Origin of the sequence: Paracholeplasma brassicae (assembly GCF_000967915.1) — a bacterium.
In the GTDB taxonomy this organism is placed as follows: Bacteria; Bacillota_I; Bacilli_A; order Acholeplasmatales; family UBA5453; genus Paracholeplasma; species Paracholeplasma brassicae.
The window spans coordinates 1,153,426-1,211,096 of the sequence record NC_022549.1 but is presented as its reverse complement, the minus strand read 5'-3'; the positions used below and the strand labels follow the sequence as shown (position 1 = coordinate 1,211,096).

At 33.6% G+C, this 57,671-nt stretch carries 63 protein-coding genes and 4 tRNA genes (2 of these 67 only partly in view); 56 read left to right on the top strand and 11 right to left on the bottom strand.

Translation table 11 applies throughout. From position 1 onward, the window contains the following. From dinB to BN853_RS05660, 3 genes are all read left to right on the top strand, one after another. Nucleotides 1-94, top strand: the final stretch of a protein-coding gene (dinB, locus tag BN853_RS05670) for a DNA polymerase IV (RefSeq protein WP_030004998.1). 1,019 nt of this gene lie to the left of the window's left edge; 94 of the gene's 1,113 nt are visible here — the last part of the coding sequence; its start codon lies beyond the left edge, outside the window; its stop codon occupies nt 92-94. A gap of 136 nt (nt 95-230) precedes the next feature. After that, nucleotides 231-2,423 carry an ABC transporter ATP-binding protein/permease gene (locus tag BN853_RS05665; RefSeq protein WP_030004997.1) on the top strand — a complete coding sequence of 731 codons (2,193 nt, stop codon included), beginning with the start codon at nt 231-233 and terminating at the stop codon, nt 2,421-2,423. Between the two features lie 9 nt (nt 2,424-2,432). Then, complete coding sequence (locus BN853_RS05660; RefSeq protein WP_030004996.1) at nt 2,433-4,664, top strand: ABC transporter ATP-binding protein/permease; 2,232 nt, start codon at nt 2,433-2,435, stop codon at nt 4,662-4,664. Between the two features lie 59 nt (nt 4,665-4,723). Here BN853_RS05660 and ispH read toward each other — a convergent pair whose 3' ends face one another. Continuing rightward, nucleotides 4,724-5,662, bottom strand: coding sequence for a 4-hydroxy-3-methylbut-2-enyl diphosphate reductase (gene ispH, locus BN853_RS05655; protein ID WP_030004995.1), 939 nt, complete (start codon nt 5,660-5,662; stop codon nt 4,724-4,726). Between the two features lie 117 nt (nt 5,663-5,779). Here ispH and BN853_RS05650 point away from each other — a divergent pair, with 117 nt between their 5' ends. Genes BN853_RS05650 through BN853_RS05640 form a run of 3 tightly spaced genes read left to right on the top strand, consistent with a single transcriptional unit; the run spans nt 5,780 to nt 8,833 of the window. Then, entirely contained in the window at nt 5,780-7,024 is a 1,245-nt protein-coding gene (locus BN853_RS05650; protein ID WP_030004994.1) for a DEAD/DEAH box helicase, read from the top strand. Continuing rightward, entirely contained in the window at nt 7,024-7,911 is an 888-nt protein-coding gene (locus BN853_RS05645) for a deoxyribonuclease IV (RefSeq protein ID WP_030004993.1), read from the top strand. Before BN853_RS05650 ends, BN853_RS05645 begins: the two co-directional genes overlap by 1 nt. Before the next feature lie 49 nt (nt 7,912-7,960). Further along, nucleotides 7,961-8,833, top strand: coding sequence for a DegV family protein (locus tag BN853_RS05640; RefSeq protein ID WP_030004992.1), 873 nt, complete (start codon nt 7,961-7,963; stop codon nt 8,831-8,833). Between the two features lie 46 nt (nt 8,834-8,879). Here the strand turns inward: BN853_RS05640 and BN853_RS05635 are convergent, their stop codons facing one another. Next, on the bottom strand, nt 8,880-10,112 hold the full coding sequence (locus BN853_RS05635) for a glucose-1-phosphate adenylyltransferase (protein WP_030004991.1): 1,233 nt from the start codon (nt 10,110-10,112) through the stop codon (nt 8,880-8,882). A gap of 12 nt (nt 10,113-10,124) precedes the next feature. Then, a complete protein-coding gene (locus tag BN853_RS05630) occupies nt 10,125-11,543 on the bottom strand; it encodes a glycogen synthase (RefSeq protein ID WP_030004990.1) in 1,419 nt (472 codons plus the stop codon). A gap of 214 nt (nt 11,544-11,757) precedes the next feature. On the opposite strand from BN853_RS05630, the gene BN853_RS05625 reads away from it, so the two are divergent. From BN853_RS05625 to BN853_RS05490, 29 genes are all read left to right on the top strand, one after another. Then, nucleotides 11,758-12,291, top strand: a complete 534-nt coding sequence (locus BN853_RS05625) for a DUF6568 family protein (protein WP_030004989.1) — start codon at nt 11,758-11,760, stop codon at nt 12,289-12,291. 56 nt (nt 12,292-12,347) lie between these two features. Continuing rightward, on the top strand, nt 12,348-12,488 hold the full coding sequence (locus BN853_RS09040) for a hypothetical protein (RefSeq protein WP_030004988.1): 141 nt from the start codon (nt 12,348-12,350) through the stop codon (nt 12,486-12,488). A gap of 4 nt (nt 12,489-12,492) precedes the next feature. Next, the gene (gene argS, locus BN853_RS05620; protein ID WP_030004987.1) at nt 12,493-14,013 is read left to right on the top strand and encodes an arginine--tRNA ligase; all 1,521 of its coding nucleotides are present in this window, start codon (nt 12,493-12,495) and stop codon (nt 14,011-14,013) included. Continuing rightward, nucleotides 14,013-15,050 carry a lysylphosphatidylglycerol synthase transmembrane domain-containing protein gene (locus BN853_RS05615; protein ID WP_030004986.1) on the top strand — a complete coding sequence of 346 codons (1,038 nt, stop codon included), beginning with the start codon at nt 14,013-14,015 and terminating at the stop codon, nt 15,048-15,050. Before argS ends, BN853_RS05615 begins: the two co-directional genes overlap by 1 nt. A gap of 1 nt (nt 15,051) precedes the next feature. Continuing rightward, a complete protein-coding gene (mgs, locus tag BN853_RS05610) occupies nt 15,052-16,227 on the top strand; it encodes an alpha-monoglucosyldiacylglycerol synthase (protein ID WP_030004985.1) in 1,176 nt (391 codons plus the stop codon). Nucleotides 16,228-16,237: 10 nt separating this feature from the next. Further along, nucleotides 16,238-16,322: transfer RNA gene (locus BN853_RS05605), tRNA-Leu, on the top strand. 206 nt (nt 16,323-16,528) lie between these two features. Then, nucleotides 16,529-17,020 (top strand): NUDIX domain-containing protein, encoded by a 492-nt coding sequence (locus BN853_RS05600; RefSeq protein ID WP_030004984.1) that lies wholly within the window; start codon nt 16,529-16,531, stop codon nt 17,018-17,020. Between the two features lie 214 nt (nt 17,021-17,234). Continuing rightward, nucleotides 17,235-18,239, top strand: coding sequence for an ABC transporter ATP-binding protein (locus tag BN853_RS05595; protein WP_197539972.1), 1,005 nt, complete (start codon nt 17,235-17,237; stop codon nt 18,237-18,239). Continuing rightward, nucleotides 18,217-19,041, top strand: a complete 825-nt coding sequence (locus BN853_RS05590) for an ABC transporter permease (protein WP_030004982.1) — start codon at nt 18,217-18,219, stop codon at nt 19,039-19,041. The genes BN853_RS05595 and BN853_RS05590 overlap by 23 nt, the downstream gene beginning before the upstream one ends. 1 nt (nt 19,042) lies before the next feature. Then, on the top strand, nt 19,043-19,834 hold the full coding sequence (locus tag BN853_RS05585; protein WP_030004981.1) for an ABC transporter permease: 792 nt from the start codon (nt 19,043-19,045) through the stop codon (nt 19,832-19,834). A gap of 117 nt (nt 19,835-19,951) precedes the next feature. Continuing rightward, nucleotides 19,952-20,473, top strand: a complete 522-nt coding sequence (locus BN853_RS05580) for a putative immunity protein (protein ID WP_030004980.1) — start codon at nt 19,952-19,954, stop codon at nt 20,471-20,473. 57 nt (nt 20,474-20,530) lie between these two features. Next, the gene (locus tag BN853_RS05575) at nt 20,531-21,319 is read left to right on the top strand and encodes an alpha/beta fold hydrolase (RefSeq protein ID WP_030004979.1); all 789 of its coding nucleotides are present in this window, start codon (nt 20,531-20,533) and stop codon (nt 21,317-21,319) included. A 73-nt stretch (nt 21,320-21,392) separates the two neighbouring features. Beyond that, nucleotides 21,393-22,409 (top strand): PTS sugar transporter subunit IIC, encoded by a 1,017-nt coding sequence (locus tag BN853_RS05570; RefSeq protein WP_030004978.1) that lies wholly within the window; start codon nt 21,393-21,395, stop codon nt 22,407-22,409. Nucleotides 22,410-22,475: 66 nt separating this feature from the next. Then, nucleotides 22,476-22,566, top strand: a tRNA-Ser gene (locus BN853_RS05565). 382 nt (nt 22,567-22,948) lie between these two features. Beyond that, the gene (locus tag BN853_RS05560; RefSeq protein WP_030004977.1) at nt 22,949-23,179 is read left to right on the top strand and encodes a hypothetical protein; all 231 of its coding nucleotides are present in this window, start codon (nt 22,949-22,951) and stop codon (nt 23,177-23,179) included. Next, a complete protein-coding gene (locus BN853_RS05555; RefSeq protein WP_030004976.1) occupies nt 23,169-23,372 on the top strand; it encodes a helix-turn-helix transcriptional regulator in 204 nt (67 codons plus the stop codon). Before BN853_RS05560 ends, BN853_RS05555 begins: the two co-directional genes overlap by 11 nt. A gap of 646 nt (nt 23,373-24,018) precedes the next feature. Further along, on the top strand, nt 24,019-24,321 hold the full coding sequence (locus BN853_RS05550) for a hypothetical protein (RefSeq protein WP_030004975.1): 303 nt from the start codon (nt 24,019-24,021) through the stop codon (nt 24,319-24,321). A gap of 287 nt (nt 24,322-24,608) precedes the next feature. After that, nucleotides 24,609-25,277 carry a hypothetical protein gene (locus BN853_RS05545; RefSeq protein ID WP_030004974.1) on the top strand — a complete coding sequence of 223 codons (669 nt, stop codon included), beginning with the start codon at nt 24,609-24,611 and terminating at the stop codon, nt 25,275-25,277. Nucleotides 25,278-25,402: 125 nt separating this feature from the next. After that, complete coding sequence (locus BN853_RS05540; protein WP_030004973.1) at nt 25,403-26,164, top strand: hypothetical protein; 762 nt, start codon at nt 25,403-25,405, stop codon at nt 26,162-26,164. Nucleotides 26,165-26,759: 595 nt separating this feature from the next. After that, on the top strand, nt 26,760-27,968 hold the full coding sequence (locus tag BN853_RS05535; RefSeq protein ID WP_030004972.1) for an Ig-like domain-containing protein: 1,209 nt from the start codon (nt 26,760-26,762) through the stop codon (nt 27,966-27,968). A gap of 142 nt (nt 27,969-28,110) precedes the next feature. Next, complete coding sequence (locus tag BN853_RS05530) at nt 28,111-28,863, top strand: tryptophan-rich sensory protein (RefSeq protein ID WP_052591290.1); 753 nt, start codon at nt 28,111-28,113, stop codon at nt 28,861-28,863. Nucleotides 28,864-28,883: 20 nt separating this feature from the next. After that, nucleotides 28,884-29,420, top strand: a complete 537-nt coding sequence (locus BN853_RS05525; protein ID WP_030004970.1) for a dihydrofolate reductase family protein — start codon at nt 28,884-28,886, stop codon at nt 29,418-29,420. A gap of 3 nt (nt 29,421-29,423) precedes the next feature. After that, nucleotides 29,424-29,879, top strand: a complete 456-nt coding sequence (locus BN853_RS05520; protein WP_030004969.1) for an SHOCT domain-containing protein — start codon at nt 29,424-29,426, stop codon at nt 29,877-29,879. A gap of 44 nt (nt 29,880-29,923) precedes the next feature. Beyond that, nucleotides 29,924-30,370 (top strand): hypothetical protein, encoded by a 447-nt coding sequence (locus BN853_RS05515; RefSeq protein ID WP_030004968.1) that lies wholly within the window; start codon nt 29,924-29,926, stop codon nt 30,368-30,370. Nucleotides 30,371-30,538: 168 nt separating this feature from the next. Next, entirely contained in the window at nt 30,539-31,678 is a 1,140-nt protein-coding gene (locus BN853_RS05510) for a DNA glycosylase AlkZ-like family protein (protein ID WP_030004967.1), read from the top strand. A 166-nt stretch (nt 31,679-31,844) separates the two neighbouring features. Then, a complete protein-coding gene (locus tag BN853_RS05505) occupies nt 31,845-33,152 on the top strand; it encodes a hemolysin family protein (protein WP_052591475.1) in 1,308 nt (435 codons plus the stop codon). A 569-nt stretch (nt 33,153-33,721) separates the two neighbouring features. Beyond that, nucleotides 33,722-33,797 (top strand) — tRNA-Ala (locus BN853_RS05500). A gap of 8 nt (nt 33,798-33,805) precedes the next feature. Beyond that, nucleotides 33,806-33,899: transfer RNA gene (locus BN853_RS05495), tRNA-Ser, on the top strand. Nucleotides 33,900-34,333: 434 nt separating this feature from the next. Then, on the top strand, nt 34,334-34,897 hold the full coding sequence (locus BN853_RS05490; RefSeq protein WP_157869941.1) for a hypothetical protein: 564 nt from the start codon (nt 34,334-34,336) through the stop codon (nt 34,895-34,897). 240 nt (nt 34,898-35,137) lie between these two features. On the opposite strand, the gene BN853_RS05485 is transcribed toward BN853_RS05490, so the two are convergent. From BN853_RS05485 to BN853_RS05475, 3 genes are all read right to left on the bottom strand, one after another. Further along, nucleotides 35,138-37,090, bottom strand: a complete 1,953-nt coding sequence (locus BN853_RS05485; RefSeq protein WP_030004962.1) for a heavy metal translocating P-type ATPase — start codon at nt 37,088-37,090, stop codon at nt 35,138-35,140. Beyond that, nucleotides 37,083-37,397, bottom strand: coding sequence for an ArsR/SmtB family transcription factor (locus BN853_RS05480; RefSeq protein WP_052591286.1), 315 nt, complete (start codon nt 37,395-37,397; stop codon nt 37,083-37,085). Before BN853_RS05480 ends, BN853_RS05485 begins: the two co-directional genes overlap by 8 nt. An 80-nt stretch (nt 37,398-37,477) precedes the next feature. Next, nucleotides 37,478-37,726 (bottom strand): helix-turn-helix domain-containing protein, encoded by a 249-nt coding sequence (locus tag BN853_RS05475; protein ID WP_030004960.1) that lies wholly within the window; start codon nt 37,724-37,726, stop codon nt 37,478-37,480. Between BN853_RS05475 and BN853_RS09195 the strand changes: the two genes are divergently transcribed. The 9 genes from BN853_RS09195 to BN853_RS05435 all read left to right on the top strand — a co-directional run bounded on the left by BN853_RS09195 (nt 37,659) and on the right by BN853_RS05435 (nt 45,178). Then, a complete protein-coding gene (locus tag BN853_RS09195) occupies nt 37,659-37,919 on the top strand; it encodes an InlB B-repeat-containing protein (protein ID WP_427909978.1) in 261 nt (86 codons plus the stop codon). The genes BN853_RS05475 and BN853_RS09195 overlap by 68 nt on opposite strands. Nucleotides 37,920-38,663: 744 nt before the next feature. Continuing rightward, nucleotides 38,664-39,395 (top strand): Fic family protein, encoded by a 732-nt coding sequence (locus BN853_RS05470; protein WP_052591472.1) that lies wholly within the window; start codon nt 38,664-38,666, stop codon nt 39,393-39,395. Nucleotides 39,396-39,422: 27 nt separating this feature from the next. After that, complete coding sequence (locus BN853_RS05465; protein ID WP_030004958.1) at nt 39,423-40,202, top strand: hypothetical protein; 780 nt, start codon at nt 39,423-39,425, stop codon at nt 40,200-40,202. Nucleotides 40,203-40,450: 248 nt separating this feature from the next. Next, the gene (locus tag BN853_RS05460) at nt 40,451-40,660 is read left to right on the top strand and encodes a hypothetical protein (protein ID WP_030004957.1); all 210 of its coding nucleotides are present in this window, start codon (nt 40,451-40,453) and stop codon (nt 40,658-40,660) included. A gap of 483 nt (nt 40,661-41,143) precedes the next feature. Then, nucleotides 41,144-42,247 carry a carbohydrate kinase gene (locus BN853_RS05455; RefSeq protein WP_030004956.1) on the top strand — a complete coding sequence of 368 codons (1,104 nt, stop codon included), beginning with the start codon at nt 41,144-41,146 and terminating at the stop codon, nt 42,245-42,247. After that, nucleotides 42,234-43,160, top strand: a complete 927-nt coding sequence (locus BN853_RS05450; RefSeq protein ID WP_030004955.1) for a pseudouridine-5'-phosphate glycosidase — start codon at nt 42,234-42,236, stop codon at nt 43,158-43,160. Before BN853_RS05455 ends, BN853_RS05450 begins: the two co-directional genes overlap by 14 nt. A 319-nt stretch (nt 43,161-43,479) precedes the next feature. Then, a complete protein-coding gene (locus BN853_RS05445) occupies nt 43,480-44,211 on the top strand; it encodes a phosphotransferase (protein ID WP_030004954.1) in 732 nt (243 codons plus the stop codon). 210 nt (nt 44,212-44,421) lie between these two features. Beyond that, entirely contained in the window at nt 44,422-44,838 is a 417-nt protein-coding gene (locus tag BN853_RS05440; protein WP_030004953.1) for a putative ABC transporter permease, read from the top strand. Continuing rightward, nucleotides 44,828-45,178, top strand: coding sequence for a hypothetical protein (locus BN853_RS05435; RefSeq protein ID WP_030004952.1), 351 nt, complete (start codon nt 44,828-44,830; stop codon nt 45,176-45,178). The genes BN853_RS05440 and BN853_RS05435 overlap by 11 nt, the downstream gene beginning before the upstream one ends. Nucleotides 45,179-45,197: 19 nt before the next feature. Here BN853_RS05435 and BN853_RS05430 read toward each other — a convergent pair whose 3' ends face one another. Continuing rightward, on the bottom strand, nt 45,198-45,824 hold the full coding sequence (locus BN853_RS05430; RefSeq protein WP_052591284.1) for a YqaA family protein: 627 nt from the start codon (nt 45,822-45,824) through the stop codon (nt 45,198-45,200). 184 nt (nt 45,825-46,008) lie between these two features. Here BN853_RS05430 and BN853_RS05425 point away from each other — a divergent pair, with 184 nt between their 5' ends. The 4 genes from BN853_RS05425 (at nt 46,009) to BN853_RS05410 (ending at nt 50,311) form a co-directional block, all read left to right on the top strand. Further along, a complete protein-coding gene (locus BN853_RS05425; RefSeq protein WP_030004950.1) occupies nt 46,009-46,560 on the top strand; it encodes a guanylate kinase in 552 nt (183 codons plus the stop codon). 91 nt (nt 46,561-46,651) lie between these two features. After that, the gene (locus BN853_RS05420; RefSeq protein WP_030004949.1) at nt 46,652-49,132 is read left to right on the top strand and encodes an FAD-dependent oxidoreductase; all 2,481 of its coding nucleotides are present in this window, start codon (nt 46,652-46,654) and stop codon (nt 49,130-49,132) included. A 115-nt stretch (nt 49,133-49,247) separates the two neighbouring features. Beyond that, complete coding sequence (locus BN853_RS05415) at nt 49,248-49,766, top strand: hypothetical protein (RefSeq protein WP_030004948.1); 519 nt, start codon at nt 49,248-49,250, stop codon at nt 49,764-49,766. Then, nucleotides 49,763-50,311, top strand: a complete 549-nt coding sequence (locus BN853_RS05410) for a hypothetical protein (RefSeq protein ID WP_030004947.1) — start codon at nt 49,763-49,765, stop codon at nt 50,309-50,311. The genes BN853_RS05415 and BN853_RS05410 overlap by 4 nt, the downstream gene beginning before the upstream one ends. 12 nt (nt 50,312-50,323) lie before the next feature. On the opposite strand, the gene BN853_RS05405 is transcribed toward BN853_RS05410, so the two are convergent. Beyond that, on the bottom strand, nt 50,324-51,019 hold the full coding sequence (locus tag BN853_RS05405) for a DUF2238 domain-containing protein (protein ID WP_030004946.1): 696 nt from the start codon (nt 51,017-51,019) through the stop codon (nt 50,324-50,326). A gap of 109 nt (nt 51,020-51,128) precedes the next feature. Between BN853_RS05405 and BN853_RS05400 the strand changes: the two genes are divergently transcribed. From BN853_RS05400 to BN853_RS05380, 5 genes are all read left to right on the top strand, one after another. After that, the gene (locus BN853_RS05400; RefSeq protein ID WP_030004945.1) at nt 51,129-51,740 is read left to right on the top strand and encodes an SGNH/GDSL hydrolase family protein; all 612 of its coding nucleotides are present in this window, start codon (nt 51,129-51,131) and stop codon (nt 51,738-51,740) included. Nucleotides 51,741-51,818: 78 nt separating this feature from the next. Next, nucleotides 51,819-52,232, top strand: a complete 414-nt coding sequence (locus BN853_RS05395) for a hypothetical protein (RefSeq protein WP_030004944.1) — start codon at nt 51,819-51,821, stop codon at nt 52,230-52,232. A gap of 67 nt (nt 52,233-52,299) precedes the next feature. Beyond that, nucleotides 52,300-53,370 carry an SPFH domain-containing protein gene (locus BN853_RS05390; protein WP_030004943.1) on the top strand — a complete coding sequence of 357 codons (1,071 nt, stop codon included), beginning with the start codon at nt 52,300-52,302 and terminating at the stop codon, nt 53,368-53,370. Between the two features lie 2 nt (nt 53,371-53,372). Then, nucleotides 53,373-53,861 (top strand): hypothetical protein, encoded by a 489-nt coding sequence (locus BN853_RS05385; protein WP_030004942.1) that lies wholly within the window; start codon nt 53,373-53,375, stop codon nt 53,859-53,861. Nucleotides 53,862-53,864: 3 nt separating this feature from the next. Next, on the top strand, nt 53,865-54,173 hold the full coding sequence (locus tag BN853_RS05380; RefSeq protein WP_030004941.1) for a hypothetical protein: 309 nt from the start codon (nt 53,865-53,867) through the stop codon (nt 54,171-54,173). Nucleotides 54,174-54,228: 55 nt separating this feature from the next. Here the strand turns inward: BN853_RS05380 and BN853_RS05375 are convergent, their stop codons facing one another. The 3 genes from BN853_RS05375 to BN853_RS05365 all read right to left on the bottom strand — a co-directional run bounded on the left by BN853_RS05375 (nt 54,229) and on the right by BN853_RS05365 (nt 56,387). Next, on the bottom strand, nt 54,229-55,056 hold the full coding sequence (locus BN853_RS05375) for an IS3 family transposase (RefSeq protein WP_030004561.1): 828 nt from the start codon (nt 55,054-55,056) through the stop codon (nt 54,229-54,231). A gap of 35 nt (nt 55,057-55,091) precedes the next feature. Then, nucleotides 55,092-55,811, bottom strand: coding sequence for a helix-turn-helix domain-containing protein (locus tag BN853_RS05370; RefSeq protein ID WP_030004029.1), 720 nt, complete (start codon nt 55,809-55,811; stop codon nt 55,092-55,094). 105 nt (nt 55,812-55,916) lie between these two features. After that, nucleotides 55,917-56,387 (bottom strand): glutathione peroxidase, encoded by a 471-nt coding sequence (locus tag BN853_RS05365; protein WP_030004940.1) that lies wholly within the window; start codon nt 56,385-56,387, stop codon nt 55,917-55,919. 124 nt (nt 56,388-56,511) lie between these two features. On the opposite strand from BN853_RS05365, the gene BN853_RS05360 reads away from it, so the two are divergent. The 3 genes from BN853_RS05360 to BN853_RS05350 all read left to right on the top strand — a co-directional run. Continuing rightward, the gene (locus BN853_RS05360; RefSeq protein WP_030004939.1) at nt 56,512-56,961 is read left to right on the top strand and encodes a MarR family winged helix-turn-helix transcriptional regulator; all 450 of its coding nucleotides are present in this window, start codon (nt 56,512-56,514) and stop codon (nt 56,959-56,961) included. A 70-nt stretch (nt 56,962-57,031) separates the two neighbouring features. Then, nucleotides 57,032-57,565: an NUDIX domain-containing protein gene (locus BN853_RS05355; protein ID WP_030004938.1), complete on the top strand. Its 534-nt coding sequence runs from the start codon at nt 57,032-57,034 to the stop codon at nt 57,563-57,565. After that, a protein-coding gene (locus BN853_RS05350) for an AAC(3) family N-acetyltransferase (protein ID WP_030004937.1) crosses the window boundary here: on the top strand, nt 57,565-57,671 show its 5' end (the start). The gene runs 676 nt beyond the window's last position; only the first 107 of its 783 coding nucleotides appear in the window; the start codon lies at nt 57,565-57,567; the stop codon falls past the right edge of the window. The genes BN853_RS05355 and BN853_RS05350 overlap by 1 nt, the downstream gene beginning before the upstream one ends.

Sequence of the window (57,671 nt, the reverse complement as noted above, 5' to 3'; positions counted from 1 at the left end):
GATAGGTGTATCGTTTAATAACGTCATTCAAAAAAGTGACTATAAACAAGACATTAATTTGTTTAACTATCATGAACACCTTGAAAATACGTAGTTTAAGACGTATTTAAGGTGTTTTTTTTCATAGTTTAAAATGAAATTTATAAAGTTTAGAATTTTACAATTTATAGATATAAAACAAGAGCTAGACATGTTATAATGAAATCAAGTTGAAAAAAGGATGGGGTAATATGATTCGATTAGAAGGTATTTCAAAATACTATACCACGGACGCAAATGTAGTTATGGGTCTAAGAAAAGTGAACTTAGAGCTCAAGATTGGTGAGTTTGTTGCAATCACTGGGGAATCAGGCAGTGGGAAATCAACGCTATTAAACGTTATTTCTGGCCTTGATAAATACGACGATGGGGAAATGTATGTTTTAGGTGAAGAAACGTCTTATTACTCAACCGATGAATTAGAACAGTACCGAAAACTATACATCGGTTTTGTGTTTCAAAACTATAACATCATTGATTCTTATACAGTATTAGAAAACGTTATGATTGCCTTAGCCCTGCAAGGCTATCCAAAAGAAAAAAGAAAATCAAGAGCACTTGAGTTGATTGATAAAGTTGGGCTTAGTTCACACGTTAATCACCGGTCCTCTAAATTATCAGGCGGACAAAAGCAACGTGCGGTTATCGCAAGAGCACTTGCTAAAGATTGTCCAATCATTGTTGCTGACGAACCCACAGGGAATCTAGATCAACAATCTGGCGAAATGATTATGGCGTTATTAAAAGAAATTGCGAAAGAAAAACTGGTGGTTGTTGTGACACACAACTACGAGCAAGTTGCGCCTTATGCCACAAGAAAGATTCGCATGTACGATGGTGAAATCGTTGAAGACAAAGAGCTAAAGTCAGTTGAGATAAAAGAAGAACGTGCACCGATTGCACATTATCAGATGAATATCATTGATTTACTGAGATTTTCGTTGAAAAATATGTATCGTATACCAAAAAAATCCATGATCTTGTTACTATTTACGATGGTCTCGATTTTATCGGTGTTTTTAGTCTATTCTAACTATCAACGATCAAATAGTGAAAACACGTATTATGGTTACAATAGTGTCTTTACGAACTTGCATCCAGGAAGATTAGTTGTTAAAAAACGAGACGAAACACCCTTTACACTTAGTGAGATAAATCGTTTTGAATCGATGAACCGAGTCCTTAGTGTCTCAAATTATGACTTGGTTAACGATTTATCAATTTCATTGTTTAATGAAGACTATGGTAGACAAATCAACCCAAGAAGCTTAGTTTACTTTGATGATGCTTGGCTCGTTAGAGGACGGTTACCACAAAATGAAAATGAGGTTCTTTTAAGAGATTGGGACGGTAGTGGTCTCGGTATTGATTTTGAACTTTATTTGGATGGAAAAAACACATCGGTTGATGGCTATAAATTAACGGTGGTTGGTTACTACAGGGATGATTTGTATCTATATGGTGGTTCCGGGGAAATTGGATTTTTCCATGAGGACTTCTTTAATGGACCGAAAGATGATTTAAGTCAAATGCCGAGAATTATGACACTTTTTATGATGACCAATCAAATCACAGTTCACCAAGAAAATAACGCAAAAGACAATGTGATATTTAAATCCTATTATTATTTAAACAGTCAAGTACCATTTAATGAGATAAGAATGCAAATTGATTTAGCTCAATACATAGCAAGTCAACTAGGTTTAGACGTATTTTCACCTTTTGAGAGCTTAACTGGGTTGAGTGTCACTTCAATCTTGCCATACGAAGATGGCACGATTAACAATGTGACGTTTAAAGAAACAACTTTGTCAAGTTCTAGTTTCGAATTAATCGAAATGAGTCTTGATACCGCACAGGCTCTGTTTTATCAAGCACCTTATCAAATCACGTTAAACACAGAAGATAAATTTGATGCAACATTGGTGTTAGACTCAATATCAAGTGATTACTATGTTGTCTATCCAGCAGGTGCTTCAGAGTCAAGTTTTGCTAACGTCTTAACCATTGGGTTGTTGTTCATCATGTTGATTGTTTTAGGCTTTGTCTATATTGCATTAAACCTTGTACAAAAAAATGTCATCAACTCAAGGAAAAAAGACTTCATCATTTTTAGATCGATTGGTGCAAGCAGAAGAGATTTAGTCAGTATTTTATACATCGAACAAGTCTTTTATGTGCTATTCGGGTTTATATTCTCTTATGTTGCTGGCTTCTTAATTCAATTGCAATTTAAAAATGTCGTTATATTTAAATACATAATCCCACAAATGCATTTTTGGTTTATTGTAATCTTTGTGGGTATCGGGCTAATGATGGCAAGAAAATTCTCTGTTAAACTCTTTGGTAAGAGCGTCATTACAACGCTTAAATCGGAAAACTAGGTGATGGACATGATAAAAACAGGCAAATTAAATAAGTATTTTAATAAAAATCGAAAAAATGAGATTCACGTCATCAATGATATCGAAGTCAGCTTACCAGATAAGGGTTTAGTCGTTTTATTAGGACCTTCAGGTTCTGGGAAGACCACACTTTTAAACGTCTTAGGTGGTCTAGATAAAGTTAAAGGCGAGATTATGTTTAACGACATAAAAATCGATAAATACAAAGTCTCTAAGTGGGATGAAATCAGAAATCAGCACATCGGCTATATCTTTCAAAACTACTTGCTACTTGAACAATTATCCGTTTATGAGAATATCAGATTGACACTAAACATGGTAGGCATTACCGATAAAGATGAAATTGATAAGCGTATCACCTACCTATTAGAAGCCGTTGGACTCAAAAACTACAAAAAACGTAAAGCAGGGATGCTTTCTGGTGGGCAACAACAACGTGTGGCTATCGCAAGAGCCCTTGCGAAAAACCCGCAGGTCATTATTGCGGATGAACCAACCGGAAACCTCGATTCGAAAAACACGATTGAGGTCATGAACATCATCAAAAAAATCGCAGAGACCAAACTGGTCTTATTAGTCACACACGAAAGAGAATTAGCAACGGCCTATGCGACGAGGATCATTGAACTTCAAGATGGTAAAATTGTTGACGATAGTGCCTCATCCGGCTTAGGTAATCTTTACCGCGTCAGACAAGACACCGACATCTATCTAAAAGACTTACACAGACATGAATTAAATGATGGGTTATTAAACGTCGACTTGTACAGTGATCAAGAAGACATTCAGGCATTAAATCTAAAGTTAGTGTTAAACAATGGCACACTCTACATCGACTTTGGAAATCAAAAGTTCAAAAAAATACAATTGTTCGATCAAAATAATGAGGTCAAACTCATTGATGCCCATTACGAAGACGAACAAGAAGCACAAGAGGTACATTCGTTTGATTACGAATCCATTATTGATGAAACCAAGAAAAAGAAGAACCAACCAGTCATTTCACTAAAACACAGTTTTCGTTTGGCGTTTTCAAAAATCATCAACCAAACCAAACGTAAGCGTCTCTTGTTTATTGGCTTTTTAATTAGTGGGCTGATATTATCGTTTATCTCCGCTTCACTTTATGCGGCATTTGATGCGGCTGAAGAAAATTACATGTCTAGGCCGGTCAATATGGTGCTTGTCACAGTAAAAGACGGTTACCGTGCAACTTATAGCCAAATTGATGGGGCAACGGGTCTTACCTATATGGTCCCAAGACCTGAGCAACATCAAATTCAAATATCCGTTCCCTATTTCGATCAGTTTAATTTGAACTATGGTAAAGATGATCGAATTTATTTATACCCACACTTTGATTTAGAAAACGTTGGCACATCGATTATTTATGGTAGAAATATTGAAAATACCAATGAAGTGTTACTCGATGTGTCCTTACTAAAACAAATAAATCACGAGTACTCTTCATCGATATACAAGATGTTAGGCATCAATTCGATGAAAGAGATTACCGGTAGAACGATGATATTTTATGGTAAAGAGTTCACAATTGTCGGATTTACTGAAAGACAATATGGCACATTCACTATGGACCAACTGACCTATTATCAAACCAAGTACTGGACGGTTTTTGAAGAACAACCGAAATACGACACGGTCGAAGGATACATCAATGAAGAGTTTGGTAATTCAAGGGAGTTCTTCGTCCATTCAACCGATGTAAAACAGACAATAGCGTACTTAAAATTAAACACGTCGTTTGAAGGTATTGAAGACCTGACAACCATTGAAAGAGATAATTTTATGGATGAAAGGCAAACGCTTTTTATCTCCTTATCCATCTTTAGTTTGATTATTCTCTCCGTAACGTGGGTGAGCTTATTCTTTGTGATGCGTACGTCGGTCTTAGACCGCATGGGTGAATTATCTGTGTTTAGAGCCTTAGGGGTCAGAAAAAAAGACTTATATAAGACCTATTTGATTGAAGTCTTGGTCATTACTGGGGTAACTTCAATGATTGGATTTTTCCTAGGTATCTATTACATCACAAACTTCAATCCAATTTTGATTGAACAAGGGATTGTTAGGGTCACCTTCCTTAGTACGATTTTTACGATACTCATCGTTTTAGCAACGAATATTCTATTCGGACTATTACCAATTATCATGATTTTAAGAAAAACACCATCGCAACTAATGAGTAGTTACGACGCGTAATTTTTGAAACATAAAAAGACAACCAACCCACAATTAAAAGGGTTGGTTGTCTTGTTTTTTTAGCTCAATATATCAAGATAAGTTAGCTTCGATGATGTATTCCATGTGTCTGGATTGGTTTTATCGAACTGTTTTAGAAAGTTGATCACTTCTTGAGTTACTTTTGTTGGGGTAGAAGCACCAGCGGTCACCGATATTTTTTTAATGTCTTTTAACCAATCAATATCAATGTCTTCAACCGATTCAATTCGAATTGATTTAATGTTTCTACTGTGTTGTGAGACAAACGCGAGTTTGTTTGAATTTGATGATAATTGGTCACCAACAACAATTAACAAATCACTGTCTTCTTGATCTATTACAGCTTTTTGTCTAAGTGTGGTTGCATCACAAATATCATCATCAAAAAGAAGGTTTGGGTACTTAACCAATAAGACATTTAAAACTTCATTGATGTCGTATCTCGAAAGGGTCGTTTGATTCGTTACAAACAACGGTTTATTTGGGTCTTTCATCACGAAGTTTAGCGCATCGAGTTTGGTCTCTAAAAAAGTGATTTCATTTGAAATACCAAGAACGCCTTCGGGTTCAGGGTGATTTTTGTGTCCAATGTAGGTAACTTCATAACCTTCACCTAGCTTTTCTTTGACGGCGACGTGGACTTTATCAACGTCTTTACAAGTCGCATTTAAGTAGGTGAGATTCTTATGTTTTGCCTTATCAATGACTTGTTCAGAGACGCCATGAGCGGTAAATATGACCGTGCCTTCATTAATTTCATCTAGTAGTTCAAGTCTGGTTTTATTACTATCTTCTAAGCTAATAACCCCGTAATGCTTAAACGCCTCCGTTATTTTTTTATTATGGACAATTAACCCTAAAATATAGATGGGTCTTGGGTAAGTATCATCCTTTATGACTTTTTTTACAATTTGTAGGGCACGCACGACGCCGTGACAATAACCCCTTGGTCTTAAATCTTTAACCTCTAAGCTCATAGTTAAAACACTCCAATCGATTAATTCTTCAAATTAGATTATACCTTATCAAAAAAATAAATCCTAATGATTAGGAAATTTTTGCACAATCAGTTATAATAAGTGTGGTGATTTTATATGTTTAATAAAGAAATAGAGTTAAAGATTCAAGCCTTAGGTTTTAAAGAATATACAGAAATACAAATCGCAATCTTTGATGCGTTTGACAAATACAACCGGATCATTGGTCTAGCACCAACCGGCACTGGCAAAACCCACGCGTATTTACTTCCAATGGTTAATCAAATCAACAAAGAACTAAAAGAAGTACAAGGTGTGATTTGTGTACCGACAAACGATTTAGTCATTCAAGTCGAAAAGATGGTCAAGGATTTAGAACTTGATATCGACGTCAAGGCGTACTATCAAGGTAAAGACCGAAACAAAGATTTAGAGTCATTAAGAAAAAGACAACCACAATTAGTGATTGCCACACCAGGTAAGCTTCAAGATTACGCCATTAAAGAAAATGCGCTTAAAATCTACACGACAAAAGCCATTATCCTAGATGAGGCTGATATGATGTTTGATCTAGACTTCATCACGACCTTAGATCCAGTATTTCAAGCCATCCCATCAAGTAAAATCTTGATGTTTTCTGCCACACTCCCAGAAGGTCTAAATTCATGGGTGAGAAAATATTTCGGTAATGCGTTCATCATTGATTTGAAAGACCCGTCAAAACTTCAAATTGAACATGCGTTGATTCAGACACAACACGAAACAAGAAACACGGTTTTAAAAGAGTTAGTTAAATCAATTAATCCTTACCTATGTTTGGTCTTTGTTTCAAGAAATGATGACATCGAAGCGGTATTTAACGTCTTACAAGACGAAGGCTTAAAAGTAACGATGATCTCCTCAAAAGTGCCTTTAAGACAACGAAAGAGTTTAATTGAAGAGATTAAAGCACTTAAATATCAATACGTCGTCTCAAGTGATATTGCCGCAAGAGGCATCGATATTGATGGCATCAGCCACATCATTAACTACGACTTGCCATTTGAACTGGATTTTTATATCCACCGAAGTGGTAGAACCGGTCGTATGGGAAAAACAGGTGTTGTTTATTCTTTAGTAACAAAAGAAAACAGCCGAAAAATTGACACGTTAAAGAAAAAGAACATTACGTTTACGAAATACAACATCCGAAATAACGAGTTGATTAAAACCGAACGTAAAATAAAAAACGGGATTTCTGAAGACGAATTAAAAGAAATTCGTAAGATCAAAAAACCAACCAAAGTAACACCAAATTATAAAAAGAAAAATAAAGAAAAAATCAAAAAAGCGAGAAACATCGTTAGATACGGAGGAAAATAATGTTAAAATTAGGTTCACACGTTAAAATGAGCGCACCAGACATGTACGAAGGTGCGGTAAAAGAAGCAATCAGTTATGGGGCAACGGCCTTTATGATCTATACGGGCGCACCTCAAAATACAATTAGAAAAAAAATTGAAGATTTAAAAATAGAAGAAGCAGAGAAACTCATGAAAGAAGCCAATCTTGATTTTAAAAATGTGGTGGTTCACGCACCATACATCATCAACTTGGCTAATCCAGATCCAGAAAAACGTGCGTTTGCTGTTGAGTTTTTAACCAAAGAAGTCATTCGTACGTCAAAAATGCACGTTGATCAAATTGTCTTACACCCAGGTTCAGCCGTTGGTAAAGATAGAACAGCAGCGTTAAATTGGATTTGTGAAGGCATTAATCAAGTAATTGAAAACACGAAGGATTTAAACGTCAGAATCGCACTTGAGACCATGGCGGGTAAAGGCAATGAAATGGGTAAGACATTTGAAGAAATTAGAGACATGATTGCCCAAATTAAGGACAAATCACGTGTATCGGTTTGTTTTGATACGTGTCATACCTCAGACGCAGGTTATTCAATTAAAGATGATTTTGAAGGTGTAATAGCGGAATTCGATCGAATTGTAGGCAAATCCTACATCAGTGTGTTTCACATCAATGATTCTAAAAACCCTCAAGGTGCAGCAAAAGATCGTCATGAAAACTTTGGGTTTGGCCAAATTGGTTTTGATAGTTTGCTAAAAGTCGTTTATAGTGAGGATTTTAAGAACATTCCTAAAATTTTAGAAACCCCTTATGTTGAAGAAAAAGCACCTTATTTATTTGAAATTCAAATGATCAAAAATCAAACGTTTAATCCGAACTTAATTGAAGAGATTAAAAACAGTTAGTAATAATCGATACTTTAATGTATAATGGTTAAAAAGGGAGGTTAATTATATGAACAAGTTTGTTATAGTTACAGATTCATCCACTGATTTACCAAATGATGTTGCTGTGTCATTAAACTTAGAAGTACTACCACTTAAATTTATTTTCGGAGAAGACGTTTTTCCGAACTATTTAGATAATAGAAGCATGGAGCCTAAAGCGTTTTACGATCGCATAAGACAAGGTGAACTTCCAACCACCTCACAGATTAATGTGAGTGATTATGAGGAAGCACTAAGTCCAATTTTAGAATCAGGTAAAGACGTTTTAATCTTAGCATTTTCAAGTGCACTTTCTGGGACTTATAATTCAGCACGTATTGCCAAAGAAGAGCTTGAAAAGAAATATCCGAAGCGTAAGATTGCCCTTGTAGATACCAAAGCGGCTTCACTAGGTGAAGGGTTAATCGTTTATTTAGCAGCTCAAGAAGCAAGTAAGGGCAAATCCTTAGAGGAAGTCTTTAAATACGTTGAGACTATTAAATTGAACGTTGCTCACTGGTTTACAGTCAATGATATTTCACACTTAAAACGTGGTGGTCGTATTAGTGGCGTTGCAGCGTTTGTCGCAAAAGCAATTAATATAAACCCAGTACTTCATGTGGATAACGAAGGCAGATTGATTTCAAGAATGAAAGTGGTAGGACGCAAAAAAGCGGTTATGTCACTGTTCCATAAAATGAAAGAAACCTACGATCCAAGCTTATCAAAAACCGTATTTATTTCTCATGGGGATGACCTTGAACAAGCACTACATTTAAAAGAAATGATTGAAAAAGAGTTAGACGCGACCGTAGAAATTGTTAATTTTGTCGGACCAGTCATTGGTGCACACAGTGGACCAGGGACGATTGCATTATTCTTTTTAGCTACGAGTAGATAACTAAATTAAAAACGCTTCGAGCATGGCTCAAAGCGTTATTTTTTTACTATTTGATGGTTGAACCACTTTCGACGATGTTTGTATCAAACTTAGCGTGTCTAAAAATACGACAATTACGTCTAATCGTAATGTTATCAGGTATGACGGCATGCTTCGCAATCACATTGATTCCAGAATTGAGTATACTTGGTTTTTCTTTATTAGGCGTGTAGTCATTTGACGCACCAATAATGGCGTTTTTTCCGACAACGACTTTTTTATCCAAAATGGATTTCTCAATATGTGCATTTTCTTTAATGGTAGCATTTGTAAAAACAACGCAGTTTTTAACTACAGCGCCTGGTCCAACATAAACCCCAGGACTTAAGACACTATTGATGACGGTGCCTTCAATCACACAACCATTAGATATAAGCGAGTTAACGATATTGGCGTTCTCTCCTACTTTTACAGGTGGCATTTCTTCACTTCTAGTGTAGATACGCCAGTCTTCTTCGTATAAATCGAGCTTAACTTTGGCTTTTGTATTTAATAAATCAATGCTTGTTTCAAGGTAAGAATCATAAGTACCTACGTCTTTCCAGTAGCCTTCAAACTCATAGGCATAGACATTGATATTGCTATCTTTAATTAATGTCGGGATGATGTGTTTTCCAAAATCAAGGTTTGGATCGGTAATGTTGTTTAACGCGGTATATAATGTCTCAGCATCAAAAACATAAATCCCCATTGAGGCTTGGTTGGATTTTGGATTTGTCGGTTTTTCCTCAAACCCAATGACTTTAAGATTCTCATCTGGTTCGATGATGCCAAATCGATTGGCTTCATTCATTGGGACCTTTTGAGTCGCAATGGTTAGGTTAGCCCCATTTTTAATGTGAGACTCAATCATCTTTTTATAATTCATTTTATAAATGTGATCGCCAGATAGAATAAGGACATATTTTGGGTTTCTTCGTTGTATAAATTCGATGTTTTTTAAGACCGCATCGGCGGTACCTAAATACCAATAGTTATGTGGTTGAAGCAGTGTGACTTGGGAATCTCTTCTATCCAAATCCCAAGGTTTTCCACTACCGATGTGTTCGTTTAATGATAGTGGGAGGTATTGAGTTAATATTGCTATGTCATAGATACCTGAGTTTGTACAATTTGATAATGAAAAGTCGATGATTCGAAACTTCCCAGCGAATGGAACCGCAGGTTTGCTACGTTTTTCTGATAAGATATCCAGCCTTGAGCCTTTGCCTCCAGCTAAGATGAGTGCTAATGTTTCCATGTGATTATCCTCCTATTTAATGATCTCTTGGTATAGCTCTAGATAAGCGATACCCATTTTATTGAGACTGAAATCTTCATTTAATGCGTGACGTTGTAAAATTCGCCATGACTTTTTGTCGTTATTGTGTAACGAAATCGCTGAAAGAAGTACGTCTCGAAGTTCGTGAGCGTTGTAGTTTGCAAAACTAAAGCCATTGCCTTCCTTGGTGTATTTATTATATGGAATGACGGTATCTTTTAGACCGCCGGTTTCTCTGACAACTGGTAATGTGGCATAGCGCATGGCAATCATTTGAGAAAGACCACAAGGTTCAAATTGACTTGGCATCACAAGAATATCCGAACTAGCGTAAACTTGATGGGCAAGACTATTATTAAATCCGATATAGGCGTAAAATTTAGAAGGGTATTTGTAGCTTAAATCTCTTAAGAAATTCTCATAAATTTCATCGCCGCTGCCAATAAAAATATAATTGGCGTTTGATTTGCATATGGTTTCTTCAAGTGTCGTCATGAATAAATCAACGCCTTTTTGTTTGGCGAGTCTACCAATATAACAAACGAGTGCAATGTCACTTGACTGATCAAGGCCTAAAGATTTAAGGAGTTCCAGTTTATTTTTTCTTTTTTGAGTAATAAAATTCTTTTGATTGAATGGGTAATCAATAAACGCATCGGTTTCTGGGTTGTAAATATCATAGTCAATCCCATTCAAGATGCCTCTAAAATTAGAAGCCCTCGAGTTGAGTGCACCGTCTAATGTAAAACCGTAGTACTGTGTTTTAATTTCGTTACTATAAGTTTGACTAACGGTGTTAATGTAATCGGCTCTCATGATGCCAGCTTTTAAGAAATTGATTCGATCAAAATGAATATAGGCGTACGAAAATGGCGTACCAATCATGGGATAGAAGTCTTTGTTGAATGACCCTTGATACTCCAAGTTATGAATACTTAACAAGGTTTTTAAATGCTCATAGCCTTTTTTGTGACGATATAACTCATCGAGCAAGTAAGGAATCAAGGCTGTTTGCCAATCGTTTAAATGAATTAAATCAACGCGATTCGTTAGTGTAACAAACTCTAAAATAGCATATGAGAAAAAGATAAAACGCTTTTCATCATCGTAATAGCCATAATAGCCTTTTCGTTTGAATAACAAATCGTTTTCAATAAAGACATAAGTAACGCCATCAACAATGGTTTGATAGTAGTTGGCCAAGTAGGTTTCGTTTTGAATGTAAACTTCTTTTTGACCTAAATGTGTGAAATCATCGATATTTTTGTAGATTGATTCGTACATCGGGGTTAATACAATGACTTGATGCCCTAATTTTACAATTTGTTTTGGAAGTGCACCCGCAACGTCCGCTAATCCACCCGTTTTTGAGAATGGAACGGCTTCACTTGCGCAAAAAAGTAGATTCATAGGTCGTTTTTAACCAAAATCAATGAGCGATGTTTGATTGATCAGGTTTCTCCTAAGTCGATTTTTTAAACATCTATCTTAATTATAATATAATGTAACGGTTTACACAAGTTAGAAAGCGATTCTAAAATCAGTCACAAATTCAAGAATTTAAATTGATATAACCTTTTGGTTGTGTTATAATAAGTTTAGCGATTTTAAAGGAGAAATATACATGAAAAAATCATATAAAAATCCAAAAGTTACAGTGAAACCACTTAATTTAATTATTGTGGGTTTAGTCATTACCATTTTTGTGGCATTAATCATTTTATTACAACCAAATGATCAAAAGAAAATCTACAAAGCATATTCATCCGCAGGATCAACGAACTTGGTTGAAGATCACGTCTTTAAAACCATTTCAGTTAACGATTTAATCAAAAAAATCGACAGTAAAGAACCAGTGGTATTTTATTTTGGTTATACCGGCTGTGCTTACTGTGTGTCCGAAATCGGGTATTATGACCTTGAATTCAAAAATGCAGGGTTACAAGATTCACTGAAGTACATTTATTATTTAGAGGCAACAAAAGTCTCAGACTCAAACATTACAAAGTTACAAACCAAATACAGCATTGAACTAAACGCAACACCTAAAGTTTATTTCTTTAACGAAGGTGCAAAAGTATCTGATAGAGCATCAGAAAATTCTGGTTCAACCGCTGCACAAATTAGAGCATTCTTTTCAAAGATTGACGTTGAATAAAAAATGAAAAGCACTCGCGTGCTTTTTTTGTATGAAATAGAAAGAACGGTGACGTTATGATTTTAAAATTAAAACTAGAGATTAAACAAATAATCGAAGAATTGTATCACTTAGATAATGTCGTGGTAGAAGAACCAAAACGTGGGAATGCGGACATCGCAGTGCCACTTTTTGCAATTGCAAAGACATTAAAATAAAAAAATGCCAGAATTAACAGAGGAAATCAAAGACGCATTAAAAGGCATATCAATGATCAAAAGCGCAACCTTTATGAATGGTTTTTTAAACATTGACTTAAATAGAGCCATGTTTGCTAATGAAGTCATCAAGACGATTAATAAGGAAAAAGAAACCTACGCTCAAGAAGCATCAAAAGGCAAAACCATTTGTATTGATTACTCCGCACCTAACATCGCAAAAAGTTTCTCGGTTGGTCATTTAAGATCAACAATGATCGGAAACGCGTTAAAAAATATCTACCGTAAACTTGGTTACAACGTGGTTGGGATCAATCACTTAGGTGACTGGGGCACTCAATTTGGAAAAATGATTGTGGCTTATCGTTTATGGGGAAACAAAGAGTTGGTAGAACAAAATCCAATCACAGAACTTCAAAAACTATATGTGAAGTTTCACGAAGAATCAGAACAAAACCCTAGCCTGGAAGACGACGCAAGAGCGGTGTTTAAGTCTTTAGAAGATAACGACGAAGACGTTTTAAGCTTATGGAAGTATTTTAGAGAAGAGTCACTAAAAGAGTTTATGATGATGTATGAACTGTTAAATGTCTCGTTTGATTCATATGATGGTGAAGCATTCTTCAACGACAAGATGGAACCCATTGTGCAAATGATTGAAGAAAAGAATCTTTTAGTGGAAGACGATGGGGCAATGATTGTCCGACTTGATCCACTACCACCGGCATTAATCAAGCGTAGAGATGGTGCAACCCTCTACATTACAAGAGACTTAGCAGCGTTATTTTACCGTAAAAAAACGTATGATTTCGATCAAGTATTATATGTGGTTGGAAACGAACAAAAACTACATTTTGAACAACTTAAAGCCGTTACTAACTTGATGGGTTATGACTTTGACATTAAACACGTTAATTTCGGTTTGGTTTTACAAGACGGTAAGAAAATGTCGACAAGACAAGGCAAAGTCGTCAAACTATATGATGTGATTCAAGAAGCCATCAAAGAAGCGAAAAATCAAATACTTGCTAAAAATCCAAACCTCGAAAACCAAGAATCGGTTGCTAAAGCGGTTGGTATTGGTGCGATCATCTTTAATGATTTGAAAAACGACCGCAATTTAGAAGTCGACTTCAATTTGTCTCAAATGCTTGCGTTTGAAGGACAAACTGGCCCTTACTTACAATATTCAAGTGTTCGTATCGCTTCAATTTTAAAGAATCAAACGGTCTTAGATTCATTTGATTCATCGATTTACGAAGGGGATCTTTACTTTCAGTTGATTAAAGACTTAGCCCAGTTTAATCAAGTATTAACGAAAGCGGCAGAACAAAATGGACCGCACGTTGTCTCTAGATACTTATTACAATTGTCATCAAACTTTAATCAATTTTACGGACAACACAAAATCATTGTCGAAGATGAAGTCACTAAACAAGCCAATCTTAATTTAATTCGTGCCATTCGATACGTACTAAATGAAGGCATGCGCTTACTTGGGATGACAGCACTCGAAGAAATGTAATGAAGAAAGAAACGTCTAAACGAAAAATAGCGGGTAATCTATTTTTTGTTTTAATCACACTGATTGGATTATTAGTCATAGTCTTTAGTTTAAATGACATCAATGAAATCAAACAAGCATTAACAAAAGCTGACCCATTATACATTATCATTGGTCTAGTGATTTCGTTGTTACATATGGTGGTCTCATCGTTCACGCTTCACTTTATCGCCTCAGGGCTAGGTGTGCGGCTGAAGAAGAAAGATAGCCTAACAATTGCAGGATCGGAATACTTTTTTAACGCAATTACACCATTTGCCTCAGGTGGACAACCCATCCAAGGCTATTTATTGCATAAAAAAGGCGTTTCAGGGGATCAAACGATATCGATTCTTATGACTAATTTCATTGTTTATCAAACGGTAATGACAGTTGTTTCAACCGTTGGCTTGCTTTTATTCTATAGAGAAGTAAAAGACATATTAAATCAATATATGTTTTTAATCATGATTGGATATACCATTAACTTACTTATCCTAGTCGTTTTAGTACTTGTTTCTGTTTTACCAAAAATGCATAAATTATTTGAAGGTATTTTTAGACTTTTAGGTAAAATCAAGTTTTTGACTAAGAGAATGAAGTCTTTAGAAGAAAAGACATTTTCGTTTGTTAAAGACTTCCAACATGGGATGGGTTTACTGTTTAAACGTAAGCGAGTCTTTATTGGTGCAACCATGCTTAGGGTAGTAGGTATCTTATTATTAAATAGTATTCCATACGTCGTTTTCTTGGGATTTGGATTTGATTTGGGACCGTCAGATTTAGCATTTGTTATTTCTGTGAGTGCATTTTCTACAACCTTCATGATGTGGGTGCCAACCCCAGGGGCGTCCGGCGGAACTGAGTGGGCATTTACAGTGATTTTCGTTTCATTGTTAAGAGGCCTTGGTCATCCAATGCTCGTTGCCTCAATGCTTGTTTGGCGTTTTATCACCTATTATTTTGGTATGCTTTATGGATTTATTTGTTATTTAATTGTACAAAAGAGAGGGAATTAATATGCGTATAGGTATTTTTACAGATGCGTATTTACCACACGTAAGTGGGGTAACGACGTCGATCTATATGCTTGTTCAAGGGTTAAGAAGTAAAGGCCATGAGGTCTATATTATCACAACCTCTGTATCAAGTAAGAAAGACATAGATGATCCTTATGTGATTCGGTTAAAAGGGATGATTATTCCTAAAAAAGGACTACAAGCGTTTCGACTTGTGCCTTTTACTGCTGCACACATCAAACGAATTGAAGCACTTGATTTGGACATTATGCATGTGCATACCGAATTCTCAATTGGATCGGTGGCAGTTCACTTAAAAGACAAACACAACTTGCCGATGGTATTTACGGTTCATACCATGTATGAAGAGTACCTACATTATGTGAGTTCATTTTTGAACAAGTTTTTTAGAAGACCATTGATGCACTACTTGAAAAAACTCATGACACGATTCATCAAACGCGCTGAGATTACGATTGCACCAACACAAAAAGTACTTGATCTTATGAAATCATATAAAATCGATGGCGATTATCACATCGTACCAACGGGCATTAATCTTTCTAAATTTGAAAGTGACAAATACACTAAAGAACAAGTGGATGACTTGAAAGCATCTATTGGTATACCAAAAGATAAATTCGTTTGTTTATTCATCGGCAGAATGAGTGCGGAAAAATCCATTGACGTTTTACTTGACGGTTTTTCTAAAATCAATCACGAGAATGCTGTCTTTTTATTAGTTGGAGACGGCCCGCATAGACACACACTTGAAGAGAAAGCAAAAACGCTTAAAATACAGGATAAATGCTATTTTACGGGTATGGTGGATTGGGAAAAAATTGGTCTTTATTATCAATTAGGTGATGTGTTCTTAAATGCATCAGTGACTGAAACACAAGGACTAACTTATATCGAAGCCCTAGCAGCAAGCCTGCCACTATTGGTTAAATACGATCAATGTCTAGAAGATGTCGTCAAAGAAAATGACAACGGCTTATTCTTTAGAAATAACAAAGAATTACCAGTTATGCTCAATATGATGATTCAGTTTCCTGATGTAAAAAACAAATTAAAAGAAAATGCAAGAAAATCTATTGAAAAATATTCACAAGAATGTTACACTAATAGTGCTTTGTCTCTTTATGAAGAGGCAATCAAGAAAAATAAGGCTTGATGCCTTAGTTGCCCAAGTGGTGAAATCGGTAGACGCGCTGGACTCAAAATCCAGTAGGGAGACCTATGCCGGTTCGAGTCCGGCCTTGGGCACCATTAAAAAACAAGCGGCTTTATTAAGCCGTTTTTTATTTAAGATTTTATATAATTGCAAATATATTGCAAAACAAATTTTGCAACTTTGGTGTATAATAAAAATAAACGAAGATATCATTTTTAATCGAAGTATTGATTGGTTCAATTAGGTACATAAAATATTTAGCTATAAATGTAGTTATCTTCTACACTATTGAGGTGATTCGATGAATTATTGTCCTATTTGCGGCACAAAACTGAATGAAGCAATTGTCGATCAAACAAAAGTCGAGAAATGCGATTCCTGTGGTTTTATCGATTGGAATAACCACACGTTTGTTAGCTGTGTCGTTGTGGCATACAATCAACAAAGAGAGTTCTTAATGGTTAAGTTAAAAGGCCAAGAAGAAGACAAGGTGACCTTCCCAGGTGGCTATCGAAATCACAACGAACCACTTGAAGAAGCCGCAAGAAGAGAGTTTTTTGAAGAAACTGGAATGACTCTGCATGAGATTAAACTGCTTGATGTTTATGCCAGTGAGTCACATCGTTTAATCTGGGTGATTTATGAAGGGCAAATTGATCGAGATGTCTTTATTGAAAACGATGAGGTTAAATCAGTATTTTTCGTAAATAAGGGTACCAAGATTGATGAATCAACGTTAAGAGGTAATTTGACGAAAAAACTCTTGATGCAGGTATTAAAATCAACTAAATAAATCTTAGAAGAACCTGATTTGGGTTCTTTTTTTCGATAAATTCGATTCAAGATCACGATTTGAATGAGAGTTATCCGTAGGTTAATAATTATTAAACGAATTGACAGTCGACAAAAAAACAAATGTTAAAATTACAAAAAAATGTAATCGTTTTCACAGTATTCGGATAATTAGAGAAATGATATAATTTAAGTGAGAAAAAGAGGTAGATATGATGGCAATGATTGAAGTTAAACACGTAGCTAAGGATTTTAAAAAGCCAATAAGAAAACCCGGTATTGTCGGAATGATGAAAACACTATTTAGTACAAAATATACCATCACGAACGCAGTTAAAGACGTTTCCTTCTCATTAGAAAGAGGAGAAATTGTCGGTTACATCGGGGCCAATGGCGCAGGAAAATCAACCACAATTAAAATGATGTGTGGTATTTTGACACCATCAAGTGGTGAGATAATGGTGGATGGTTACTTACCATACCACCCAAAACAGCGAAAAGAAGTCTTAAAAGAAATTGGTGTTGTCTTTGGACAAAGGACACAACTTTGGTGGGATCTGCCTTTGATTGAATCACTTCATATTTTAAAAGCAATCTATGACGTTAGTGCAGCGGATTATCAAGAACGATTTGAGTTTTTAACGAAAGTTTTAGAGCTTGACCCGTTTTTAAACCAACCCGTTCGAACACTATCTTTAGGACAACGAATGCGAGCAGACTTAGCTGCCTCACTGATTCACAACCCTAAGATTCTATTTCTAGACGAGCCAACCATCGGACTTGATGTCCTTGTCAAAGACCGAATGATTAAAGCAATCAAAGAAATTCATCGTGTTTACAACACCACCATCGTTTTAACGACTCACAACATGGATGACATCACCGACTTATGTAAACGAGTGATCATCCTAGATGAAGGTCAAATCTTGTATGATGGTCCAATACAAGCGATTAAGAAATCATTTGGTGAATATAGACACGTCAGTTTTTTAACAAAAGAACTAATTGACTTAGTTTCTCTTCAAGAAGAACTTGGCAAGGGCATTCAAGTTTCTAAGGACGATGGTTACATCAAAATCACCCTTAATATGGCGTATACCTCAGTCAATCAGGTTTTAAAACAAATACTCGATAATTATAAAGTCGACGACATAAAAATCAGTGAAGACACACTAGAAAGCATCGTTAAAAAGATCTATGAGACCAAACAAATATCATAAGTACCTTGCGTTCACAAAAGCTGGGATTTTGGATGGATTTGCCTATAAGTTTAGTGCCATAGGGTGGCTTTTAGGAGATGCAATTTCTCTATTAATTTTGAATTATTTATGGTTCGCCATATTTCAAAATTCACCTACGACCTTAATTAATGGGATGACATTTAAGGAAATGATCACCTACTTGATTTTTGCAAGAGTTACAACAACCCTTGTGTTTGCCTCAAGTTCGTTTTGGATACTTGGTGAAGACATCTATCAAGGAAACATCGCAATTAATCTAATTCGGCCAATGAGTTATCGCTACCGCTTAATGTTTTCAAGCTTTGGTAATTTCTTGTCTGCAGCCATCTTGATGTTTATTCCCCTAATGAGCATCTCAATCATACTTTTAAAAGTATCACTGGGTGTGGCATTACCTAATATTTTTTTATTGGTCGTTTTTATCATTAGTTGTTTATTTTCTTTTGTGATTGCAGACGCACTCAACTTTTTGATTGGTGAGGTCTCACTTTTTACAAACGCGTTGTTTGGTTTAATGATCATAAAAAACATTAGCATGTCGTTTTTTTCAGGTAGTTTGCTGCCATCTTCATTTTTTCCTTCATGGCTAAATAACGTACTTAGATTCCTACCATTTAAAAGTATGGTAGAAAAGCCAATCCTTATTTTAATGGGGCGGTTAACAACCAGTGAAATTATCGAAACTTTAGTCATTCAATTGGTCTGGGTAATTGTCTTAAACCTTTTTTGTAGCTTTACCTTTAGTTTGATTAAGAAACGCGTCGTCAGTGTGGGAGGGTAAAATGAAAAAGTACATCAAATTATACCCTTATTACGTCTCAAGAAGTATTAAGGCGAGACTCGCTTACCGCTTTGATGCGGTGATTGGTATCTTTGGTTTCTTACTTGAAAATGCCATCGTTTTCTCAACACTGTATTTGACTATTAGTGCGATTCCATCCTTAAATGGTTGGGATATTAATACCATGGGTTTTTTATATGGCTACTACTTAATTCCAAAAGCAATCGATCACATTTTTTCGGATCAAATTTGGCAACTAGCAAATGGCGGAATCACAAGAGGCATTTTAGATAAGTACTTAATCAAACCCATTAACCCGTTATTTCAGTTAGTCGCTGAAATGATCCAACTAGAAGGGTTTGGGGAATTAATCCTTGGCATATTATTTTTGTTTGTTTTTACACCCAAATTGGGGGTTAGTTTTAGTGCAATACAAATCATTTTGCTTGTTTTGTGTGTATTTTTTGCCGTATGGTTCTTTTTTGCAATCAAACTCATTTTCGGTTCGATGTCTTTTTGGACTAAAAGAAGCATTGAAGTGATGACGACCATTTATGATTTCTCAAACTTTGCTAAATATCCGATTGAAATCTTTAGTGGCGCAATTCGGTTTACATTGACTTATTTACTGCCATTTTCGGTGGTCATTTTCTTTCCGATACGTGCGTTACTTTTTGGTGGTAATCTCTACCTTCAGACACTGTATGTGATGCTTGCCTCAATAGGAATGTTAATGCTATCTTTATTTATTTGGAATCAAGGGTTAAAACGCTACGAAAGCGCAGGCAGTTAATCGTTTGGACACCAATTTGGTGTCCTTTCTTTTTTTGCCATATTGACCTATAATAAGAGATGTGATCTTTGAATCAACTGAGATTAAGTTCACTTTTATCAGAAGGGAAGCAATGCGATGACGATTGAGGAAAACATCAAACAAAACCTCATTAAAAAAAGACAGATTCTTGTCGATAAGAACGTGATGGAATTAGACGAACTAAATGCCTTAATGAATCGACTTTCAAGAAGACAAGTCATTTTGTTTAGTCTTTCTGAAGTTAAGCGCTTAATTTTGTTTCTAGAAGATGAGAAGCTGATTCATGCACATGAAACGGTCATCATGTGGGCTTGTGGGAAGTTAAAGATGTCAGAGGCAAAAAAAGAGATTATCGCTATTCATCAAATGGCAAAAGAAACAAACGATCACGTAAAAAAAGCCTATTATCACGCAATTGCACAAGGTTTGTCTGTCGTTCACACAAGGACTCACCAATTAGGGCTAATGATTTACGAACTAACCGCCATTGTTATTTCTTTAGATAAAGAATATCAGCTTGAAGTAAAAACACGATTAAATTGGTATTACAAGCAAGTCAATAACTACATGAATTACGACACAGAACATTTACAATGGGCAAGTTTCATAAAAAGATGAAATTGAATGATTTAATAAAGACGTAAAATGATATACTTGATATAGGGAGTGATTTATATGCATGATCAAACAGTTCGATTTAAAGATGTGGGGATTTACTACATGCTTTATGAAAATAAAAATAAGGAAACCTTGGTTTTATTACACCCGTATACTTCGAGTATTTCGGTGTTTGATAATCAAATTATCGCTTTGAAGAAAGATTATCAGTTGTTACTAGTTGACTTGCCGGGTCATGGAAGAAGTGGTGTATCTCGTAACGTATCAATCAAAGACATGCCAGAAATAATTAAGGTAATTCTTGATTTACTTTCAATTGAAGATGCGCATTTTTTAGGTATTGAGATTGGCTCGCTTGTTGCTCAAGCGTTCGGCCAAGTCTATCCTGAAAAAATCAAGTCATTAATTTCGATTGGTGGGTTCTCAATCTTTCATGATTCTTTCAAAGCCATTAACAATGAGTTATTAAAAACCAAGTTTTTACGTGCCTTCAAATGGGCATTTCTCTTTAATGCCTATAAAGCGTATTATTTGAACAATGCATGCATTAAAGATGATGCAAAAAAGAAATTTGAAATCTCACAAAAGAACTTTAAACGAAAGGGCTTATTATCAAAAAGGGGCATTAGTCGGTTCTACAAGCTTGGTAAGCAAAAGAAAGCATACCCAGTTTATGTCATTTGTGGCGAATACGAATTAGAGGTCATAAAAGATGCTTGTATTCAGTTCGAACAAAAAGTACCGAAAGCGCTTTTAGAGGGATTCCAGCGCGCTAAAACAGTAGTTCATTTGGATCAACAACGTCTGTTCTCTGAACGCGTGATAACGTTTTTAAAAACACTTTAAAAAAAATAGTGATAGAATGATTGTGTGTCATTGGTATCACTATTTATTTTTTTATCATTGGAGGGGAATTACTATGGAAAAATCAAAACGTAAAATAGCACTGGATTATTTTATAACGAGTTTTAATGGGATGGCGCTTGGTTTATTTTCAACCTTAATCGTAGGTGTTATTATCGGACAATTAGGCAATTTAGTGGGTGAGGTTTCATCCTTAAGTAAAATCTCAGAAGAGCTTTTAAATCTTTCAACCATTTTAAAAAGTTTTATGGGCATCGGTATTGGTGTGGGTATGGCAGTTAGTTTAAAATTAGACGGACTAAAGTTAGTAGCAACCTCGGTTGCTGGTGGGGTTGCTTCAAGACTTTACAATGACCCGATGGTCATATATATAACTGTATCATTGGTGTATTTTTTCTTAAGATACGCGATCTCAAAAAAAACACCAATCGATATCTTACTCATTCCTTTTTCTGGGCTGATGATAGGTTTTCTTGTTGCCTATTTGATAGGTTCACCTATCAGCGAATCCATGAAAGCTTTTGGTACATTCATTGATCAAGCAACGACGTTACAACCATTCTTTATGGGGATTGTGATTTCGGTTGTGATGGGCATGGCACTAACTGCACCGATATCAAGTGCTGCTATCGCAATTGCGATTAGTCTTGGAGGCATTGCTGGCGGTGCAGCGGTGGTCGGTTGTAGTGTTCAAATGGTTGGCTTTGCTGTTATGTCGAGAAAGGATAACAATATAGGTTCGGTCATCTCTGTTTTCATAGGTACTTCCATGTTGCAGTTTAAAAACATCTTAAAAAAACCGATAATTTGGTTACCTACAATTCTAGTTTCAGCTATTTTAGGACCAATCTCAACGGTCTTATTCAAGATTGAAACTGGTCCGACTGGGGCAGGGATGGGAACATCCGGTTTGGTTGGACAGCTCGTCACCTTTGACGTCATGGGGTATAGCGTTTTAGTTGTTACACAAGTTGTTTTACTTCATATAATCTTACCACTGGTACTAATCTATGTTACGGATTATTTCTTTAGAAAGTATCAACTCATTAAACCTGGGGATTTAACCATATGATAATTTAATCGATATAGGCGATTATCACTTGATATTTATGTGATAATCGCCTATAATATAAAAGTTGGAGAAATACCCAAGTGGCTGAAGGGGCTGGCTTGGAAAGCTAGTAGGGCGTGAAAGCGTCGCAGGGGTTCGAATCCCCTTTTCTCCGCCATAAGAGTAAAATAGGTCTGATACATTCGGTATCAACCCTTTTTTTTGTCTTTGTTTAGCCATTTCTATATATTTTTATTGTGTTATAATAGGTAACTCCATAGGTGTCAAATCCCCTGTTTTGATACAATTTTAGTAGAAATTAAGAAACCTTTACACGATTACATTTGAAAATACACGATTTGAAATGATTTTACACGATTATAGTTGAATTGCTGAGTATTTCAAATTATCGATTACCGAAGACATCATACGTTCGACATATAAAATAGCAGATTAGTACGATGTTTTTTTTGATAAAATGTTAAAAGGATTTGACATTTATTCGACTCTTTGATATGATTGAAATGTAAAGAAGAATTTACATTATTAGGAGGAATACAATGAAAATTAAGAAGGCTGATGAAATGGAAATGCAAATCAATATTAAGTCATCAAGATTAGCATACTTTTTTGTGGTAATATCTCTATTAGTTTGGATAATAGTTGATTTTGTCCGAAGTTCTGATTTTCCATATATTCAATTATCTATTATCTGTTTGCAAAATGCTATTTTTTTTGGAAGTAAGGCGTATTTAACAAGGAAAATGACTCGAGAAAAAAATGAAAAATAATATTAAATTTCTAAGAAGAAAAATGGGTTTAAGACAGGAGGATGTAGCTGAAAAAGTAGACGTCACACGTCAAACAATAATTGCAATTGAAAATAATAAATATAACCCTACACTTGAACTCGCTATAAAATTAAGCAGATTATTCGATAAACATGTTGACGAAATATTCCAACTTGATGATGAAATAAAATAGATCCTACAATCCACATTTGCAGAAACACTTTTTATACAAATAATGTTCAATGAAAATCTCAATTAATAAAGAGTTGTAGATGGGTTCGATACCCAACAATATGTAGATAGTGGAATAACCTATTTTGATACATACAAATTACTGCTAAAAAATATTGTAAAATTAAAAGGCTAAACTAAGGCATAATTTAGGGGTGCGTAAATTTTGATAGGGGTGCATAAATTCTGCGAAGGGTGCGTAATTGTATTAAAATAGGTCATGCAACACATATTGAATGCATAGGTTTGATACAAAAGTATCGAGCCTTTTTTTGTGCCTAAATTTACCGAAAATAGACATAGTATGCCACTTTTTAGTCGATTTTTGATATTTTATCTATTTATAGTCTGATGTATCAATCTGAAATTTAAGAGGTTAGTATTGGCCTCTGCTAAACTTTTTACACGATTTGAGAGGGGGAGTGCTAAAATTTTTACACGATTACCAAAACTTTATATGAATTACGATATAAATGCAATACGTATGTATACTGATATCTCCAGTCGTGATGGAATTTATCAATAGAAATGTTATAATAATAATAAACATTTCGCATAGATCAAATTTGAATTAACTTAATAGGCTTTATAATTGGGAGAAATCTAACATGGAACAACAATGGAACAGCATAAACAACGAAAAGGATATCGAATATGTTTCAACTCTTTTTGGGTATTTTTATGATGCTTGCATTAAAGAGGTAAAATACATTAGTGGATCTTATGTAGGTGATGATTCAAGGATGAAGCCAATTGATGACCTTAGACAAGTATATATGATTATTCAAAAGCAAAACAAAGAACACTCTGTTATAGAATTTTTATTTGATGGAGTAGAACGTTTTAATCTTGTTCCAGCAAATGAAGAATATGACTCTATCATAAGTGGGTTGCTTTTGAAGAATAGATAATCAGATTTATTTTGCTAACTCACCAGATATAAAAATTGATGAACTAGATAAAAACTCAAACTGGTTAACATGGATAAAAGCTAAGTCTCTAAAATGGAGGGTGAGATAAATAAATATATAGGCGATTCATTAGTCTATGTCTATAGAGATTGATAATCACTAGTTTTGTAATATTGAAAGTTGATTCAGAGTAAGAAACTTATGTATTATTTTTATGTATGTTTTAAGCAAATGATTGTGGAGAAAGTGTAAAAATCTAGCAATCTCAAAGAAAGGAATTTTTGTTAATGAGCAAATTATGTAAAGCAGAAAAGGAACTCTGCAAAATTATAAATAGTGAAGTATGGATTGAACTCAAGAAAAATTTCTGGATGTTATACTTCATACAAAAGATTAAGAAAATGACTATTTACAAAGTTTTACACGAAAATACTGTATATGTATTTGCTACCAAATATCAAAAGGGAACTGAAGAAATATTTATTTTAAACGATGAGTTAAAAAGCAAATGCATTGAAAAACATAGAAGATATATTAGTTGGACGGGGGACTATAAAACTTTATTTCAAGAGTCTTTTAGATTTTTGCTAGTAGATTACGATTTTAGTTTCAATTATACTGAATTTAAAAATGCGGTTGATGAGAATAACAAATTCTTTTATTATGGACCGGTTTATTGCGCAAGTTTCTACAATGATTACAGTTGTATCAATTTTATATTATTAGTTCAAAGAGGAGATTGGGATGTTTACATCACAGACAAATATTCTACAGTTCAGTCTGAAATTCGTGGTGGGCGATATTTTTCAGATGGATTTCTAGCTTTAAAATCTTTTAGCAAATATGACATCAAGGATATTTCATCAAATAGAAATTATATATCACTTATTGGTCAATGCATATACAAAGAAATTAATATTTACAATGAAGTATATGGTATCACATTGAAGAATTAGGTTATTATCATCTGACAAGTTAGAGCGAAAAGAATATTGTGTTAACAATTAAAACGATTTGGTTATAGCGGTGCTTAAATTAGTTTTAACCACTGTAGCATATACATTGTAATGGAGGATTTCACATGAAGAGGATTAGATATTTCTTAGATAAAAAATCTTTTGGCAATACAGTATCTATATACGACAATACTGACTGGTATTTCATAGTAATAAAAGATCGTGGATCATATCATTATTCTGCAATGTCAAAAGATAAGAAGCACTATTATAATATAGACACCCAGATTAGAAATCTAGGATATGATGTTATTGATAGTGAAGAAATTGATCAAAAAATAGAAGTTAATTTAAATAGTATTTATCAGACTGATGTACCTGATTACATTCACTTATTAATGCAGACTGGAAGCATTTATGGTGAAAAAATTAATAAACGTTATAAACCAAAACAAAAAAAGTTTGAAGAACAAGCTGAAGAGTATTTCAAAATCAATCAATCAATGTTTTCTGAAATATTAAAGGATGCAATATATGGCTCTATTGAATCTGCCTTATTGAATCGTTTGCCTGTATTCATGAAACATAGATTTTATCGAAATTTTAAAAAGGGTATCGAAATACATTACGAAGGAGAATATAAAAACACTTGGTTTCAGTGTATATTTAGTGAAGAAGGATTAATGTTATTGTTTGATGGTTTCGTTCCAGAAAATAAATATAGTCCTGATGGATATTTGGAGTATAGGAATTTCTCGAGTAAAGTCGATTTATATGAATTTATAATCGAAGCATTTAATTACTATCATAACAGGGTAATAAAACAGGATTTTGACTCAATCGAGCTTTTTAAAGAATATCACAATAAGCAAAATGGATCCAAGTGAATTGGATGTATAGGTTAAATTAAACAGTCATTATTAACAAATCCCCTTGTTAAGCCGTTTTTATAGGGGTGCTAAAAATGAGTTAAGGGTGCTAAAATTTATGATGGGGTGCTAATTTGTATTAAAATAGGTAGCATCACACATCAAATAGATACAGTTTTAGCACACATCAGAGTATAAAATAATACCCTCATGAGGCTGTTTTAATTACAAGAACCTTTTTGCACAATAGTGAATAAAAATAAAAGCTCATAATTTTGAGCTTTTTTTATCATTGTAAGTAGAGCTATATTAGTGCAGTGGCTGATGTTACACTAGTCATTGCTCGTATTTTTTTGTCATCAATCGAATATATTTTCAAGTAAGCAAGCCTAATTTTTCATATAGAATAGTTTTAAGACACAAAACTCATAATTGTATTATTGTGTATAAGTGTTATAATTTAATTAAATATCAAAGTTCATAAATTTTTGATGATTTCATTACAAAAATTTTTGGATTAGTCTATTTTATAGCAGTTTTAGCTTGACATTAATGACGACTCTGAGTCATTAGAAATAAGTGGTGTGAATTATTATGGATCAGGAGATAGTATATGAGAAAATTAATGAGTTTGTTGTTACTTTTAATTTCAGTCTTTTTATTTTTTGGATGTAAGTCAACGGACGAGGTAGACTTCAGTATTGAAATCGATGAGACGATTTTCGTAAACGAGAGTAAACAAATTAATATCGTAGATTCAAAAAGTGATGAGATATATCTCTACGAATCAAGTGATGATACGATTGTTAGTGTTAGTACAAACGGCCTAATCACTGGTGTTAGCGTGGGAGAAGCAATTATTACAGTTAAAGCCTCAACCGGCAAAAAAATAGAGGTAATAATTCAAGTAACACCAGTTGTTTTTGTCGATAAAATCCAATTAGAGTTGAAATCGGATGGGGTCATATACGCTGGGGTTACCTATTCATATGAGGTGCATTACGATCCAGCCGATAGCATGAATAAGCAAGTGCAGTTTCAAAAGTCTGATCCGAACGTACTAATTGATGAAAAAGAAAAAACAATCACCTTCATCAGGGCAGGCAAATCAAACATCTTTCTTTATTTAGAAGACGATTGGAACATTCAAACCAAGTTAGAAGTCGATGTTTTATATAAAGAAGATTCCGATGTTTATGATTTATTGTTTGTTGGCAATAGCTTAACAAAATACACGTATGATATACCCGATATGGTTAAAAACATGATGATATTAGATGGTAGCATTGTTTATATTAGCTATAGCACGAGTTATCAATACTTAGACCAACACGAGGATATTGTAGAAAAACGATTAACTGAGTTCAATTATACTCATGTAATTTTACAAGAAAAAAGTGACGGATTGCTCACGGACTATAATCGTTTCTATAATTCTGTTAAAAAATACAATAACCTAATTCACACCAATGGCGCAAAAATGGTATTGTATCAAACATGGGCGTATAATTACAATGAGATAGAAGAAAGAGTTGCTATGCAAGAAGTGATTTCAAATGGTTACTTGGACGTTTCTGAGGCGTTTGATTCAATGATTTCAAGGGTAGGTGATGTGTTCATGTATGTCTTTTTGAACCATAAAGAAATCAATCTTTATAATGACTTGAATCATCCGAGTTTGTATGGGGCTTACCTATCTGCCTTAGTACATTATAAAACCATTACTGGAAATCAGGCAGTAGAATCAAAGTACACACCTGAAGGTATATCGATTGAAACTGCAGAATTATTAAAACAAATCGTCGATGTAGTGATTGATTAAATGCTTATTGAAAATCTAGCAGCATGATTAGTTTTGTAGACGATTCTTTTAGCTTATAAATTGAATGGATTGATGGTTTCATTTAGAACGAATGATCATCTTTAAATATATTTATAATAGGTGTAATAAGGGAGTGATTCAGATGGTTTTGGCATCATTTGTGTTTTTAATCTTAACCTATGTTTTAATGATTTTTGTTAATGGTCTTGCAAATCAAATGCCTTTAAATGGCATAACAACGGGTGATGTTTCTTATAAATACCCCAATTTATTTCAACCAGCTGGCGTGACGTTTGCCATATGGGGTTTGATTTATCTTGGACTATTTGTTTTCATCCTTTATCAAGGTGCTCAGTTAAAGCAGTTGGATGAGATAACAAGCAAACGACTGTTTATTAACATTAATTTGCTATTCTCGTTAATTGCTATTTTAAATATGTGTTGGCTGTTTTTATGGCACTATGACCGAATCGCATTATCAACGATTGTTATGGTTGGTCTTTTAATAACTTTGATTGTGACGTTTAAAATAATTGATAAAGACGTGTTGTTTATACGTTCAGTCGTTTCGCTGTATTTGGGATGGATTAGTGTGGCACTAATTGCTAATTTTACGATATTATTGGTTAAAATTGGCACACCTAATTTAGGAAACATCGCGGTTAGTTTAACGATTATAATGATTTTTATCGGAGGACTAATCACACTTTTATGGACCTATAAAGAAAAAGAATACGTGTTTTCCTTTGTTATTTTATGGGCATATTTGGGTATTCTACTAAGGCATTTTAGAAAAGAAAATCTAGATCAAACTTACCCGATGATTCAATTATCTGTTTTGATTATGATGATATCAATCATTTCTTTTGATTTATTTGTCGTCTTTAAAAAATAGGAATAAAGAGGGTGTTATTTTTGAGAAAACTAATCTTATATATAAGCATGAGTTTGGATGGTTATCTTGCAGATGCTAATTATGGGGTGTCGTTTTTAGAAGGCGATGGTAGTACGCCTAACGATACAGGGACTTATCCAGCGTTTATAGAGAAAATCGATACCATTATCATGGGGTATCGCACGTATCATCAAGTTCAAACTGAACTATCACCAAACGTTTGGCCATACGAGAAACAACTCACGTATGTTTTAACTCATAAAAACCTCACTGACGGTACAAATGTTAAATTCATTAATACGCCTTCAATTGATTTTTTCAATCAGTTAAAGACACAAAAGGGTAAAGACGTTTTTTTATGTGGTGGGGCAGAAATCGTAAAATATTGCTACGACCTCGGTGTCATTGATGAATTTCGAATTGCAATTATTCCGGTTATTTTAGGTAATGGAATTAAACTTTTTTTACCCACAGAAGGTCAAACTAAATTATCACTTAAACAAGTAATTACATATAATGGTATCACAGAAATAATTTATCTTAAGAAAGAGGTATAAGAAATGAAAACAACTACGAAGTTAAAATTATGGGGTGTGACACTGGCGGTACTTGGTGTAACACTCATTGTCTTATCGACAACAATATATAGTGACTCGTTTGGTCCGTTTAGTAATCAACCAAACGAACGGTTATTGATCCCTGGTGTGCTTTGTGTGTTTTTTTCTTTTCCAATCTTGGTTATGGGTTTTTCACCACAACTTACCCGCCTTTCTGCAAAAGTACAAACAGAAACCGTAGAACATGCAAAAGACGATTTGAATGAATCGGTCTCAAAAACGACGGATGTGATGATAAAAGCAGTCACGCCATCAATTAAAACGGCAATAAATGAATTAGGGACAACCAACCAACTTTCATTAGAAGAACAATTAAAAGAAGCCAAGCGCTTGTTCGATCAAGCCCTTATTACAAACGAAGAATACCAAGCATTAAGAAATAAAATATTAGGTATTTAGTTGTAGTGTAAAAAATTTAGTGATCTGAATTAGAGGTGATTTAATTGAAAAATCCTAGTCATAGAAATTACGTATTCAAGCATTTTGAGTATGACCGCTTTGGAAGAAGTCTGCTTTACGTCATGTCTTTGATTTTATTCGTTTTATCTGTTGTGATTTTTTATCAGATGATTGAAAAGAAATATTATCAAGTTGAAGTTATTTTGATTTTGATTGGGCTATGTATGTTATTAATATTGTTTGTGCATTTGATCACGTACCGAGTCTATGTGGATCAAAAAACAATGAAGTTTAAAAGTTTTTTCATCAATCAAACGTATTCGTTACTACTATTTCAGAGTTCAATTAAATACACAAGAACCTTAAGAGGTGCAAGAATCACCTTGTTCTTAAAAGAGGGGGTTGACCGTAGAAAACGGATCAACGTTCTTTTTGCGTCACAAGCGTTCTGTGATTACTTGATCCAAAAAGGGTTTAAGATAAAGAAGTAGTTATTGACTAGAGTAAGGTCGATTGAGTCAAACTTCTTTGCTGGTTTAAGATTGAAAAATGAAATATTTGCCCATAGATTAGGCTTAGAACTAAATCAAACAATGGAGACACATGAGTAAGCTAACGCATCAAAATAGACAAAGAAAGATAAGTAATCAGGTGACTAAGTGAAAAAAACATGGACAAAAAATGAGGCGAGAAATGTATTAGTTCGCTACCATATGATTAATACCTCGGACTTGCTTGAGGGTGAAAGAGGCATACTTGATGTTATAAAACGCCTACAATCAATTCAATACGACCCTCTAAATGTGGTCGGTATAAACACCTGTCTTGTCATGCAAAGTAGGGTGAATGACTACAAAAAAGATGATTTAAAGAAGCTACTTTATGAAAAGCGAGCGTTAATTGATGGGTTTGATAAAATGATGTCGATTTATTTAACTAAAGATTTTCCTTTACTAGAAGAGGTCAGGAAGCACACGGCAGCGATGCATTATAATACCCTAGTATACAGAAATCAGACAGAAGCCCTTGATTACATTAATGAGGTTAAAAACAGCTTAAAAGAAAAACCGAAATATGCCAGTGAAATCGAATTAGGTGGTAGATCAAAAAGTGGATGGGGACAAACAAAGACATCAAGTGCAACACTAGATTATTTATTTTTTAGAGGCGATATCGGCGTTAGAAACAAGAAAAATACATTAAAACAATATGACTTAATTGAGAACTTAATCGACAACTCTGACCAAAAATCACCATTTAAAACCAGGGCTGAATTTATTAAATATTATTTATTAAGACGTATTAAATCACTTGGTATTTGCAGAGATAAAAATGGTGTTCACTTAAGCGGTCCTTATATCAGTGATAAACACATTAGAAGCGAGTATTTAATCCAATTAGTGTCAGATGGATTGATTGAAGAAATTGAAATTGAAGGACTGAGTGATCGTTTTTATGTGCCTAAAGAGGCAACACAGTTAACCAATCAAATCGTCGATAAAATCGCATTTATCGCACCTCTAGACAATCTAATTTGGGATAGGGATTTTATTGAAATGCTCTTTGACTTTAAATACCGCTGGGAAGTCTATACACCTAAGAACAAACGCCTATACGGGTATTATGTCCTGCCTGTTCTTTATAAAGACCAGTTTATTGGTCGAATTGAGTTTGCCAAGCACCGCTTAAATGACGAATTAAAAATATTAAATTACGTTCAAGAAACACAATCCATAAGTGTCGAAGATGACGTGTTTATTGAGGCAATCAAGCGATTTAAATATTACCTTAAACAGTAATACTCGTATTATTTAAATATCATAAGTTAGATATAATGAATCGACTATAAGTGTTAAATCAGCGCTCTAAACAGAGGTAATCGCAATTCTTAAGACATTGAATGTCTCAAAAGGATTTGTTATAATGGTATCAAAATATTCAAATAAAGGAGAAAATAATAAAAAAATGGATGACCCTAGCAGTCAAAACTTAGTAGTTTCATTAATTATGATTGTGATTTTGACAGTTATTAATGCGTTTTTAGCAGGTGCAGAAATGGCATTTGTTTCACTTAATCCAAATAAAATCAAAAGTCTAGCCGAAGATGGAAATAAAAAAGCCATTAAGGTACTAGAATTATTAGATAATTCGGATGCATTTTTATCCGCAATTCAAGTAGGGATTACATTTGCAGGTTTCTTTAACTCTGCAGCTGCCTCACAAGCGTTCGTTTACCGTTTATCGCCATATCTAAATGCCATTCCCGGTGGCGATGTGGTTGCGACAATCATCGTGACTTTGATTTTATCCTACGTCACCTTGGTCCTTGGTGAGTTATACCCAAAACAGCTGGCACTTCAAATACCAGAAAGATACGCATTAATGTCAGCCTCAAGTATCACGTTACTGAAAAATATTTTCAAACCGTTTATTTGGTTATTAACCGTTTCGACCGGGTTAGTAAAACGAATCACACCCATCAAATTTGAACAAAAAGAAGAAAAGATTACAAGAGCAGAAATGAAGGCTTTAATCAAAAATAGCCGAAACGATGGTGTGATTGACGCCGATGAATTTAACATGATGCGTGGTGTGTTATCCCTTGATTCAAAAGCAGTTACCGAGATAATGGTTCCAAGAGTAGATGCGTTTATGATCGATATTAATGAACCAATCAAAGAAGCACTTGATAAGATCATCGATCAATCCTATTCGAGAATTCCGCTTTATGAAAATGAAAAAGACAACCTACGCGGGGTTGTTACAATAAAAGACGTGCTATTAAATTTAGATAAATTAAAAAAAGGTGAAATCACCTTAATGGATCTAAAAAGAGACCCACTTTTTATCTTAGAATCAACCAGGGTTGATGATTTGTTACTGCAATTCAAAGAGTCAAAACAACTGTTAGCCATTATTATTGATGAATTTGGTGGTGTTGCTGGTCTTGTGACACTCGAAGATTTAATTGAAGAAATCGTTGGTGAAATCGATGATGAATACGATGAAACGACCAAGCATTACCATACGATTGACTCAAATACAGTGGTTGTTAAAGGTTTAATGAGTTTAGAGACGTTTAATCATCTATTTGAGACATCACTTGATTCCGAGGATTATGATACCTTAGCAGGCTACTTCATCGAGCAATTAGGCTACATACCTAGAAAAGAAGATAAAGCAGTTATCGACACCCACACACACCTGTTAACTGTGGAATCACTTAGAGGCAATCGGATCCAAAGTATTCGAGTAAAAAAGAAATACAACTAATCGTACTGAAATAGTTTTATGCACAATAAGACTATTTTATTTTCTAGAGAATGGAACAAAAAGTCACATGGTTATCAAATGAGCGAATCAAACTTAACGTCGTTTCTTTTAGCGAAAAAAGAGGAATCCAAAAAGTGGGTGGATGCCTGAAAGTTTGTCATCATGCTTCCTAGTGAAGAAGTCATAGGTCGGTGTGATTTAAGAATCGGACATAAAAGAAAAACCTTCATATGTGGTAACATTAGCTATGAAATTGACAAAGTATACCAGGAAAATCATTTTTCATATGATGCTCGTTTATTGATGTTTAGTCTAGCAAAATAAAATCGAATTACTTGTGAAAAATCGAACAAAGCCTTACAAAAAATACTTGAACGCGTAGGCGGTAACTACCTAGGGCTTAAGGCTGTTGAGCCGTTTAGTGAGATGTATGAAGCTGGTATAAAGAAGTACATATTTATCGATACGAATTAGCTTAGTTAACATAAAAATAGACGAAATCCCTTGTCAAACATGAAACTTTGGTATACAATAAAAAAGAACGTTTTATTATAAACGTGTTTCAAAGTGGGGGTATAGCTCAGCTGGGAGAGCGCTTGAATGGCATTCAAGAGGTCAGGGGTTCGAGCCCCCTTATCTCCACCAAAAGTTACGGAAGAATACCCAAGTCCGGCTGAAGGGTCTGGCCTCGAAAACCAGTAGGACGTTAATCGCGTCGCAGGGGTTCAAATCCCCTTTCTTCCGCCATATAACAAGCATAGGTTCGATACATAAGCGAATTACCATTCGCCCTAAGTATCTGACCTTTTTTTATGAAGAAAGGGGATTTTCTCCCAATTTTCATATCTTAGATATTCACGCATAAGTCAATAATCTCACATTTTCTACACATATATGAAAATCCTACTTAACGCAATACACGATTACCTAACAAGTTACACAATAGCGCAACATTTTACACGATTACTGAAAACATAATCATTTCTCAGCACAGTATGTTTAAATATTTTTGATTCTATAAGAAAAACTTGTAACATAAATGTTATAATATTAAAAACAAATGAAAGTATATAAGAAGTTATTTTTAGTTTTTATAGTTGTGATATTGTGACGGAAATAAAAAAAATAGGGGGCACGTGGTAATAATGAAAAGTAGTATATTAAATAAGAATAGTATTATTATGATTGCAACGAGTTTCATATTTTTACTGTATATGTTTTTTGTCTTAGTTATATTAAAGGATATAGATTTTGTCTATTTATTTTCTTATGTATTTTCGGTGGATTGGTTCATTTACCCAGTCATAGCCTTATATATTATTATAATGGGTATTATTCTTTTGACCTATAATATAAAGCCAATCATAAAATTTGTTACAGGTTTAATCACTGGTGTTGTTGGTATTGGTCTTGCACTATTGCTATTTTTTGGGATTGTTTTTGGTTTCGCAAGCAAAGCATATAAAGTAGAAGGAACTAATATTATTTTAGTTAGAACTCAAAGTGCGATGGACTATTATTATGATGTCTACGAAATTAAATTAGATGTATTTGTTGAGCCAATTGCTGAATTGAACTCAATGTTTTATCCATCGATAATTGATCAAATAGAAACTGAGTTCCACGGAAATGAACTTATAGTTAAAGTATCTAATCATGACCTTACATATGAAATACATCTTTATTTTGATATCATAGATGACATATATATATTGGTTGATGAGATTCAAGTTCCAAAACAATAAATATGGAAATATAGCACGATATCAGTCAATAATATTGACAATAAATGGGTTCTAAAATTCAGTTAAAGGTGCTAAAAAAAACATGAGGTGCTAATTTGTATCAAAAAAGGTAGCATCACACAAAATAACTAAAAAGATTAATGTCTTAAATTATTAAAGTTTTATATTTAATAATTTAAGACATTTTTTTATTAAAACAGGAGAAATCATTTTATGATATCTCCTGTATATATTCAATATTTACTTTTTAATTTTAGGCTTAATTGTTCTAAGTAATCTTAACCCACTTAATATTACTACTATTGTACTTCCTTCATGAAATACTACAGCAATTGGCATATCCATTTTACCAATAAAGTTCATAGTTAGTAAAAACACTACGATAGTCATAGCAAAAATAATGTTTGTAATGACTACTCTTCTTAACTTGGTTGCTACTTTATGAGTATAATTAAGTTTTTCTAAATCACTTTGCATTAATACAGCATCTGCTGCATCAATTGCAATATCAGTTCCACTTCCCATTGCAACTCCAATGTCTGCTTGAGCTAGTGCTGGTGCATCATTTACACCATCACCAACCATTGCTACTGCGCCGTAAGTAGCTTTTAAATCAGCAATGATATTTGACTTATCTTCTGGTAATACATTACCTATTACTTGAGTTATGCCAAGTTGTCTACCTATTGCTTCTCCTGTTTTTATTGCATCTCCCGTAATCATTACAGTATGGATTCCTTGTTCGTTGAAATATTTAATTGCGTTAATTGATGTTTCTTTTGGAATGTCTTGAATAGCAATCAATCCAACTATTAAATCGTTCTCACTGAAATATACAACTGTTTTACCTTCATCTTCAAACTTCTCAGTTACTTCAAATATTTCTTTTGATACATTTTTATATGAACTAGGTTTACCTATTTTATATTTATTGCTTCCATAACTTGTAATTAATCCGGTACCAATGATATTTTCTGCATCTAACTCAACTTCTTTCACCTCTGTAAATCTGTTAATAATGGCATCTGCAAGAGGATGATTTGAGTGTTTTTCCATTGCAACTATAATAGCAAGGTAATCATTCTTTTTATCTTCTGATAATGTGTCGATAAAGTAATTATCAGTTACTACGGGTTTACCTTCAGTAAGTGTTCCTGTTTTGTCAAATGCTATTGCTTTAACATCTGCAAAGTTTGAAAGGTATGAACCACCTTTAAATAATATTCCATTTTTAGCTAAGTTTGAAATGGCTGATAGTGTTGCTGGAATATCTGTTGCTGCAAGTGCACAAGGTGATGCTCCAATTAGTAATACCATAGTACGATAAAAACTTTGATAATGATCCCAGCCAAATCCAAATCTTCCTAACACATAAAATAATGGTGCAATTATTAACACTATAGTTACATAGATTGGTTCAATTCTTTTAATCAATACTGCTGTTTTTGAAACGTTTGTTTGAGTTTCACTAACAAGTTGTAATATCTTAGCAAAAACAGTGTCTTTACTATCTTTAGTAACTTTCATTGTAAATGTACCATTACCGTTAATTGTACTTCCAAAGACAATATCACCTACTGTTTTTTCTTTTGGAATACTTTCACCAGTAATACTTGATTCATCAATATTTGAAATTCCCGTTAAGATAATTCCATCAGTTGCTACTTGATCACCATTTAACACTTGTAATATATCACCTATAACTAAATCGGCTACATCAACAATTGTGATACTGCCATCTGCATTAATTCTTCTACCTTGAGTTGGGTTTAAGTCAAGTAAGTTTTTAATTTCTTTTTGACTTTTAGCTTCGGCATATTCTTCTAAAATATGTGCTCCTGCAAATATTAGTATTAACAGTGCTCCCTCAAAGTATTCTGCAATAATAATTGCACCTACAGCAGCAAGTGCCATAAGGACGTGAATATTGGGTTTAAATCTTTTATGTTTAATACTCGATTTGATTGTATCAGCAAAACCTTCATATATTACATGGTATCCTGAAATTACAGTTGCTATTAAGTAAAACAAGTTTTTAATAACTACTTCAAAATTACCTACTGTAAATGCAATACTTTTGGGCAAAAATATTGCCACTATAAATAATAATAATCCTGTAAAATATAAGATTAATTCTACTAATTCCCCGTGATTATGATTATGATTATGATTGTGTTTTTTCTCTTTATTCATGATTACACTCCTCTTCCCTTACGTGGTCAATCGCTTGATTGAATATGTCATATACGTGATTATCTGAAAGTGAATAAAATATGTTTTTACCTACTCTTTCATCCTTAACTAAATTAACATCTTTTAATACTCTAAGTTGATGACTTATCGCACTTTGACTCATATTTAGTTTGTCTTTAATTTCTGAAACAGAAAGTCTAGAATCTTTAAGTGTATATAAGATATCAATTCTTGTGGGATCAGCAATTACTTTAAATAAATTACTGACTTTCTGTTTTTCTATTTCGTTTAATAATTTGATTTGCATACATGAACACTCCTTCATATGATTGTTTACTCATGTATTATACTCTAAAAAATTATAGTTGTCAATAGTTTTAAACAATTTTAATTTTTTAAGATTTCTTCTAAGTTTTCTCTATCTAATAAGATAATAATTCTTTGTCCCTTAAGTTCGATATCCTCTTGATCTTTGAATATTTTTAAGGTTCTACTTAAAGCCTCACTACTCATACCAAGCTCATTTGCCCACTCTCTTTTAGAGATTGGTAAAACAATTTGTTTTAATTTGAAATCTAAAATTGCTTTTGCAACTCGCTTTTCAACTGTAAGTAAATCTACCCCAACAGAAATCACACAAGCACACTATGAATTATTACATTCTGATACAGTCATATACAATCAAAGTATTATGGAATACGTACCATTACGAGATGGATATACATTTAGTGGTTGGTACAGTGATATCAATTTAAAAACACCATATATATTTGGGTCTATGCCCGCAGAAGATATTACACTTCATGGTAAATGGGTATCAAATGATTGAAAAAAATATTTTATTGGCTCAACACCCCACAATAAGTAGATAGTTGAAGAACCTATTTTGATACAAAGAAATCACTACTTTCAAACAAATCCAGAATAAAAGGGCGAAATTAAGCCATATTTTAGGGGTGCGTAAAAACAGGTTAGGGGTGCGTAGATTTTGATAAGGGTGCGTAAAAACAGGCTTGGGGTGCGCAATTGTATTAAAATAGTTCTACAAACCCATATTAGCACGGCAGTGTTGATACATAAGCGAATGAGTTATTCGCCTTAGTATCGACTTTAATGAATAGGAAAATAGGGAGATAATCCCTTTTTTCTTTATTATGATACCAATGATTTAAAAGCTTAGGTTTGAGAGTTTAAACTTCCTATCAAAAATGTAAATATAAAAACACAAAAGGTCAATAAAAATACGAAAGCATAACAAAAACACGATTGATTAAACTAAACTTGAATAACTATATTATGCCGATAACGGCATAATGTTGACTCAGTAAATAAACTATGATATACTAATATTGTGCCGATAACGGCATAATAGGAAGGTGAAATAATGGAATACAAAAATATATCTTATTTTGCTACTAAATGGAATATTAAAGAAAGAAGAATTAGAATACTTTGCACAGAAGGTAGAATTCATGGTGTGAAAAAAGTTGGTAAAACTTGGTTAATTCCAGAAGATGCACAAAAGCCTATTGATAAAAGATATCGACAAGTTAATGACTTGTTTTTTGATTCAATAGATTTTAATATTATTGATGAAAAAAAGGATATAATTGATTCCCATCGACCATTCTCTCAAAACATGACTAGACAATTAAGAGATAAATTAATAATTGAATGGACTTATAATTCTAATGCTATTGAAGGTAATACACTTACCTTATCAGAAACAAAAGTAGTCTTAGAAAATGGCATAACAATTAAAGGGAAACCATTAAAAGATCATTTAGAGATTATTAATCATAAAGAAGCAATTGAATACATTGAAGATCTAGTCAGTAAAAACGTTAAACTTTCAGAATATGATATTAAATCTGTTCATTATTTAATTTTGAAAGAAATTGATTCTACTAATGCTGGTAAATATAGACATGAAAATGTGTTTATCAGTGGTGCTAAGCATGTGCCACCAATATACATGAATGTTCCATATGAAATGCAGAAAATGATTGAAAAATATCAAAGTTGGAAAGATTTACACCCTGTAGTAAGGGCTTGTTTCTTACATGGAGAGTTTGTAAAAATTCACCCATTTATTGATGGTAATGGTAGAACAGCAAGACTTTTATTAAATTTTGAACTCATTCAAAGTGGCTATCCACCAGTTGTAATTAAAACAGAAAACAGAGCAGATTATTATGATGCACTTGATAAAGCGCACACAACAAATGATTATACCGATTTCATTAGAATGATTGTTGATTTGGTAAATGAATCAGAAGATTCTTACCTTTATTTGATAGGGTAAAATCAAGAGGATAAATGGGGGATTGAAATGAAAAATTTCGATTTAAATGATACACTAAAACTTTCATTTTCAGTAAGAAGGAATATAATATTACTTAAAGAAAAGAAGATTCCTTTTCTAATAGTCAGAGATACTGTGACTAAAATGAAATATATTAAGTTTAAAACAAAATTTTTTGATTCTAATGAAATATTAGTTGTAAAAATCCCTTATAATTTGATTGCTAAGTTGTTTGGATTCAAGGATATTAACTTAATCACTTTAGAAGAAGATAAGTTCAATTACTATTCTGATAATAGTTTTGATAGAATTCAGCAAATAATTCAAAGAAAGTATGGTAATCCAGCGTATTGTGATGGTACAGATCAGCATTTGATCTTTAATATTGGAGAGTTAAGATTAATACATTCAATTTATGAGTTTAGAATGGGAGTCTATCGTCATCAAGTGCAAATATCTAAAGATAAAAATAGGTTCTTTAAACCAACCAACTATAATGTTTTTGTAGAAATGAAATTATTTGTGTTGGAGTATTTACCTAAAAATATGAAATTGACTTTCTTTTATTTTGATAATAGAAACTTGTCATTTATTTTTGAAAATGAAACTGAAGGATTTCAATGTAGACAGAATAATAAATCACTTGAATTAATACCATTTGAAATAATTAAAACAAAAGAACAAGAAGGAAGAACTTTGATATCACACAAACCTATTTCAAAAAATAGCATTAAGCTAGAAGCTAGTTCTTTTGAGGATAGTAAAGTGGTTATTAAAGAATATTTTTCAAGAATCAATATCATATAGGTGTCAATAGCGTTTTGAAAATGTATCAAAATAGTCGCCCTAATACATCTAACTAGAATAGGTCTGTTACATAAGCGATTTACTAATCGCCTCAAGTATCAGGTCTTTTTTGTTGAAATGGATACATGTTTCCTATCCGCAATTCTTGTCTTCCATCGATTGAGCCAAAATTATAGATATCATGAATACCATTACGATAGACAATACTTTTAATGTGCTATAATTTACTTGTAGGAGCGTGAATACTAATGGTAAACGATGAAAAATATATGATTATGACGGTAGAAAGTTATCCTTTTGGTTGGGAAGTAAAGTACTTCTATTTACCAGTAGGACCAAGGTTAACCATAGGTGACGTAATTAAATCAATAAATGGAAAAAGTTATCGAATTTTAGACGGTAAAACACAATTAAACTTTGAAGATATTGATTTAACCAAATATTCGTTATTCGAGTAATTTTGTGTTTAGATGCATAGGAATTTTCAATGATTTTCATTTTGCCACAGTATGTTGATTATTTAGTTGAAGATGATGATGATGAATAAAGCTAGGTCAACACAGTTCAAATTGAAGAGTCATTATCAACACTTCTCTTTTTTAGTCATTTATATAGGGATGGTATTATATTTGCAAAGGTGCTAATTTGTATTAGAATAGATAGCATCACACCTTTTTTAGGCAGTGCTACAAAAATAACCTAATAAACTAAAAGAATCCTCCGCAATCATGCGGAGGATTCTTTCTTTTATAAAAATACATAAGGTCAATAAAAACACGAAAGCCTAACAAAAACACAATGGATCAAATTCTTGAATAACTATATTGTAGCCTATCCATTAGTTTTATTTTTATAGAAAAGACTTTACAAACGATGCAATTGGGTGTATTATAAAAGTGTAAACAAAAGTTTGAAATAAAACAAATGTAGGTTGGTGAACTATGAAGTTAAATGAGAATGAAAAAAAAGTACTATCAATCTTGAAAGAAGATCCTTACGTGAGTCAACAGTTCATTGCGGATCAATTAGACCTATCGAGACCTGCGGTTGCAAACCTCATTTCAGGTCTACAAGAAAAAGGTTACATCCTAGGTAAGCCTTATGTCCTTAAAACAGAGGACTACATCACTTGTATCGGTGGATGTAATATGGACTATACGTTTAGATTAGAAGAAGGTATGGTCTTAGGGACATCAAACCCGGTCAATTCTCTAACATCACATGGTGGTGTGATTCGAAATGTCGCTGATAATCTATCAAGACTAAACCATAAAGTCTCTTTAATGACTGTTGTTGGTGATGATAGAGCGGGTGAAGAACTTATTCATGCATCAAAAAAATTAATGGAAGTATTCGCGATTGATAAAATCAAACACGAAAATACAGGCGGTTATTATTCAGTCATCGGATTAGATGGAAATATGAACGTTGGTTTTGCCGATATGTCAATTAATCATCACATGAACAGGAACTGGGTCTTAGAGCATAAGAGACATCTAAACACAAGTTCATGGCTGGTTGCTGATATGAATGTGTCAAAAGATGGGTTAGAAGCACTTGTTGAATATGCAAAAAATGAAAACAAAAGATTAGCAATCATTGGTGTTTCAGGACCTAAGATGAAGAACTTACCAGATGATCTAGAAGGTATTGAAATAATAATATGCAATCTAGATGAATCACAAAGCTACTTTAAAACAGAAGAAACAGATCCTAAAGTCATCGTTGACTTATGGATAAAGAAAGGTTTGAAACAAGCGGTTGTGACCTATGGTAAAAAAGGTTCTTACTACTTTGATGGTAAGTCAATCAAGCATCAAGAAGCATTTATTGTCACTGATGACAAAATCGTTGATGTCACAGGCGCAGGCGATTCATTTAGTAGTGCTGTGATTCATGGATTAGTTTCAAATGAATCATTGGAACAAAGCATTAAATACGGGGCAGCAAGTTCTAGCCTAACCATTCAAAGTAAATTTTCAGTTAATCCAAAACTATCAATTAATCTAATTAAAAAGGAGATCAAAAAACATGAAAGCATTTAATCAATTTCTAGAAATTACACCTGAAGTACAAGAAGCACTTAAAAACAACAAACCGGTGGTTGCGCTTGAATCAACCATTATCTCTCACGGTATGCCATACCCTGATAATGTCGTTATGGCTAAAAAAGTAGAACAAATTATTAGAGAAGAAGGTGCGATTCCTGCAACAATTGCAATCATGGATGGTAAGATCAAAATTGGGTTATCGGACCAAGACTTAGAAACTTTAGCTAAATCTAAGCACGCAATCAAAGTGTCAAGACGCGATTTAGCATCCGTCATCGCATTAAAACAATTAGGGGCAACAACCGTAGCATCGACAATGATTTGCGCAGAAATGGCAGGTATCAAATTCTTTGTCACAGGTGGTATCGGTGGGGTTCATAAAGGCTATGAACAAACACTAGATGTATCAGCTGACCTTGAAGAATTAGGACAAACCGATGTCACTGTCATCTGTGCGGGTGCTAAAGCGATTCTTGACTTACCAAGAACGATGGAATACCTAGAAACTAAAGGTGTTTCAGTTGTCGGTTATCAAACGGAAGTACTTCCTGCTTTCTATACTCGAACATCCGATATTAAACTACACTTACATGTTGAAAACGTTCAAGACTTAGCTAAGATTGTTCATGCTAAGGATCAATTAAAATTAAAAGGTGGCTTACTTGTTGCTAACCCAATTCCTGAAAAAGACTCACTTGATGGCGACTACATGAATGACATCATCAATCGAGCTGTTAAAGATTCTGTCAAAGATCAAATCGAAGGTAAAGATGTTACACCATACCTACTCAAGAAAATTGTAGAAGAAACTCAAGGTAAGAGCTTAGAAGCTAACTTGGCACTTGTGTATAACAACGCAAAAGTTGGTGCGTTACTTGCTAAAGCTTATATGGCACTTCAAAAATAATTAAATCAAAAAAGACAATTTGAGTCCATCTAGGGTATCTAACTTGTCTTTTTTTTTGATAAAAAGCTATAAAGTATGTAATACATAATATGGATACAAATTAAGAATATCTGACTCTAAAAAAGCAAAAATATTCAGTAACTAGTTGCGCGTTTTGTAGAAATCAATAAGCGACTAAAAACAAGGACACGTTAATAGTATTTCAGATTGTTTTGCGATTAATTCAATAAATCTTTATTGATAAGTGCTATAATATAACTTGTAAACTGAAGGATTTAATTTGAAATTGATTGAATTCGTTGCGTTTGAAGGAGTATCCATGAACAATAATCAAAAAGTCCTAATAGGACAGGGGAAAGTATCTAAAGTATATTTAATCGAAGGTGCTGCATATAAGTGTTTTCCAACAGCTTATCCCCTAAGTTGGATTAAGTATGAAGTGAAGATACAAAATGAAATCGTTTCAAAAACTAAACTACCAATATTGAGTTATGATTATGTGAATAATTCGAGTGAGATAAAAATGCCTTACATCAAAGGTATTGATCTAACTTACCGAGTTCGAGTAGAAAAGTATAAAAAAGGACTAGAAGATTTGATAGGATTACAAAAACAAGTCTATGAATATCAAAATCTTGATTTATTACAAGCACATGATGTGTTTTTTGAAACCTTAAATAAATCAAATCTAGACGAATCGATAAAAAAAATAGGGATTGATGCACTTAATGAAGTTGATATAAAGAATAATCTTTGTCATTTTGATTTACATTTTTCGAATATAATGTATGATCGCTACAATTATTTTATTATTGATTGGGCAAATGCGAAACTAGGAAACCCTATCTTAGATATCGCAAGAACGTATGTGATTTTAAGACAGTATGCATTTAGATTATCAGATAAGTACTTAAAAATGATTTCAAAAGAGTTGGATATCGAACTAATTGCATTTGCCCAGGCAATCAAAGCAATGGCAGTTTTAAGATTGATCGAAATGAGTGACGATGAACCTAAACAAAGGATTCTAGATTTAATCTATAATACTTGATAAAATAGGTTTCGCTTGTTTATTTACAGTGAGATTAATTAATTCGGTATAAACTAAAGTGAAACCGATTGATAATCTATATAAAAAAGGATGATGTAAGATGACGTATTATGGCTCTTGCTTATGTGGTGTCAATAGCGTTTTGAAAATGTATTAAAAAAGCGATTTGAAAATTTTGTATAAAGGCGGTTATAAAGGTGGCGATAAAGAATGGTTTTATTTAAGTTAGTTTTCGTTTTTATCATGGGTTCAATTGGCGGTTGGCTTCTTGAGTTGTTTTTTAGACGATATTTTTCTTTGAAAAAATGGATCAACCCAGGGTTCCTCGTTGGACCGTATTTACCACTATACGGTAGTGGGCTTACAATTATGTATCTATTAACAACAAAACTAAATCAAAGTAATTTCTTTGTAAATGACACATTGGGAAATCTAGCTACGATTACAATATTAACCTTGGTAATGACTTTGATTGAATACCTAACAGGCCTAATCTTCATTAAAGGTATGAGAATTAGACTTTGGGATTATTCAAATCAGTGGAAAAACATACAAGGGATTATTTGCCCACTATTCACATTTTTTTGGTTTTGTTCTTTGCTCGATTTATTTTTTGATGCTTCATGAAATACTATATCAACTGGTTAATTCAATCCGTTTTGAAGGCTTTGTCATATTTTTTATTGGTTTTTTCATCGGTGTTTTCACTATCGACAACTTCTATACATTTAATATGGCTAGTAGAATAAGACGGTTAGCTTATGAATTAAAAGACCTTGTTGTCTATGAAAACTTAAAAAAGAGTATCAATAATGAATTGAATCAACTCAAAAAGAAAAGCAGATTTCTCTTTTTCTTTTCAACGCCACTTGAACTTTCAGAACATATTAGACGTTACTTCAGTCAAAAGCTAATCGAAGCGAAACATATTAAAGAAAAGTTAGAAGAAAAAATTAAGAATAAATAATTTGAAAAAAAAGTCGCATTTATGCGGCTTCTTTTTCAAAATAAGGTAAAACAAACTTTGATACTAAATACATAATTCCCATCAGCGGGATTGATATCACGATTAAAAATAAGACAATCTCAAACATGCCTAAATGAGTAAATTTATTTAGAATATAGGTCGTTATATAAAAACGTGAACCTCTTGAGATGATGGTCGCTGCTACGTAGTTTTTAATGTTCATTTTTGCAATCGATGCCGTAAATAAGACTAAGAAAAATGGCAGTGGGGTCATTGCAAAAATGAATATTGCCCAAAAACCATACTTGTCGAATAATTTTTTAGAACGTTCTCTAAGATCTTCTTTAACGTATTTGTTGTAAAGACCATCTCGATGTGCTAGGAAAAAATAGACAATTAATGCACCTAAAACATTTGCTAATAGCGCAATCGAAGCCACTTTCCACCAAGGTTTACCTGCAGACATTAAGCCGATAAAAAAAACTTCGGCACCTGCAAGCGGTGTAATGGTTTCTATGGTAGAATAGACAAAAAGACCGAGTTCTCCAAATTTTTCCCAAAAGCTAATAAATTTATCCATAAATGATGGGGATAAATCGGACAAAATTGGTAGATATCTTTGATATAATGATAATAATATTTGCATGTTAATCCCCTTTACAACATTATCATTATAACACGACTTTTTAATTCGTAAAGCAAAATTGACCATAATACATACATATGTAAAAAATAAGACAAAGTGTTTTAAATATTACAGAACAAACGATGAAAAACAGTTAATACAAATTGAAGTGATTATGTTATAATCCAATATAGGATGTGAAACTATGATTATATTAGTAGGCGCAAGCGCCAGTGGGAAAACAGAAATTTCAAAAGTTCTTTTTAACAAATACCATTACAAAAAATGTATTACAACGACTACCCGTGAAAAACGGATTAATGAAAAAGATGGAATCGATTACCATTTTACCTCAAGTGATCAGTTCATTACATTAATTGAAAAAGAAGAGCTCGTTGAATACACGGTTTACCAAAATAATTACTACGGATTTCAAAAGAAAGATATTATGGAAAATGGTGTGGTCATATTAGATCCAAATGGTGTAAATAACGTTGTTAAACAGTTTAGGGAAATTATATATGTGGTTTTGGTAGAAGCGTCTAAAGAACACAGATTTACTCGCATGATACAACGAAAAGATGATTTTGAGCAAATTCATAAAAGGATATCGACTGATGATCAAATCTTTGACAAAGAACACTTGCTTAAAATCGATTTAATTATTACAAATAATCAGGAAGCACTTGATGATTTAGCCTCTCAAATTCATGAAAATTATCAATTGTTTTTATCAAAAATAAACGGAAAACTCTAAAACTAGAGTTTTCTTTTTACTATGAGGACAAATTCATGATATTTGTCTAAACTATAATTTAGGAGTAATATAATCATTGGAGGAAAATCATATGACTAAAAAAATTGTTATTATTGGTGGCGTTGCTGGTGGTGCTTCTACTGCAGCACGTCTAAGACGTCTTGATGAATTTGCAGAAATCATTCTATTTGAACGAGGGCAATACATTTCATTTGCGAATTGTGGATTACCATATCATATCTCAGGTGTCATTGGTAGTAGAGATTCACTGATTGTTCAAAGTGCAAAAGAGATGCATGATAAGTTTAATATCGATGTTCGCATTCAAAGTGAAGTATCTAGAATTAATCGAGACAAAAAAACAGTATCTGTTACAAACTTAGTTACTAACGAAGTATACGAAGAGTCTTATGATTTGATTGTCATATCAACGGGATCACAACCCATTAAACCAAGAATTGAAGGGATTAATGAGGCTAAAAACTTATTTACGTTAAGAACTATTCCTGATATGGATCAAATTATAAGCTACATTAAAGAAGAAAAACCAAAAACAGCCTCTGTGATTGGTGGTGGATTCATTGGCATTGAAATGATGGAAAATCTGCATCACTTAGGTTTAAAAGTTTCGCTTATCGAAATGGCCTCACAAGTGATGGGCATGTTTGACTATGAAATGAGTCAAATCATCCATCAAAACATTGCTGACCAAGGTGTTGAACTCATTTTAAATGATGGAGTCAAATCTTTCAGAAATGAAGGGAAAGAAATTGAACTTACAAGTGGTAAAGTAGTCGAAAGTGACCTAATCATTTTCGCTATTGGCGTTAGACCGGATAATATCCTAGCCAAAGAATCTGGCCTTGAATTAAACGATAGAGGTTCTATCAAAGTTGATGAGTATTTAAAGACTTCCGATGACTCGATTTACGCGATTGGTGATGTCATAGAAGTACCTAATATGGTATCAAATAAACAAATGATGGCTGCCCTTGCCGGTCCTGCGAACAAACAAGGCCGTATTGTGGCTAATCACATCTGTGGGATTGACGAAAAATATTTAGGGACGCTGGCAACCTCAGCTGCGAAAATCTTTGATCAAACCGTGGCTTCTACAGGATTGTCTGAAAAACAAGTCATTCAATTAGGACTTAAATACGATGCAATTCATATTCACCCAACGAATCATGCCAGTTATTATCCAGGCGCAACCACGGTTACTCTAAAGGTTATTTATAACCCAATTACAGAAGAAATCTATGGTGCACAAGCCATTGGTAGCGAAGGGGTTGACAAACGAATCGATGTATTGGCAACCGCTATTTTTGCGAAAGTAAAAGTCACAGAACTCAAAAACATTGATTTGGTTTATGCACCACCATTTTCATCGGCTAAAGACCCAGTAAATATGGCAGGTTATGTTGCTGAAAACAAAATCAAAGGGTTGGTTGAAACCTACACGTTGACTGAAATGAAAGACCTACTTTCTGGTGGCCATTTTGTGTTAGACATTAGAGAAAAACCAGAACTACTCGTTCAACAGCTGCCAGGTGCTATTAATATTCCTTTAACAGAACTTAGAAGTCGATTAAATGAACTACCAAAAGATCAAATCATTCATGTCTATTGTCAAGTAGGAACAAGAGGGTACAGTGCCTCAAGAATCCTAACTCAACATGGATTTAAAGTGAAAAACTTGGATGGTGGACTTAAATCTTATTCTTGTGTGTACGATCAAAATGGTAGTGAAATATGTTTCTTTCCTGTTAACGACCTTGGCGATACATTGTTAGAGAATAAAACCGTAGAATTAAAATCATCAGAGAAACCAAAAACAAATCAAATGACCGTAGAACTCGATGCTTGCGGTCTACAATGTCCAGGGCCTATTGTACAAGTTTATAAAAAAATGCAAGAAATGAATGAAGGTGATGTGTTACAGGTAAAAGCATCAGACCCTGGTTTCTATAAAGACATTCAGGCGTGGGCAAGCAAAACAGGTAATACCTTAACAAATATTCAAAAAGAGAACAAAACCATTATCGCTACCCTTCAAAAAGGTAGCACAAAAAAAGAAGACGTTGTTGAAATCAAAAACGACTTAAAGAACTCAACCATTGTTGTTTTCTCACAAGATTTAGATAAAGCAATTGCAGCATTTATTATTGCACAAGGGGCACAATCCATGGGTAAACAGGTCAATCTATTCTTTACTTTCTGGGGACTCAATATTTTAAGAAAACCGAAGAAGATTCGAGTTAAGAAGACATTTATTGAAAAAATGTTTGGTAAAATGATGCCAAGAGGCGTTAAAAAACTACCGATATCTAACATGAATATGTTTGGGATGGGACCAAAAATGATTAAATCAATCATGAAGAAAAAGAACGTTGATTCACTTCAAACCATGATTGAAAGTGCAATGGCTCTAGGGGTTAAAATAACCGCTTGTGCGATGAGTATGGACATTATGGGCATTAAAAAAGAAGAACTGATTGATGGTGTTGAAATTGCAGGTGTTGCAACCTATTTAGGCGATACAGCTCAAGCGAACCATAATTTATTTATCTAATAAATAATCAAATGAAGCCAGATAGTTAATAAAAAACTATTTGGTTTTTTTTTCATGCTGTCACAACTTTGTCATAAAGATGTAGTAAACTAATAGTATAAAGGGAGGAATTATTGTGAAAAAACTATTTATTGTCAGTATGCTTGTCTTAAACTTATTCTTTTTAAGATCAAACACCGATGCAGCAATAGCGCCAACAGTTACTTACTACACATCAATTGAAGAAATGAGTCAAGGTATTAAGTATCTAGGATCAAACCAGATAGTGCCTAGAAATCTACCATTTAGTAAAGAAGATTACCTGATTTCTTATCAAATCACAAGTGAGTCTAGATTTAATCAAAAAAGAAGTGGCTATCTAGAAATTGATATTTCTGTTGTTCCTAAAACCGAGAATGTGTTTGATCGATTTGAACTAAATCTTAACGTAAATAATAAGGAACCGGTATTTACCTACCATGTGAATTCAAAAACAGATTATGGGTATTACATTTTATTACAATCGAAAAACAAAAATGATAGGGTTAGCTTATATTACTTAACTGAAAATGAAGTCGATGAATCATCATATATGGGGATTCTAAATTCAATTGTCGAAGCGTTAAATGGACGAATCGAGGTGGAATCAAAATGAAGAAATTATTCATGGTTTTAATTGTAATATCTATTAGTTTGACTGGCTGCTTTAGTAAAAGCATTCAAACATCAACAAGATATAACACCGAAAGCGAATTTATGACTGCTTATGAGAAAACGTCAAAAGATGATGGGTTTTACTTGTTTAAATTCAATACATATGATTCTATTAGTTTTCCTTACATAAAAAATAACAATCAAGGTAAATTGGTCGGTGTAACCTACAGTCTAAGTCATGGCCCTTACGAAGGTAGTTATAGTTTTTCATCTGAATACGATTTATCAATGGATTACATGTCCCTATTTAATAAAGACGTTGAACTTGTTGACGAAATGTTTGTTAATGATTTAATCATTCGAAGTCAAGATGAAATCATAGCTAGTGAGCATCACTATCACGTTTCTTTTTCCTACATAAATGATGAGATTACTTATTTTGGTAACATATATTTCATAAAGTCTAATCCAGACTATGAGTTGTTAACGATAGAAGCCATAAAAGATAAAATAATTGAGTACCATAATGACTTAAAAAAAACCTAGAGATTGTTATCTCTAGGTTAGCTTTTCAGTATTATTACTTTCTTGTTTCTTTAGAAAATGATAACCAAGTATGCAAATGATTGAAGAACCGATCGCACCAACAATTAAATCCAGCATCGTGTCTAATAAACCGTAGTCTTGAGGAAATAATAAATACGTATTTTCCCACAAATAGCGCTGCATATTAGAGGCAGATAGCGTTAAATTAAAAGTCAACGTATCAATTAAAAATTCATAAAACTCCCAAACAACCAGTAAGGTAATCGAAAAGGTAAATGCAAATATACTGACAAAAATAGCAGGTAGCTTTACGTATTTCTTACTGTTTTGGTTATAGATATGAATCGCTTCAAAAGCAGATAGCGCAATGACGAATCCACTAACGGCATGAACAATTTTGTCATAACCGTAGATGTCTTCGTAAAAGTTATGAACAAAACCAAGTGTGATTGAAGCAAACAAGAATACTAATACCAAGATTTCAACGCTGTTAGTGATAACAAGCTTGAATTTTGATTTCAAGAATCTAGGGACACTCATTAGAACAATTACTAAGCTAGATAAGAAGATATTACTGATTGAAGTATCCCTTGTGGCATCTGAAAAACCAAAAATCACACCTAAAATAGAAGCCGTTAATTCCAAGAGGGCTATGGTAGTAAACAGATGATAGTAAAATGCAGAAGATTTAAATATCGATTTTTTCATATAATCGCTCCATTCGTATGAACTAGTGATAAAATAATATCATATTAGCATTAAAATTACCATTAGAAATCGATGTTTAATGATTTTTTTGGAAGAAAGAGGGATATATATGAAAATAGTCTGTCAAGGAGATTCGATTACAGATTGTAATCGTTTTCATACTGACCAACCACTAGGCGATGGTTATGTGTATTTATTACAACAAGAGCGGAAAAACGACACAATCATCAATAGAGGGATTAGTGGAAATCGAATTCCAGAACTTTTTGAGCGATGGCAAAAAGATACGATTGAGGAAAAACCAGATTTATTATTTATATTGGTTGGGATTAATGAGATTTGGCATAAGTATAAACACAATAAACCGATGACAACAAAAGAGTATCAAGCGAATTATGAACGTTTAATCATAGAAACAAAAAAAGATTTACCAAATGTAAAAATATGTTTGTTAGAACCTTTCGTGTTTCCAATCGGCCATTACGAACCACAATGGATGCCAGATTTATTAGAGGAACAAAAAAATGTTTATGAACTCTCATTTAAATATCATACTGGTTTTATTCCGCTTCAAAAAATATTCGATGAAGCCCTTATTCATCATACAATGGTTGAGCTTCTACCAGATGGTGTACATCCATCATTAGAAGGACATAAAGTGATTAAAGAGGCAATTGTTGAGTATTTGACATTAATTAATTTTGAAACCCCTTTGAAATAAGTTTGAAAGAATCTTACTGGTGTGTTACAATTATAGTTAGATAATATCAAAAACACTAATGAAAAAGGGAGATTTTATATGAAAAAAGTAAGATCGATTCTAATCGAAGCAGGTATCATTCAAGAAAACCAATCCTTCGTCTTATTCAATATGGGTAAAAAGAATAATATTTTAGAAGGTGGTTTATATACTCAGCAAGTCGCAATTTGTGAGAACAATCAAATTATCTTTGTTCATTTTTTTGGAAGAGGATTGATTAATCGAACGTATTCAATTGGCCAACCTATTACAATAAAACTAAGTCAGATTAACCGTGTCATATTTGAAAAAAAGAACGGCTATTTATGGCTTGAACTAATGATAGATGAAGATAAAGTTTCGCTTTCATTATCAAGAAAAGAATGGAAAACAGAGGAAATAAAGCAATTTGTCAATTGTTTGAAAAGCGAATTCAATATTTCAAATTACGAACTTTATCAAAAGTTAAAATAGAAGTAGTAATTTTAGTTTTTATTTTGTATACTATAAATAGTAAAACATTTAGAAGAGGTGAGTATCTATGGCAGTAGCAAACGTTATAAAGTTTGATGGCTTTTCAGATCGTAAGTGGCTTGTATTCAAACACCCATCAAAAGATATTTTAGACAAGAGTAAAGTCATTGTTGGTCCAGGTCAAGTTGCAATCATGGTTCATGGAGGCAAAGTTGTCGAGATTTTTGAGTCAGGCACGGTTGAATTATCGACTTTAAATTACCCGGTATTAAAGACGTTTATTGAAGGTGCATATGATGGCAAGACACCATTTCCGGTTGAAATCTATTTTGTCAACCGCATATTAAAGTTAGATATGCTTTGGGGAACCAAAGAACCAATCGCTGTCTTAGATCCGAAATTTCAAGTCCGTGTCAATGTTCGAGCACGCGGTCAATACGCATTAAGAATTTCGAATTATCAGTTTATTTTGACTACGTTGGTTGGCTCATTAGGTGGAAAAAACATTGTTGAATTTGAAGTAGTCAATGATTTCTTTAGAGCAATCATTAACACGAAAGTAAAGACGAATCTTGCAGATAAAATCATTAGAGAAAACGTCTCGACTTTAGACATAGCGCTTCACATGGAAACGATATCTAAAGAGACGTTTACGGAACTTGAATCAGAGTTTGAACGATTTGGATTTGAACTGGTTAATTTTTACTTCGAATCGATTTCTGTACCAAAAGAAGACTTAGAACGCGTCAATGAGATTTTAAATAAGAAAGCTGAATTTAATATTCTTGGTGATGATAGATATCGCACAAGTAGAGGATTTGATGTCTTAGAAAAAGCAGCAGATAACGAATCACAAGCCGGCGGTATTGCTTCGATGGGTCTTGGATTAGGTGTTGGTGTTGGCGTTGGTACAAACGTTGGAAAAATCGCATCAGATAGCTTATCAAATACGAATCCATCTCATACGCCTTCGATTAAAAATAAACCGTGCATCAGCTGTCATAAACTCATTGAAGAAGATGATGTTTTTTGTCCTGAATGTGGAACTAAGCAAGAGCTAAAGTGCAGCAAATGCAATCAAAACCTAAAACCGACGGATCGGTTCTGTCCAAGTTGCGGACAAAAGGCTGGTGAGTAAAAATGAAATCAACTAAAGCAAAATTATTCTATACAATCGTTGGACTTGTTGTACTGGCATTTTCAATTGTAACTGCCGTCGTATTACACATCACAGATCCAATTAAAACGAGTGGTGGTGGCTGGACATTTTTGAGTATACAAATTGTAGTTAACTTATTATTTGTCTTTGTTCTCCTTTACACAGGATTTAAGAAAAAAGAAATCGCAGTTTCATATGTGATGGTGGTTTCTACGATTATTCTTCAGTTTTTACCACTAATGATTCGTCTGTTAGTCCGTGGGGAAAAACCACAGTATATGTGGGCGGTTATCATCGCATTTGTTTCAATCATTGCGTATTTAGCAGTATTATTTTCAAGTGACTTACTAAATGATAAAGTTCAAGAAGTATTACCGACATTAGAATCAAATAAAATTAAAGTTGAAGACATTAACGATTATAACGACCAAAATGGTAAGTTTGTTAGTGCGAAAAGGAAGGATTCCTAAATCATGATACAGTCAGTTGAATGCAAATCTTGTGGGAACGTTTATTACGATGATTCAGAAAAGTGTCCTTACTGTGGATCGGTTAACCCACTACATAAAAAAAATGGTGCGTCAAGTCAAACCGCATCGAATCCATTAAAGACAACTTATCAAGACATCGTAAGTCAAAATTCGACAAGCAGCAATAACGAAAGAAGTGAGGGGTCAAGAAGTGGACAGTCAGACATCAATGTGTGTTTATTGATTGCTTTACTTGTGATATTTTGGCCCGCAGGTCTCGTTTACTTAATTGTTAAATTAGTGAACAAATAAATGATAAAAGCCACCAAAAATGAACCGCCCCCTGTCAAGTAGACAGTGGAAATAATTAAATAACTGATTCAATTTTTAAGGCTTGATTCCGAAATTCCATCGGAGTTAAGCCTTTTAGTTTTTCTTGGTACCTTTGTTTATTATAAAACTGGATGTATTGATCAATCGCTACTTTGAGTTGATTGATGTCGTGAAACTGGGTTAAATAGTACATTTCTGATTTAAGTGTACCCCAAAAACTCTCCATCGGTCCATTATCAATACACCTACCAACTCTAGACATACTGACTGTCATGCTTCTAGAAGTGAGCTTCTTTTGAAACACTTTATTCGTATATTGATACCCGCGGTCACTGTGTACCATCGGTTTGGCTTCCGGATTAAGTTGGAATGCTTTCTCGAAGGTTTCATTTACCAGTTGGTTATTATTCGATATACCCATTTTGTAACTGATAATACTGGTATCACACAGATCGATGATGGCACTTAAGTATAACTTAGTATTCGATCCAATCACCTTGAACTCGGTAACGTCTGTTAACCATTTCTCATTGGGATTATTAGCCTCAAATTGTCTGTTTAAGACATTCTCTGCTGTGATCTCTGGTCTTACTTTAATATACCCCTTACGCACTCTACGGATAACCGACGATACACCTAATTTCTTCATCAATCGTCTGATGCGTTTTACATTATAGTTCGTTTGATTCCGCTTATTAATCCATAAAGTCATCCGTCTATAGCCTAAGATACCTTTAAACTCATCATGATATTCAAGAATCAATTGAGATAACTCATGATTAATCTTTTCTTCATTTGTTTCTTCATGTTTTAACCACTTATAATAGCTGCTACGAACAATCAAAAGGATTTCACATAACACCAAAATAGGATAGTTTTTTGCCTCATGAAGCCCTTTTATCGTTTTGTATTTGGCTTCTTGGCGGATCTTGCTAAAATATCCCTCCTTTCGATCTCCTGGAATTTTTTTATGACTTCAGCCTCCATCTCCAGACGTTCATTCTTCCGTCTTAGAAGCTCAACTTCACGTTTTAGTTTCTCAATTTCACTTAGATTCTCTACAGGCTTTCTCTTGCCTCGTTCGTCCTTTAAACCAGCTTCACCTTCTACGTTGTATTTTCTGACCCAGTTATACACTTGTGAGTAGGCTGTCTCAAACTTCTCCGCTGCGAGTTTATATTCAAAGTTATGTTCAATCGTCCATTTCACTATATCTAACTTTTCTTCATAACTCACTTTTCTTGATTTCGCCATATAAACATACCCCTTTGGATCATACGCTTTGATCTCGTTATGTCTATTATACTTGGAAACCCAACTCTTAATCATTGAGTCTGATGTTATTTGATATTGTTTGGCCAGTTCTGCGTATGATCCTTTGCCATCGTGGTAAGCTTTAATCACCTCTAATTTGAATGATTTCATATAACTTTGGTTTCTTGGTTTATCCTCAAATGCCATACTTCCCATCGATTCATAGTTCCTGACCCATTGTTTAACACTGGATACGTCACATCCTAATTCACATGCGATTTCTAACATTGACTTGATTCCTGTTTGATATGCTTTGATTGCTTTGATTTTTGTTTCTTTACTGAATCTTGGTGTTCTTGACATAAGAAAAATCCCCTCTCTGTACACTTCTACAAACTTTAATTATTTGTAGTGTCTACTTTAAGGGGATCATATCAAAAAATGGTGGCTTTTTTTGACTTTGTTCGTTTATAACAATGAGACAAGATCTTTTTCAATTTTATCAGGTGTCGTTGTAGGTGCATAACGCTTAACGACTTTCCCATTCTTATCAACTAAAAACTTCGTGAAGTTCCATTTAATGGAGGTGCCAAACATCGAACGTCTTTGTGATTTTAAGTATTTAAATAATGGATTTGCATTTTTTCCGTTGACCGTTGTTTTTTGAAATTGATCAAATCTGATGTCGTAATTTAGACTGCAAAAGGATTTAATCTCCTCATTCGATCCCTTAGCTTGGTTTCCAAATTCATTTGATGGAAAATCAAGTAATTCAAGTCCTTTGTCTTTGTAGGTCTCATAAAGTTTTTCTAAACCCTCGTATTGTGGTGTAAAACCACAACCGGTCGCACTGTTAAATATAAGAAGTACTTTTCCTTTATACTTAGATAAGGAAACTTCTTTGCCATCAATCGTTGTTGCGTTAAAGTCATAGATCATTGTTAAAACCCCTTTCGATTGTATGCAATTTAATTTTATACCATTTTTGCAAGGTTGTCAACTTGATTAATTAAAAGATTATTGATACAATTAGATTGTATAAAAGATAACGAGGTGCATGACGATGAAAAGTGATCTATTAAAGTTGGATAATCAATTATGTTTTGCCTTATATGTGGCGTCTAAAGAAGTGATTAAGCGATATAAGAGTTTATTAGATCCCTATGGTCTAACTTATACGGGTTACATTACGATGCTTGCGTTATATGAACAGGACCAAGTCTCAATTAAAGAGTTAGGACACAAGCTATATTTGGATTCGGGTACATTAACACCTTTATTAAAAAAATTAGAGAATCAAGGCTATATCATAAGACAGCGTAGTAAAGAAGATGAAAGACAAGTGTTTATTCGTTTAACAAAAACAGGTGTTTTATTAAAAGAGTCCTTAGTTAAGGTACCTGAGGCGCTTCTTTGCAGTATTAATGCAGATCCAAAAGACGGGAAGCGATTGCTTGATTCGCTTCATGAACTGCTTCATGTTTTAGATGAAACACCTAAGTCGTCCTCTTAGGTGTTTTTTTGGTAAAAAATACATACTTGCATGTTATAATAAACATAATATTTATAAAGGATGGTTTTGTGTGACTAAAACAGTGGAAAAAGATCTAATCATTATTAAAGATGGTGTCTCATTTGAAATATCAGCAATGGCTGTCGTGGTTACTATGGCAGATAAAATACCTTATTTTCTTGTGATGAGAACCTTCAATCACATTTATGATTTTCCAAAAGGCCATGTAAAGGTAAATGAAACCTACCTCGAAGCGGCGATTAGAGAAACCGAAGAAGAAGTTGGGGTCGTACTTTCAAAAGAAAATTTATTAACTGAAATACCTGGTTTTTCTTATCAGTTCAATCATGAAACGCTTCGTATTGACTTGATTGAGTTTCATGATCGATTCAAAGCATTTCAGGTAAAAAAAGAGATTTACGCATATTTATTTATTGTTGATGGGTTTATGCCTACGATACCAAATCACGACGAAGACATTGAAGAAGTTTTGTGGGTTAAGGCAAGTGAAATGAACCAAGTGCTTTCCTATAAGAATTCGAAAGACTTAGTCAGTCGTGTCATGACGTTTTTAAACGACCACTCATTTTTAGGAGGCGAGTAATGCATACGCTAGAATCACTTAAAAAACAACTAAAGGCCATGGGGTTAAACAGCGATGATCACATCTTAGCACATACCTCAATGAAAGCAATCGGACATGTCGATGG

What these genes read in the sequence shown, in the direction of transcription:
- BN853_RS05635 (WP_030004991.1), bottom strand. Translation starts at nt 10,112, where the DNA reads ATGGAAACATTAGCACTCATCTTAGCTGGAGGCAAAGGCTCAAGGCTG.
- BN853_RS05555 (WP_030004976.1), top strand. Translation starts at nt 23,169, where the DNA reads ATGAAAAATAATATTAAATTTCTAAGAAGAAAAATGGGTTTAAGACAG.
- BN853_RS05485 (WP_030004962.1), bottom strand. Translation starts at nt 37,090, where the DNA reads ATGAATAAAGAGAAAAAACACAATCATAATCATAATCATAATCACGGG.
- BN853_RS05490 (WP_157869941.1), top strand. Translation starts at nt 34,334, where the DNA reads ATGATTGCAACGAGTTTCATATTTTTACTGTATATGTTTTTTGTCTTA.
- BN853_RS05560 (WP_030004977.1), top strand. Translation starts at nt 22,949, where the DNA reads ATGAAAATTAAGAAGGCTGATGAAATGGAAATGCAAATCAATATTAAG.
- BN853_RS05445 (WP_030004954.1), top strand. Translation starts at nt 43,480, where the DNA reads ATGAACAATAATCAAAAAGTCCTAATAGGACAGGGGAAAGTATCTAAA.
- BN853_RS05430 (WP_052591284.1), bottom strand. Translation starts at nt 45,824, where the DNA reads ATGCAAATATTATTATCATTATATCAAAGATATCTACCAATTTTGTCC.
- BN853_RS05645 (WP_030004993.1), top strand. Translation starts at nt 7,024, where the DNA reads ATGTTAAAATTAGGTTCACACGTTAAAATGAGCGCACCAGACATGTAC.
- BN853_RS05380 (WP_030004941.1), top strand. Translation starts at nt 53,865, where the DNA reads ATGATACAGTCAGTTGAATGCAAATCTTGTGGGAACGTTTATTACGAT.
- BN853_RS09040 (WP_030004988.1), top strand. Translation starts at nt 12,348, where the DNA reads ATGATTTTAAAATTAAAACTAGAGATTAAACAAATAATCGAAGAATTG.
- mgs (WP_030004985.1), top strand. Translation starts at nt 15,052, where the DNA reads ATGCGTATAGGTATTTTTACAGATGCGTATTTACCACACGTAAGTGGG.
- BN853_RS05660 (WP_030004996.1), top strand. Translation starts at nt 2,433, where the DNA reads ATGATAAAAACAGGCAAATTAAATAAGTATTTTAATAAAAATCGAAAA.
- BN853_RS05580 (WP_030004980.1), top strand. Translation starts at nt 19,952, where the DNA reads ATGACGATTGAGGAAAACATCAAACAAAACCTCATTAAAAAAAGACAG.
- BN853_RS05420 (WP_030004949.1), top strand. Translation starts at nt 46,652, where the DNA reads ATGACTAAAAAAATTGTTATTATTGGTGGCGTTGCTGGTGGTGCTTCT.
- BN853_RS05550 (WP_030004975.1), top strand. Translation starts at nt 24,019, where the DNA reads ATGGAACAACAATGGAACAGCATAAACAACGAAAAGGATATCGAATAT.
- BN853_RS05520 (WP_030004969.1), top strand. Translation starts at nt 29,424, where the DNA reads ATGAAAACAACTACGAAGTTAAAATTATGGGGTGTGACACTGGCGGTA.
- BN853_RS05590 (WP_030004982.1), top strand. Translation starts at nt 18,217, where the DNA reads ATGAGACCAAACAAATATCATAAGTACCTTGCGTTCACAAAAGCTGGG.
- BN853_RS05440 (WP_030004953.1), top strand. Translation starts at nt 44,422, where the DNA reads ATGGTTTTATTTAAGTTAGTTTTCGTTTTTATCATGGGTTCAATTGGC.
- BN853_RS05425 (WP_030004950.1), top strand. Translation starts at nt 46,009, where the DNA reads ATGATTATATTAGTAGGCGCAAGCGCCAGTGGGAAAACAGAAATTTCA.
- BN853_RS05385 (WP_030004942.1), top strand. Translation starts at nt 53,373, where the DNA reads ATGAAATCAACTAAAGCAAAATTATTCTATACAATCGTTGGACTTGTT.
- BN853_RS05365 (WP_030004940.1), bottom strand. Translation starts at nt 56,387, where the DNA reads ATGATCTATGACTTTAACGCAACAACGATTGATGGCAAAGAAGTTTCC.
- BN853_RS05615 (WP_030004986.1), top strand. Translation starts at nt 14,013, where the DNA reads ATGAAGAAAGAAACGTCTAAACGAAAAATAGCGGGTAATCTATTTTTT.
- BN853_RS05360 (WP_030004939.1), top strand. Translation starts at nt 56,512, where the DNA reads ATGAAAAGTGATCTATTAAAGTTGGATAATCAATTATGTTTTGCCTTA.
- BN853_RS05575 (WP_030004979.1), top strand. Translation starts at nt 20,531, where the DNA reads ATGCATGATCAAACAGTTCGATTTAAAGATGTGGGGATTTACTACATG.
- BN853_RS05405 (WP_030004946.1), bottom strand. Translation starts at nt 51,019, where the DNA reads ATGAAAAAATCGATATTTAAATCTTCTGCATTTTACTATCATCTGTTT.
- BN853_RS05625 (WP_030004989.1), top strand. Translation starts at nt 11,758, where the DNA reads ATGAAAAAATCATATAAAAATCCAAAAGTTACAGTGAAACCACTTAAT.
- BN853_RS05650 (WP_030004994.1), top strand. Translation starts at nt 5,780, where the DNA reads ATGTTTAATAAAGAAATAGAGTTAAAGATTCAAGCCTTAGGTTTTAAA.
- BN853_RS05665 (WP_030004997.1), top strand. Translation starts at nt 231, where the DNA reads ATGATTCGATTAGAAGGTATTTCAAAATACTATACCACGGACGCAAAT.
- BN853_RS05535 (WP_030004972.1), top strand. Translation starts at nt 26,760, where the DNA reads ATGAGAAAATTAATGAGTTTGTTGTTACTTTTAATTTCAGTCTTTTTA.
- BN853_RS05370 (WP_030004029.1), bottom strand. Translation starts at nt 55,811, where the DNA reads ATGTCAAGAACACCAAGATTCAGTAAAGAAACAAAAATCAAAGCAATC.
- BN853_RS05390 (WP_030004943.1), top strand. Translation starts at nt 52,300, where the DNA reads ATGGCAGTAGCAAACGTTATAAAGTTTGATGGCTTTTCAGATCGTAAG.
- BN853_RS05400 (WP_030004945.1), top strand. Translation starts at nt 51,129, where the DNA reads ATGAAAATAGTCTGTCAAGGAGATTCGATTACAGATTGTAATCGTTTT.
- BN853_RS05480 (WP_052591286.1), bottom strand. Translation starts at nt 37,397, where the DNA reads ATGCAAATCAAATTATTAAACGAAATAGAAAAACAGAAAGTCAGTAAT.
- BN853_RS05460 (WP_030004957.1), top strand. Translation starts at nt 40,451, where the DNA reads ATGGTAAACGATGAAAAATATATGATTATGACGGTAGAAAGTTATCCT.
- BN853_RS05530 (WP_052591290.1), top strand. Translation starts at nt 28,111, where the DNA reads ATGGTTTTGGCATCATTTGTGTTTTTAATCTTAACCTATGTTTTAATG.
- BN853_RS05505 (WP_052591475.1), top strand. Translation starts at nt 31,845, where the DNA reads ATGGATGACCCTAGCAGTCAAAACTTAGTAGTTTCATTAATTATGATT.
- ispH (WP_030004995.1), bottom strand. Translation starts at nt 5,662, where the DNA reads ATGAGCTTAGAGGTTAAAGATTTAAGACCAAGGGGTTATTGTCACGGC.
- BN853_RS05540 (WP_030004973.1), top strand. Translation starts at nt 25,403, where the DNA reads ATGAAGAGGATTAGATATTTCTTAGATAAAAAATCTTTTGGCAATACA.
- BN853_RS05455 (WP_030004956.1), top strand. Translation starts at nt 41,144, where the DNA reads ATGAAGTTAAATGAGAATGAAAAAAAAGTACTATCAATCTTGAAAGAA.
- BN853_RS05570 (WP_030004978.1), top strand. Translation starts at nt 21,393, where the DNA reads ATGGAAAAATCAAAACGTAAAATAGCACTGGATTATTTTATAACGAGT.
- BN853_RS05545 (WP_030004974.1), top strand. Translation starts at nt 24,609, where the DNA reads ATGAGCAAATTATGTAAAGCAGAAAAGGAACTCTGCAAAATTATAAAT.
- BN853_RS05600 (WP_030004984.1), top strand. Translation starts at nt 16,529, where the DNA reads ATGAATTATTGTCCTATTTGCGGCACAAAACTGAATGAAGCAATTGTC.
- BN853_RS05465 (WP_030004958.1), top strand. Translation starts at nt 39,423, where the DNA reads ATGAAAAATTTCGATTTAAATGATACACTAAAACTTTCATTTTCAGTA.
- BN853_RS05395 (WP_030004944.1), top strand. Translation starts at nt 51,819, where the DNA reads ATGAAAAAAGTAAGATCGATTCTAATCGAAGCAGGTATCATTCAAGAA.
- BN853_RS05410 (WP_030004947.1), top strand. Translation starts at nt 49,763, where the DNA reads ATGAAGAAATTATTCATGGTTTTAATTGTAATATCTATTAGTTTGACT.
- BN853_RS05640 (WP_030004992.1), top strand. Translation starts at nt 7,961, where the DNA reads ATGAACAAGTTTGTTATAGTTACAGATTCATCCACTGATTTACCAAAT.
- BN853_RS05450 (WP_030004955.1), top strand. Translation starts at nt 42,234, where the DNA reads ATGAAAGCATTTAATCAATTTCTAGAAATTACACCTGAAGTACAAGAA.
- argS (WP_030004987.1), top strand. Translation starts at nt 12,493, where the DNA reads ATGCCAGAATTAACAGAGGAAATCAAAGACGCATTAAAAGGCATATCA.
- BN853_RS05585 (WP_030004981.1), top strand. Translation starts at nt 19,043, where the DNA reads ATGAAAAAGTACATCAAATTATACCCTTATTACGTCTCAAGAAGTATT.
- BN853_RS05630 (WP_030004990.1), bottom strand. Translation starts at nt 11,543, where the DNA reads ATGAATCTACTTTTTTGCGCAAGTGAAGCCGTTCCATTCTCAAAAACG.
- BN853_RS05435 (WP_030004952.1), top strand. Translation starts at nt 44,828, where the DNA reads ATGCTTCATGAAATACTATATCAACTGGTTAATTCAATCCGTTTTGAA.
- BN853_RS05595 (WP_197539972.1), top strand. Translation starts at nt 17,235, where the DNA reads ATGGCAATGATTGAAGTTAAACACGTAGCTAAGGATTTTAAAAAGCCA.